This is a genomic window from Pseudoclavibacter chungangensis, assembly GCF_013410545.1.
Taxonomy (GTDB): Bacteria; Actinomycetota; Actinomycetes; order Actinomycetales; family Microbacteriaceae; genus Pseudoclavibacter; species Pseudoclavibacter chungangensis.
On sequence record NZ_JACCFV010000001.1, the window covers coordinates 3,675,222 to 3,730,756 of the forward strand.

At 71.7% G+C, this 55,535-nt stretch carries 59 protein-coding genes, 1 pseudogene and 1 riboswitch (1 of these 61 only partly in view); of the genes and pseudogenes, 32 read left to right on the forward strand and 28 right to left on the reverse strand.

All coding sequences use genetic code 11. The annotated features are described in order from the left end of the window. Both HNR16_RS16315 and HNR16_RS16320 read left to right on the forward strand, forming a co-directional pair. A protein-coding gene (locus HNR16_RS16315; RefSeq protein ID WP_179558309.1) for a serine hydrolase domain-containing protein crosses the window boundary here: on the forward strand, nt 1–108 show its 3' portion. Its footprint begins 1,032 nt before the window's first position; 108 of the gene's 1,140 nt are visible here — the last part of the coding sequence; the start codon falls outside the window, past its left edge; its stop codon occupies nt 106–108. Continuing rightward, the gene (locus HNR16_RS16320) at nt 105–491 is read left to right on the forward strand and encodes a hypothetical protein (RefSeq protein ID WP_158038901.1); all 387 of its coding nucleotides are present in this window, start codon (nt 105–107) and stop codon (nt 489–491) included. The genes HNR16_RS16315 and HNR16_RS16320 overlap by 4 nt, the downstream gene beginning before the upstream one ends. A gap of 77 nt (nt 492–568) precedes the next feature. On the opposite strand, the gene HNR16_RS16325 is transcribed toward HNR16_RS16320, so the two are convergent. Further along, nucleotides 569–1,408, reverse strand: a complete 840-nt coding sequence (locus tag HNR16_RS16325) for an exodeoxyribonuclease III (RefSeq protein WP_158038902.1) — start codon at nt 1,406–1,408, stop codon at nt 569–571. A gap of 120 nt (nt 1,409–1,528) precedes the next feature. Continuing rightward, on the reverse strand, nt 1,529–3,268 hold the full coding sequence (locus tag HNR16_RS16330) for an Ig-like domain-containing protein (RefSeq protein WP_158038903.1): 1,740 nt from the start codon (nt 3,266–3,268) through the stop codon (nt 1,529–1,531). 264 nt (nt 3,269–3,532) lie between these two features. Between HNR16_RS16330 and HNR16_RS16335 the strand changes: the two genes are divergently transcribed. The 14 genes and pseudogenes from HNR16_RS16335 to HNR16_RS16400 all read left to right on the forward strand — a co-directional run bounded on the left by HNR16_RS16335 (nt 3,533) and on the right by HNR16_RS16400 (nt 15,851). Next, nucleotides 3,533–4,258: a hypothetical protein gene (locus HNR16_RS16335; RefSeq protein WP_158038904.1), complete on the forward strand. Its 726-nt coding sequence runs from the start codon at nt 3,533–3,535 to the stop codon at nt 4,256–4,258. Then, complete coding sequence (locus tag HNR16_RS16340) at nt 4,251–4,550, forward strand: transcriptional regulator (protein ID WP_158038905.1); 300 nt, start codon at nt 4,251–4,253, stop codon at nt 4,548–4,550. The genes HNR16_RS16335 and HNR16_RS16340 overlap by 8 nt, the downstream gene beginning before the upstream one ends. Then, the gene (locus HNR16_RS16345; RefSeq protein ID WP_179558310.1) at nt 4,547–5,431 is read left to right on the forward strand and encodes an ABC transporter ATP-binding protein; all 885 of its coding nucleotides are present in this window, start codon (nt 4,547–4,549) and stop codon (nt 5,429–5,431) included. The genes HNR16_RS16340 and HNR16_RS16345 overlap by 4 nt, the downstream gene beginning before the upstream one ends. Before the next feature lie 59 nt (nt 5,432–5,490). Then, nucleotides 5,491–6,255, forward strand: coding sequence for an ABC transporter permease (locus HNR16_RS16350; RefSeq protein WP_158038906.1), 765 nt, complete (start codon nt 5,491–5,493; stop codon nt 6,253–6,255). A gap of 297 nt (nt 6,256–6,552) precedes the next feature. Beyond that, complete coding sequence (gene pyrE, locus HNR16_RS16355; RefSeq protein ID WP_158038907.1) at nt 6,553–7,113, forward strand: orotate phosphoribosyltransferase; 561 nt, start codon at nt 6,553–6,555, stop codon at nt 7,111–7,113. A 59-nt stretch (nt 7,114–7,172) separates the two neighbouring features. Beyond that, entirely contained in the window at nt 7,173–7,718 is a 546-nt protein-coding gene (locus HNR16_RS16360) for a septum formation family protein (protein WP_218868472.1), read from the forward strand. Between the two features lie 52 nt (nt 7,719–7,770). Continuing rightward, nucleotides 7,771–8,193: an SRPBCC family protein gene (locus HNR16_RS16365; protein ID WP_179558312.1), complete on the forward strand. Its 423-nt coding sequence runs from the start codon at nt 7,771–7,773 to the stop codon at nt 8,191–8,193. Nucleotides 8,194–8,337: 144 nt separating this feature from the next. Then, a riboswitch (FMN riboswitch) is annotated at nt 8,338–8,463 on the forward strand. Nucleotides 8,464–8,571: 108 nt separating this feature from the next. Continuing rightward, nucleotides 8,572–9,399 carry an ABC transporter permease gene (locus tag HNR16_RS18680; protein ID WP_158038910.1) on the forward strand — a complete coding sequence of 276 codons (828 nt, stop codon included), beginning with the start codon at nt 8,572–8,574 and terminating at the stop codon, nt 9,397–9,399. Then, a complete protein-coding gene (locus HNR16_RS16375) occupies nt 9,396–10,418 on the forward strand; it encodes an ABC transporter substrate-binding protein (protein WP_158038911.1) in 1,023 nt (340 codons plus the stop codon). The genes HNR16_RS18680 and HNR16_RS16375 overlap by 4 nt, the downstream gene beginning before the upstream one ends. 27 nt (nt 10,419–10,445) lie before the next feature. Beyond that, complete coding sequence (locus HNR16_RS16380; RefSeq protein ID WP_158038912.1) at nt 10,446–11,711, forward strand: DNA-methyltransferase; 1,266 nt, start codon at nt 10,446–10,448, stop codon at nt 11,709–11,711. Nucleotides 11,712–11,812: 101 nt separating this feature from the next. Beyond that, nucleotides 11,813–12,409, forward strand: coding sequence for a TrmH family RNA methyltransferase (locus HNR16_RS16385; RefSeq protein ID WP_225737719.1), 597 nt, complete (start codon nt 11,813–11,815; stop codon nt 12,407–12,409). Between the two features lie 88 nt (nt 12,410–12,497). Next, nucleotides 12,498–14,015, forward strand: a pseudogene (locus HNR16_RS16390) (bifunctional 3'-5' exonuclease/DNA polymerase); the annotation flags it as partial. A gap of 24 nt (nt 14,016–14,039) precedes the next feature. Further along, nucleotides 14,040–14,474, forward strand: a complete 435-nt coding sequence (locus tag HNR16_RS16395; RefSeq protein WP_158038914.1) for a DUF3151 domain-containing protein — start codon at nt 14,040–14,042, stop codon at nt 14,472–14,474. A gap of 90 nt (nt 14,475–14,564) precedes the next feature. Continuing rightward, nucleotides 14,565–15,851: an adenylosuccinate synthase gene (locus HNR16_RS16400; RefSeq protein ID WP_158038915.1), complete on the forward strand. Its 1,287-nt coding sequence runs from the start codon at nt 14,565–14,567 to the stop codon at nt 15,849–15,851. A 141-nt stretch (nt 15,852–15,992) separates the two neighbouring features. Here HNR16_RS16400 and HNR16_RS16405 read toward each other — a convergent pair whose 3' ends face one another. After that, complete coding sequence (locus HNR16_RS16405; RefSeq protein WP_158038916.1) at nt 15,993–17,591, reverse strand: protein adenylyltransferase SelO; 1,599 nt, start codon at nt 17,589–17,591, stop codon at nt 15,993–15,995. A 535-nt stretch (nt 17,592–18,126) separates the two neighbouring features. Beyond that, complete coding sequence (locus HNR16_RS16410; protein ID WP_158038917.1) at nt 18,127–19,314, reverse strand: ROK family protein; 1,188 nt, start codon at nt 19,312–19,314, stop codon at nt 18,127–18,129. Nucleotides 19,315–19,474: 160 nt separating this feature from the next. Between HNR16_RS16410 and HNR16_RS16415 the strand changes: the two genes are divergently transcribed. The 5 genes from HNR16_RS16415 (at nt 19,475) to HNR16_RS16435 (ending at nt 25,848) form a co-directional block, all read left to right on the forward strand. Further along, complete coding sequence (locus tag HNR16_RS16415; RefSeq protein WP_158038918.1) at nt 19,475–21,016, forward strand: sugar ABC transporter ATP-binding protein; 1,542 nt, start codon at nt 19,475–19,477, stop codon at nt 21,014–21,016. Between the two features lie 347 nt (nt 21,017–21,363). Then, nucleotides 21,364–22,281 (forward strand): ABC transporter permease, encoded by a 918-nt coding sequence (locus HNR16_RS16420; protein ID WP_225737720.1) that lies wholly within the window; start codon nt 21,364–21,366, stop codon nt 22,279–22,281. Between the two features lie 65 nt (nt 22,282–22,346). Next, nucleotides 22,347–23,396 (forward strand): substrate-binding domain-containing protein, encoded by a 1,050-nt coding sequence (locus HNR16_RS16425; RefSeq protein WP_158038920.1) that lies wholly within the window; start codon nt 22,347–22,349, stop codon nt 23,394–23,396. Between the two features lie 82 nt (nt 23,397–23,478). Then, the gene (locus HNR16_RS16430; protein WP_218868473.1) at nt 23,479–24,681 is read left to right on the forward strand and encodes a Gfo/Idh/MocA family protein; all 1,203 of its coding nucleotides are present in this window, start codon (nt 23,479–23,481) and stop codon (nt 24,679–24,681) included. A gap of 162 nt (nt 24,682–24,843) precedes the next feature. After that, nucleotides 24,844–25,848 (forward strand): sugar phosphate isomerase/epimerase family protein, encoded by a 1,005-nt coding sequence (locus tag HNR16_RS16435; RefSeq protein WP_158038921.1) that lies wholly within the window; start codon nt 24,844–24,846, stop codon nt 25,846–25,848. Nucleotides 25,849–26,031: 183 nt separating this feature from the next. Here HNR16_RS16435 and HNR16_RS16440 read toward each other — a convergent pair whose 3' ends face one another. Next, the gene (locus tag HNR16_RS16440; RefSeq protein WP_158038922.1) at nt 26,032–26,406 is read right to left on the reverse strand and encodes a hypothetical protein; all 375 of its coding nucleotides are present in this window, start codon (nt 26,404–26,406) and stop codon (nt 26,032–26,034) included. A gap of 112 nt (nt 26,407–26,518) precedes the next feature. Beyond that, nucleotides 26,519–26,656, reverse strand: a complete 138-nt coding sequence (locus tag HNR16_RS16445; RefSeq protein ID WP_179558313.1) for a hypothetical protein — start codon at nt 26,654–26,656, stop codon at nt 26,519–26,521. A 33-nt stretch (nt 26,657–26,689) separates the two neighbouring features. Here HNR16_RS16445 and HNR16_RS16450 point away from each other — a divergent pair, with 33 nt between their 5' ends. From HNR16_RS16450 to HNR16_RS16480, 7 genes are all read left to right on the forward strand, one after another. Next, nucleotides 26,690–27,112: an organic hydroperoxide resistance protein gene (locus tag HNR16_RS16450; RefSeq protein WP_158038923.1), complete on the forward strand. Its 423-nt coding sequence runs from the start codon at nt 26,690–26,692 to the stop codon at nt 27,110–27,112. A gap of 99 nt (nt 27,113–27,211) precedes the next feature. Further along, nucleotides 27,212–27,904 (forward strand): deoxyribose-phosphate aldolase, encoded by a 693-nt coding sequence (deoC, locus tag HNR16_RS16455; RefSeq protein ID WP_158038924.1) that lies wholly within the window; start codon nt 27,212–27,214, stop codon nt 27,902–27,904. Next, nucleotides 27,901–28,242: a chorismate mutase gene (locus tag HNR16_RS16460; protein ID WP_158038925.1), complete on the forward strand. Its 342-nt coding sequence runs from the start codon at nt 27,901–27,903 to the stop codon at nt 28,240–28,242. The genes deoC and HNR16_RS16460 overlap by 4 nt, the downstream gene beginning before the upstream one ends. A gap of 230 nt (nt 28,243–28,472) precedes the next feature. Then, nucleotides 28,473–30,056: a phenylacetate--CoA ligase family protein gene (locus tag HNR16_RS16465; protein ID WP_158038926.1), complete on the forward strand. Its 1,584-nt coding sequence runs from the start codon at nt 28,473–28,475 to the stop codon at nt 30,054–30,056. A gap of 1 nt (nt 30,057) precedes the next feature. Further along, entirely contained in the window at nt 30,058–32,055 is a 1,998-nt protein-coding gene (locus HNR16_RS17915; RefSeq protein WP_218868474.1) for a GNAT family N-acetyltransferase, read from the forward strand. Continuing rightward, the gene (locus HNR16_RS16475) at nt 32,052–33,206 is read left to right on the forward strand and encodes a hypothetical protein (RefSeq protein ID WP_158038927.1); all 1,155 of its coding nucleotides are present in this window, start codon (nt 32,052–32,054) and stop codon (nt 33,204–33,206) included. Before HNR16_RS17915 ends, HNR16_RS16475 begins: the two co-directional genes overlap by 4 nt. 49 nt (nt 33,207–33,255) lie before the next feature. Further along, nucleotides 33,256–33,468 (forward strand): tautomerase family protein, encoded by a 213-nt coding sequence (locus tag HNR16_RS16480; protein WP_158038928.1) that lies wholly within the window; start codon nt 33,256–33,258, stop codon nt 33,466–33,468. Nucleotides 33,469–33,491: 23 nt separating this feature from the next. Here HNR16_RS16480 and HNR16_RS16485 read toward each other — a convergent pair whose 3' ends face one another. From HNR16_RS16485 to purL, 8 genes are all read right to left on the reverse strand, one after another. After that, entirely contained in the window at nt 33,492–34,928 is a 1,437-nt protein-coding gene (locus HNR16_RS16485; RefSeq protein ID WP_158038929.1) for a hypothetical protein, read from the reverse strand. Nucleotides 34,929–35,050: 122 nt separating this feature from the next. Further along, nucleotides 35,051–35,569 (reverse strand): signal peptidase I, encoded by a 519-nt coding sequence (locus tag HNR16_RS16490; RefSeq protein WP_158038930.1) that lies wholly within the window; start codon nt 35,567–35,569, stop codon nt 35,051–35,053. A gap of 109 nt (nt 35,570–35,678) precedes the next feature. Next, nucleotides 35,679–36,467, reverse strand: a complete 789-nt coding sequence (locus HNR16_RS16495) for a hypothetical protein (protein ID WP_158038931.1) — start codon at nt 36,465–36,467, stop codon at nt 35,679–35,681. Continuing rightward, a complete protein-coding gene (locus tag HNR16_RS16500) occupies nt 36,464–37,819 on the reverse strand; it encodes an RICIN domain-containing protein (RefSeq protein WP_158038932.1) in 1,356 nt (451 codons plus the stop codon). Before HNR16_RS16500 ends, HNR16_RS16495 begins: the two co-directional genes overlap by 4 nt. A gap of 1 nt (nt 37,820) precedes the next feature. Beyond that, nucleotides 37,821–38,423 carry a hypothetical protein gene (locus HNR16_RS16505; RefSeq protein ID WP_158038933.1) on the reverse strand — a complete coding sequence of 201 codons (603 nt, stop codon included), beginning with the start codon at nt 38,421–38,423 and terminating at the stop codon, nt 37,821–37,823. 93 nt (nt 38,424–38,516) lie between these two features. Continuing rightward, complete coding sequence (locus tag HNR16_RS16510; RefSeq protein ID WP_158038934.1) at nt 38,517–38,852, reverse strand: hypothetical protein; 336 nt, start codon at nt 38,850–38,852, stop codon at nt 38,517–38,519. Nucleotides 38,853–38,951: 99 nt separating this feature from the next. Beyond that, nucleotides 38,952–39,110, reverse strand: coding sequence for an alternate-type signal peptide domain-containing protein (locus tag HNR16_RS16515; protein WP_158038935.1), 159 nt, complete (start codon nt 39,108–39,110; stop codon nt 38,952–38,954). A gap of 250 nt (nt 39,111–39,360) precedes the next feature. After that, entirely contained in the window at nt 39,361–41,667 is a 2,307-nt protein-coding gene (gene purL / locus HNR16_RS16520; RefSeq protein WP_158038936.1) for a phosphoribosylformylglycinamidine synthase subunit PurL, read from the reverse strand. A 181-nt stretch (nt 41,668–41,848) separates the two neighbouring features. On the opposite strand from purL, the gene HNR16_RS16525 reads away from it, so the two are divergent. Next, complete coding sequence (locus HNR16_RS16525; RefSeq protein WP_158038937.1) at nt 41,849–42,337, forward strand: heme-degrading domain-containing protein; 489 nt, start codon at nt 41,849–41,851, stop codon at nt 42,335–42,337. Here the strand turns inward: HNR16_RS16525 and HNR16_RS16530 are convergent. The 6 genes from HNR16_RS16530 to soxR all read right to left on the reverse strand — a co-directional run bounded on the left by HNR16_RS16530 (nt 42,334) and on the right by soxR (nt 46,426). Continuing rightward, nucleotides 42,334–42,573 (reverse strand): hypothetical protein, encoded by a 240-nt coding sequence (locus HNR16_RS16530; protein WP_158038938.1) that lies wholly within the window; start codon nt 42,571–42,573, stop codon nt 42,334–42,336. The genes HNR16_RS16525 and HNR16_RS16530 overlap by 4 nt on opposite strands. 189 nt (nt 42,574–42,762) lie before the next feature. Beyond that, nucleotides 42,763–43,989, reverse strand: coding sequence for an FG-GAP and VCBS repeat-containing protein (locus HNR16_RS16535; RefSeq protein WP_158038939.1), 1,227 nt, complete (start codon nt 43,987–43,989; stop codon nt 42,763–42,765). Nucleotides 43,990–44,015: 26 nt separating this feature from the next. Then, nucleotides 44,016–44,528 (reverse strand): FG-GAP repeat protein, encoded by a 513-nt coding sequence (locus HNR16_RS18925; RefSeq protein ID WP_179558314.1) that lies wholly within the window; start codon nt 44,526–44,528, stop codon nt 44,016–44,018. A gap of 150 nt (nt 44,529–44,678) precedes the next feature. Beyond that, nucleotides 44,679–45,341, reverse strand: coding sequence for a biliverdin-producing heme oxygenase (locus HNR16_RS16545; protein WP_158038941.1), 663 nt, complete (start codon nt 45,339–45,341; stop codon nt 44,679–44,681). A 70-nt stretch (nt 45,342–45,411) separates the two neighbouring features. After that, nucleotides 45,412–45,894, reverse strand: coding sequence for a DUF3817 domain-containing protein (locus tag HNR16_RS16550; protein ID WP_179558315.1), 483 nt, complete (start codon nt 45,892–45,894; stop codon nt 45,412–45,414). Nucleotides 45,895–45,955: 61 nt separating this feature from the next. After that, nucleotides 45,956–46,426, reverse strand: a complete 471-nt coding sequence (gene soxR, locus HNR16_RS16555; RefSeq protein WP_158038943.1) for a redox-sensitive transcriptional activator SoxR — start codon at nt 46,424–46,426, stop codon at nt 45,956–45,958. 155 nt (nt 46,427–46,581) lie between these two features. On the opposite strand from soxR, the gene HNR16_RS16560 reads away from it, so the two are divergent. Next, nucleotides 46,582–47,091 carry a GNAT family N-acetyltransferase gene (locus HNR16_RS16560; RefSeq protein WP_158038944.1) on the forward strand — a complete coding sequence of 170 codons (510 nt, stop codon included), beginning with the start codon at nt 46,582–46,584 and terminating at the stop codon, nt 47,089–47,091. 43 nt (nt 47,092–47,134) lie between these two features. Here HNR16_RS16560 and HNR16_RS16565 read toward each other — a convergent pair whose 3' ends face one another. Further along, a complete protein-coding gene (locus HNR16_RS16565) occupies nt 47,135–47,431 on the reverse strand; it encodes a DUF2470 domain-containing protein (protein ID WP_158038945.1) in 297 nt (98 codons plus the stop codon). Between the two features lie 51 nt (nt 47,432–47,482). Next, a complete protein-coding gene (locus HNR16_RS16570; protein ID WP_158038946.1) occupies nt 47,483–48,127 on the reverse strand; it encodes an NAD(P)-dependent oxidoreductase in 645 nt (214 codons plus the stop codon). A gap of 194 nt (nt 48,128–48,321) precedes the next feature. Here HNR16_RS16570 and HNR16_RS16575 point away from each other — a divergent pair, with 194 nt between their 5' ends. Then, a complete protein-coding gene (locus HNR16_RS16575) occupies nt 48,322–48,747 on the forward strand; it encodes a winged helix-turn-helix transcriptional regulator (protein ID WP_225737711.1) in 426 nt (141 codons plus the stop codon). Nucleotides 48,748–48,750: 3 nt separating this feature from the next. Here HNR16_RS16575 and rraA read toward each other — a convergent pair whose 3' ends face one another. From rraA to purS, 5 genes are all read right to left on the reverse strand, one after another. Next, complete coding sequence (gene rraA / locus HNR16_RS16580) at nt 48,751–49,218, reverse strand: ribonuclease E activity regulator RraA (RefSeq protein WP_158038948.1); 468 nt, start codon at nt 49,216–49,218, stop codon at nt 48,751–48,753. A 28-nt stretch (nt 49,219–49,246) separates the two neighbouring features. Continuing rightward, nucleotides 49,247–49,690, reverse strand: coding sequence for an NUDIX hydrolase (locus tag HNR16_RS16585; RefSeq protein WP_179558316.1), 444 nt, complete (start codon nt 49,688–49,690; stop codon nt 49,247–49,249). 165 nt (nt 49,691–49,855) lie between these two features. Next, nucleotides 49,856–50,653 (reverse strand): PIG-L family deacetylase, encoded by a 798-nt coding sequence (locus HNR16_RS16590; protein WP_158038949.1) that lies wholly within the window; start codon nt 50,651–50,653, stop codon nt 49,856–49,858. 2 nt (nt 50,654–50,655) lie between these two features. Further along, nucleotides 50,656–51,354, reverse strand: a complete 699-nt coding sequence (gene purQ, locus HNR16_RS16595) for a phosphoribosylformylglycinamidine synthase subunit PurQ (protein WP_158038950.1) — start codon at nt 51,352–51,354, stop codon at nt 50,656–50,658. A gap of 1 nt (nt 51,355) precedes the next feature. Continuing rightward, nucleotides 51,356–51,691 (reverse strand): phosphoribosylformylglycinamidine synthase subunit PurS, encoded by a 336-nt coding sequence (gene purS / locus HNR16_RS16600; protein ID WP_158038951.1) that lies wholly within the window; start codon nt 51,689–51,691, stop codon nt 51,356–51,358. 154 nt (nt 51,692–51,845) lie between these two features. Here purS and HNR16_RS16605 point away from each other — a divergent pair, with 154 nt between their 5' ends. Then, on the forward strand, nt 51,846–53,210 hold the full coding sequence (locus tag HNR16_RS16605; RefSeq protein ID WP_158038952.1) for an AI-2E family transporter: 1,365 nt from the start codon (nt 51,846–51,848) through the stop codon (nt 53,208–53,210). A gap of 33 nt (nt 53,211–53,243) precedes the next feature. On the opposite strand, the gene HNR16_RS16610 is transcribed toward HNR16_RS16605, so the two are convergent. Beyond that, nucleotides 53,244–55,409, reverse strand: coding sequence for a RecQ family ATP-dependent DNA helicase (locus tag HNR16_RS16610; protein WP_158038953.1), 2,166 nt, complete (start codon nt 55,407–55,409; stop codon nt 53,244–53,246). Nucleotides 55,410–55,535: the final 126 nt, after the last annotated feature.

The window sequence follows — 55,535 nt, forward strand, 5'->3', positions numbered from 1 at the left end:
GTCGGCTACGTCGAGGGCGAGGAGCGCGGCATCGCGATCCTCACCGACACCGCGGCGTCGGTCGACGAGGTCGCATTCGGGATCCTCGAGGGGAGCGTGCCCGCATGATCGCCGTGCTCATCGGTATCGGTGTCGTCTACCTGGCCATGCTCGGGTGGGCGTGCTGGGTCCTCGTCCGCCGCGATCTCGACGGCATCCGCCTCGTCGGCCGCGTCGCCGAGGTCGTCGCGCTCGTGCTCGTGGGCGGGCTGCTCGGCCTGTGGGGACTCGTGCCCGCCTGGCTCGCCTGGCTCGTCGTCGTGCTCGCCGCGCTCGCGGTCGCGATCGGCGTGCTCCGGCGCCTCGGTGTGCTCCCACCGAGTGGCAGGCCCGCCGTGCGTGAACGGCCCGACGGCCGGGCGCGGCCCGTGTGGCCCTCGATCGTGAGCACGGTCGTGGGCGTGTTCATCGCGCTCGCGGTGGGCGCGCTGACGGTCGTCGCGGGAGCCTGACGCGGCGCGCGACAGCGCGCGACGGCGCGGCGGGGGAGCGGTTCGCGACGGATCTGAAGTCGGATGAGCGGCTCGGGTCAGAAGATCATCGGCCGGTCGTCGTCGATCGAGGTCTCCATGTCGAGCTCGACGACGACCGGGACGTGATCGCTCGGCGCATCGCCAGCGCGTTCGTCGCGCTCGATGGTCGCGTCGACGACGAGATCGGCGAACGACGAGGAGCCGAGCACGAAGTCGATGCGCATGCCCTCGTTCTTCGGGAATCGACCGGCCTTGTAGTCCCAGTACGTGTACCCCTCGACGCCGCGATCGCGCACGACGTCCGTGAGTCCGTCGTCGAGGAACGCCTGGAACGCGGCACGCTCCGGCGCCGAGACGTGCGTGTGGCCCTCGAACACGGACATGTCCCACACGTCGATGTCGAGCGGCGCGATGTTGAAGTCACCCATGAGCGCGAGCGGCTGATCGGGATTCGCGCGACGCCACGCATCCGTGTCGGCACGGAGCGCATCGAGCCAGCGCAGCTTGTAGTCGTAGTGCGGATGCCCGAGCTCGCGACCGTTCGGGACGTAGAGCGACCAGAGCCGGACGCCCTCGACCGAGACCGCGAGAGCGCGGGCCTCGAGCGGAAGCTCACCCGACTCGGGCGGCGTGTTCGCGTAGCCGGGCATACCGTCGAAGCCGACCTGCACCTCCTCGATCGGCAGGCGGCTCGCGAACGCGACGCCGTTCCACTGGTTGGTGCCGACGACCTCGAGCTCGTACCCCGCCTCCTCGAACGCCTCGCGAGGGAACTGCGCGGGGGTGCACTTCGTCTCCTGCATCGCGAGCACGTCGATGTCCCGACGCTCGAGGAAGTCGACGATGCGGCCGAACCGGGCTCGGACGGAGTTCACGTTCCAGGTGGCGATACGCATGTGCTCACGCTATCGCCCGGCCGGGAGCGCACGGGCGTGGCGTGCGCGGGGGAACGACGAGGGCGGCACCCCGGAGGGTGCCGCCCTGTCATGCACTCGGCGTGAGCCGAGCGGGTACCGCTACTTGCGGGCCGCCCGTGCGCGCACCAGGACGATCGCCGCGCCAGCGATGAGCGCTGCTGCCGCCGCGAGGAACGGCACGGCGTCGAACGTCCCGCCGGTCTGCGCGAGGCTCGGGGGAACCGGTGTCGAGCTGGTCGGCGTGGTGGGCACCGTGGTCGGCGGCACCGTCGTGGACGGGGTCGTCGGCGGCGTGGTCGCCTCGGCCGACGCCTCGGCGGCCCACACGTCCTCGTCCTCGACCGGGATGCCCGTGACGGCGCCCGCGGCCGTGACGTGTGCCGTGTCGGCGTGCGTCTCCGACGCGGCGAGCGTCAGCGTGCCGGTGCAGAGGAACGAAGCGCCGGGTGCGAGCAGCACGTCCGTGATCTTCACGACACCGGAGGCGTCCGCATCGAACGTGCGCCCGTCGACCGTGCACTGCACGTTCGTGAGGGCGGGGCCGTCGGTCGTGAGGTCGCTCACGACGATGCTGCCGAGCGTCTCGATCCCGATGTTCGTGACCGTCGCCGCGACGGTCGTCTCGGCGCCGGGCTCGACGGTGAGGGCACCCGTGTCGTAGTCACCCTCGGGCTGGTTCACGGGCTCGTACTCGGGGCCCGCCGTGATCTGGGGCACGCCGTCGACGAACTGCACGCCCTCCCACTCACCGGAGTACTTCTCGATGTCGATCGCGGGGCCGGGAACGCCCGAGCCGTAGCCGCCGGCGCCGAATGCCTGCACGACCTTCGTGTACGTCTCGGTCTCGGTGCCGTCGAGGATGACCTCGATCGCGTTGTCGTACGCCGGCTTGATGCCGACGGTCGTGGTGCCGTCGACGACCGGTCGACCGGCCTCGTCCGTGACGAGGTTCGAGTAGTAGACGACGCGGATCTGCGGGTCGACGAGCGACGCGGGCTTCGTCACCGTGAAGGTGAAGGTGCCGTCGTCGTTGCACGTCGTGGTGAGCGAGGCGCTGTCCGGGACGGGCTGGCCCCAACGGCCGGTCGCGATGTCGCGGCCCTCGAGGTGCGGCTCGAGCCCGGGGATGACCTTGCCGTCACGGCAGACCTGCAGGCTCGTGTCGAGCGTGTCCTTGACGACCGCCTGCGTCCAGCCCGTGTTCGAGAGCTGGGCGACCCACGTGATGTGCGGGCCGTTCGCGTTGATGAGTGACCCGTCGGCGTTCTGGCCGGTCGACTCGTACTCGGAGTCGTACCACCAGCCGTTCTTGCCGAGCCAGTCGGGGCCGGGGGTGGGGACGTCGCCCGTGACCGTCACCTGGGTGCCGAACAGGTCCACCGTCTGGGTGGGCGTGTTCACGTCCACCTTCTCGGTGTTGAACGTCGAACGGAAGTTCGCCGAACCCGTGACGTCACGGTGGGCCTCGACGTAGGGGAGGAGCGTGATCGTCAGCACGCCGGCGGCGCGATCGATCGAGACGTCGGCGACGGGCGTGCTGTCGCTCTCCGAGACGGTCATCGTGAAGTCCGCGATCGAGGCCCAGTCCAGCCCCTCGGGGAGCTCGAGGGTCATCGTGTCGCCGGCCTTCGAGCCGTTCGGCACGGTCCAGTCGAAGGTGACCTCGACGTACTCCCAGTGCGCGTACTGCTGCTTGTCGGTCTTCACGTTCGAGATGCCGGAATCACCGCTGTTCGGGATCTCGGCGGCACTCGCCGCGGTCGACACGCCGAACAGGCCGGTGAGCGCGATGAGCACGCCCACGACCAGTGCGAGCGTGGCTCGGATCTGTCGGATCACAGTTCCCCCTGAACCATCCGCCTCTGTGCAGTCGATCCGGCTCGGGTGCCGGATCTCGTACATCCCGCACGAGGCCGGGCACGCATGTGCCCAGCTCATTATGAGCGACACTCGGGAGCGAGGTCGATGGGGAGTGGGATGGGGAGTTCCGTTCGACGATCGGTCAGTCCCCTCGGTCGTGATGGGCCCGCGTTTCTGCGTGTGCGCCGCGCCCGATTCCGGAGAGGCATTGTCGCAAACTGGTTTGTGACGCAAACTGGATTCATGGCGACACACGACTTCACACGCGAAACGGGGAGCGGCGGTACCCACGGCCCCGCGGGCGACGGTGACGTGCCGCTCGACCCGAGTGACATGGCCAGGCTCATGCGCACGCAGGCCGACCGGACCAGGCGCCCCGACATCCGGGTGCTGCGGTGGCTGTTCGTCCTCACCGGCGTGGGGTGGTTCGTCGGGTTCGGGCTCCTGTGGTCGAGTGAGCGCGGCGGCAACCCGCTCTTCCGATTGCCGAGCGACGCGGCCGACATCGCCTACGCCGTGGTCGTCGCGCTGAGCTCGCTCGCGGCGTGCCTGCTCGGTGCACTCGTCGGGCGCGGCATGTCGGGCCCCCGAGCCCGGACCGGAGCGATCTACGGGTTCGCGTGGCCCATCGCGATGGCGGGGGCCGTTCTCTTCGGTATCGGCCTCGTTCGCGCAGGTATGCCCGCCCCCGTCGCGGAACTCTACTTCCCCGGCGCGTGCTGTCTCGTCGCCGGCGTCCTGAGTATCTGCGGGAGCGCGATCTGGCCCTCGCGGGAACGCCTCGCGCTCGGTGGACTGCTCATCGCCACGACGATCGTCGCGACGCTCCTCGGCACGCCACACCACGCGCTCGTCTACGCGGTCGTCGCAGGCGGGGCCTTCGTCGTCGCGGGCATCCGAACGGGCGCACGGGCGGGCGGCGCCGACGACGCCCGATCCGCTCCCGACCCGGGAGCCGCGCGTGGATGAGCTCGATCCGCTCATCCACGTGCCCTCCCGACTGCGCATCATGACGACACTCGACGAACTGCTCGACGACGGCGACCGCCTCACGTTCCCCCGGCTGCGCGAGCTGCTCGGCATGACCGCCGGAAACCTCACGACACATCTCGGCCGACTCGAGCAGGCCGGGTACGTCGTGATCGAGAAGGGATTCAGCGGACGCAAGCCCGTCACGCGCATCGGTCTGACCCTCGCGGGCCGACTCGCGTTCCACACCTATCGCGAGGCCCTGCTGAAACTCATCGGGGGTGCGTCGTGACCACCGTCCTGTCCGTCGGTGACGTCGTCAAGCGGTTCGGCGAGGTGACCGCACTCGATCACGTCTCGCTCGGCATCGGCGCGGGCGAGAGCGTCGGCGTCCTCGGGCCGAACGGCGCGGGCAAATCGACACTGCTCGGCCTGGCGCTCGGGCTCCGGGCCCCGACATCGGGCCGTGTGCGGCTGCTGGGCGGGGACCCGCGGGATCCGGAGCGTCGACAACAGGTCGGCTCGACACCGCAACGCTCCTCGCTGCCCGAACCGCTCCGCGTCGGCGAGGTGCTCCACTACGTCGCCGCCCACTACCGGAACCCGGTGCCGGCGGCGCAGCTCGCCGAGGAGTTCGGCCTCGGCGACCTGCTCCGTCGCCAGTGCGGCTCGCTCTCGGGCGGGCAGCAGCGACGCGTCGGCATCGCGCTCGCGTTCATCGGGGCGCCACGCATCGTCGTCCTCGACGAGCCGACGGTCGGACTCGACCTCGAGGGACGCGCCGCGCTGTGGGAGGTGCTGCGCCGCAAGCACCGCGAGGGCTGCACGATCATCGTGACGAGCCACCATCTCGACGAGATCGAGGCGCTCGCGAAGCGCGTCGTCGTGATCGACCGCGGCCGCGTTCTCGCGGACGATCCGCTCGCCGACGTCCTGCGACGGGTGGACGTGCAGCACGTCTCGGTGCGCGACGCCGACCCGGCCGCGCTGCGAGCGATCGATCCATCGGCCGACGTCGCGGTCGATCCCGAGACGCGCACGGTGAACGTCGTGACGCGCGACGCCGACCGGTTCGTCCGCGGACTCGTCGGAACCGGCACGCCGTTCCGTGATCTGACGGTTCGTGGCGCGACGCTCGAGGAGGCGTTCGTCGCGATCACGAGGGGCCCGTGAGCCGAATCCGCGCCCCCGCGCCCCCACCCCGATCGACCCGCACCGAATCAGGAGGACTCATGACGACGATCGTCGGCGGCACCCGCCTCGCCCTCGTGCACGCGAAGTACGCACTGCTCGAACAGTCCCGCGTCCCCATCGCCATCATCAGCTCGCTCGCGTTCCCGGTACTCATCTTCTGCTTCTTCGTGCTGCCGGTCGAGGCCGTGCGGGAGAATCCCGCCGCCGCCACGGCGACCATGTTCGCGATGATCGTGTTCGCGTTCATGTCGAACGGACTCTTCTCGTTCGGGCTCGATCTCGCTCAACAGCGCGAACTGCCCTGGGTCCCCTACCTGCGCACGCTGCCGGGGCCGCCCGCGAGCCGTCTCGCCGGCCTCGTGCTCTCGACCCTCGTGACCGCATCGCTCGCGATGGTGCTCGTCCTGACGATCGGGCTGCTGTTCACCGCGGCGCGCCCGGAGCCGCTCGCCGTCGTCGTCGCCGGACTCGCGGTGATCGTCTCGTCGGTGCCGTCCGCGCTCCTCGGACTCATCATCGGCACGGCTTGCAGCGCGAAGGCGGCCATTGCGGTGACACAGCTCGTGATGTTCACGACGGCGTTCGCGTCGGGCCTCTTCATGCCGCCCGAGGTCTTCCCCGCGTGGCTCGAGCTCGGGAGCCGCATCCTGCCCGTGCGTGCTGCGCGGGACCTCACGATCTCGATCGCGCTCGGCGAGGCGATCCCCGTCTGGGCGATCCCCGTTCTGCTCGCGTGGACCATCGCACTCGGGGTGATCGGCATCCGCCTCTACCGCCGCGACGAGGGGCGTCGTTTCCGCTGACACCGGCCCCGCGAGGGGGAGCGGGTGCCGACCGGGCGGATCGTGCAGTCGACCCGCCCGACCGGTTTCGCTCTCTTTCACGCAGCCCCCCGGCTGGGAGAGCACCGACGCCCGGCATCGAGAACGGCTCGTTCTCACGGCGAACGCGGGCCCCGGTGGCGACGACGCCGCCACCGGCAGTGTCGAGCGACACCGTCCGTCTCGAACCATAGCCGTTCGTCGGGGCAATGTCGACGATGACTCGCTGGCCCCCACGGGCACCCGTCCGACCGGTGCGTCACGCGTAGGATCGGTGCCGTGACTGACGACCGATCCGCGCTCATCCAGCTCATCCGCGACGAGGCCGTGTTCCACGGCGACTTCACCCTCACGAGCGGGGCGAAGGCGAGCTACTACATCGATCTGCGCAAGCTCAGCCTCGACCACCGCGCGGCACCGCTCATCGGTCGCATCCTGCTCGACCTCGTCGACGAGTTCGGCGACATCGACGCGGTCGGCGGGCTCACGATGGGTGCCGATCCGCTCGCGAACGCCGTCCTCCACCAGGGCGTCGCGCAGGGGCGTGAGATCGACGCGTTCGTCGTGCGCAAGGAGCCCAAGGACCACGGTCGGGGCCGCCAGGTCGAAGGCCCCGATCTGTCCGGGAAGCGCGTCGTCGTCCTCGAGGACACCTCGACGACCGGCGGATCGCCGCTCACCGCCATCGAGGCGCTCGAGAAGGTCGGCGCCGAGGTCGTCGGTGTCGCCGTCATCGTCGACCGCGCGACCGACGCGAAGAAGCGCATCGAGGACGCCGGGTACCTGTACCGGTACGCGATCGGCCTCGAGGACCTCGGGCTCGCGCCGTCGGCGGCCTGATGGGCGCGGGATCACCCGGCGACGAGCGGCCCGCCCCCTCCCGTCGTCGGTCGCTCGACGTGGAACGCCCGCGGCGCCCACGTCGCGCGGTGCTCCTCGTGTCGCTGCTCGCCGGGGCGCTCCTCATCGGCGGGGTCGTGTTCGGCGTGATCGTGCGCCCGTTCTCGACGGGGGCCGACCCCGACGCGACCCCGGCCGCGCCCGGAGCGCCCGTCGATCCCGCGGGCACGGCCGGGACGATACTCGCGGCACAGCTCCAGCCGGGGCAGTGCTTCGCGAGCTTCGAGTCGGCGTGGCAGCCGAGCTTCGAGCTCGCCGATTGCGCGGCGCCGCACGCCGCGCAACTCACGGCCGTCATCGCCGCCGATCAGGCGCTCGGCGCCGACGCGTATCCCGGACAGGACACGCTCCGCGCCGAAGCGATGCGCGCCTGCCAGGCGCCGAGCGCCATCGCGACTGACGTCGCCGCGTCGATCGACGACCTCGTCCTCGATGCGTCCTACCCGCTCACCGAGACCGAGTGGAACGCGGGCGATCGCTCCTACCGCTGCTTCGCGTCGCGATCGATGGGAGAACCGCTCACCTCGAGCCTCGCCGTCGGCTGACGAGGGGCCGACCGCGGCGTGGCGCACATGCGCGCGCCGCTACGATTCCCGCATGACCCACGTGAGCGAGTCCATCGACATCGGCGTTCCGGCTGAGACCATCTACGCCCTGTTCGACGACACGCAGGCCCTTCCGAGCCTCGTGTCCTTCGTCAAGTCCGTCGAGCCGGCCGGCGACAACCTGACCCACTGGGTCGTCGAGGTCGCCGGCGTCAAGCGCGAGTTCGACGCGAAGCGCGTCGTCGCCGAGGCGCCCGTGCGCTCTCGCTGGGAGTCCGCGACCCCCGGCGTCGACTTCTCCATCGAGGCGCGCACGGATGCGACCGGTCCGACGTCGACGCGCTTCTCGCTCGACGCCGAGTTCGACGCGGGCCGCGCCGAGCGTCTCGGCCTCGCGAAGGCCGTCGCGGGCAAGCTCGTGTCCTCCGAACTCAAGAAGGTCAAGCAGCAGCTCGAGGCGTCGCACGGCGCCTGACCCACGACTCCACCCGCCACGGCCGGCGCCCACGGGCGTCGGCCGTCGGCGTTCACGGGCGACGCGACGTTGCGGTCCGTGACGTCGCGGCGGACCCCGCACGGTGCCGTGTGGGACGAATGGGGTTAGGGTGTGCAAAGAGTTCAAGTGCTCCAGGGTCGGTGTAAGTCCGAACCGGCGGTAGAGTCCGCGAGCCTCGGCCCTCGGGCCCTGGTTGATCCGGTGTGATTCCGGAACCGACGGTGAAAGTCCGGATGGGAGGAGTGCTCGGTCGTCGGCGATCCGCCGACCGCTCGTGGTCGACCCTGCACGGTCGACGACGGTTCCTCCCGCGCTGCGCTGTGCGCGGTACCGGAGCCGCACGAGAGACCGGAGCCCATGCAGTCATCGCCGTTCAGCGCACGGAACGCGCGGGTGCTCGCACCCGTCGTGCTCGGATTCGTGGTGCTCGTGCTGTGGCAGCTCGCCTCCTGGGCCGGCCTCGTCGCCGAACAGTTCCTGCCCTCGCCGCTGCACCTCGCGGCACGGTTCTGGCGCGAGCTCACCGTCGGGCCGCTCCTGCCGTACGCCGGCACCACGCTGCTCGAGGCCGTCGTCGGATCGCTCATCGCGGTGCTCGTCGCAGTGCCGCTCGGGTACCTCGTCGCCCGCGTCCCCCTCGTCGACACGGCCGCGTCGCCCTACATCGCCGCCTCGCAGGCGATCCCCGCGATCGCCGTCGCGCCCCTGCTCGTGCTGTGGATCGGCTACGGCCTCGCACCGATCGCGATCCTGTGCGCGATCACCGCGTTCTTCCCGATGCTCATCACGACCGTCCTCGGCGTGCGCCAGCTCCCCGACGACGTCCTCGAGGCCGCCCGACTCGACGGCGCGAACACGTGGCAGACCCTCTGGTGGGTCGAGACGCCGCTCGCACTGCCGAGCGTGCTCGCCGGCATCCGTGCGGGCGTCACGCTCTCGATCACGGGGGCCGTCGTCGGTGAGTTCACGATGGGCGGCCAGGGGCTCGGCATGCTCCTCACCCTCCACCGCGACGCGAACGACACCGAGGGGCTCTTCGCGACGCTCCTCATGCTCATCGCGCTCGCCGTCGCACTCTTCACGGCGCTGCGACTCGTCGAGCTCTGGCTCGCGGTGCGCCACCCGAGGACCCCACTGCTCGTTCCAGAACCCGACCCCGACCCCGCTCACGGAGCCGCCTCATGAACACCACCAGTCTCCTCCGCGTCACCGCCGGCATCGGCGCCGCCGCCGCGCTCGTCGCGGGCCTCGCCGCCTGTCAGGGCGACGACGCGGGCGGCGATCTCGAATCGCTCACCGTCGGCCTGACGTACACCCCCAACGTGCAGTTCGCACCGTTCTACGTCGCCGAGAAGCTCGGCTACTTCGAGGAAGCGGGGCTCGACGTCGACCTGCGCCACCACGGCGAGGCCGAGGAACTCTTCGGCGCGCTCGCCTCCGACACCGAGCAGGTCGTCTTCGCGGGCGGCGACGAGATCATGCAGGGCCGCTCGACGGGCATCGACGTGACGTCGATCGGCACGCTCTACAACACCTACCCCGCGGTGCTCATCGTCCCCGAGGACTCCCCGATCCACAGCGCCGCCGACGTCCGCGGCCACACGATCGGCACGCCCGGACCGTACGGGCAGACGTACTTCGCGCTCCTCTCGCTGCTGCAGACGAACGGTCTCACGGTGTCCGACGTCGACATCCAGCACATCGGGTACACCCAGCAGGCCGCGCTCACATCCGGCAAGGTCGACGGCGTGATGGGCTTCGTGAACAACGACGCCGTGCAGTTCGCGGAGGCCGGCTTCCCGGTCCGCACGATCGAGGTCATGCCCGCCGACCACCAGCAGCTCGTCGGCCCCGCGATCGGCGCCACGCAGGCGACCGTGGACACGCGCGGCGAAGCCCTCACGGGGCTCATGACCGCCCTCGCCCGCGCGCTCGAGTACATGCGCTCCGACACGCAGGGCACGATCGACATCGCCGCCGAGTACATCCCGACGCTCGGCACCGACGAGGCGAAGGCGAGCGCGCTCGCGACGCTCGAGGCGACGCTGCCGCTGCTCGAACCGTACCCGGGCGCACCCCAGTTCGAGAACGACGCCGAGGTGTGGAGCGCCATGGCCACGTTCATGGCCGAGCAGCGCCTGCTCGGTGACGTCGCCGTCACGGCGGAGGAGTCGTACACGAACGCGTTCGTGCCGAGCTCGTAGGCGCGGCGGCGGCGATACGCTCGGAGCATGCCCCCCGCCGAACCGCCCGTCGTCGACGCCCGACGGACGGTGCCGCTGTGGCGCGCCGAGGGCCCCGATCTCGTCCTCCACGGCGACAACCTCGAGGCCATGCGCCGCCTGCCCGACGGCGCGTTCCAGCTCATCTACCTCGACCCGCCCTTCAACACGGGCAAGGTGCAGCGGCGCCGCAGCACGTGCGTCGAACGCGTCGACGAGCAGGTTTCGGAGGAGGGCGGGACGGGGGAGGGGACGCCGCCCGACGCCACCGTGGAGGCGGGGGACGCGGCCGCGCGGATCCTCGTCGGGCACGGCCGCGACGAGCTTGCTCGCGACGAGCGAGATCGTCACGGGCGGGATCGTGATGGGCGGGGCACGGCCGAGCCGGGCACCGTCGGGCGGGATGTCCCCGATGCCGATGCCGCTGCGTCGGCCTCGGCTCCCGCCGTCTCGACGCCCGCGACGAGGACCGGCTTCGCGGGTCGCAGCTACGCACACACGCTCGGGCTCGTGAGCGAGTTCAACGACTCGTTCGCCGACTACTGGGGGTTCCTCGAACCGCGGCTCGTCGAGGCGTGGCGGCTGCTCGCCCCGACCGGCACGCTCTACCTGCACCTCGACTACCGCGAATCGCACTACGCGAAGGTCGTGCTCGACGCGCTCGTCGGCCGAGACCGCTTCCTCAACGAGATCGTCTGGGCCTACGACTACGGCGCGAAGACGCGACGGCGGTGGCCGTCGAAGCACGAGACGATCCTCGTGTACGTGAAGGACCCGCAGCGCTACCACTTCGACTCGGCCGCGGTCGACCGGGAGCCGTACATGGCGCCCGGGCTCGTGACGCCCGAGCAGTTCGAGCGCGGGAAGCTCCCGACCGACGTGTGGTGGCACACGATCGTGTCGCCGACGGGTGGCGAGAAGACGGGGTACGCGACGCAGAAACCCGAGGGGATCCTGCGACGCATCGTGCAGGCGTCCTCGCGTGAGGGCGATTGGATCGCCGACTTCTTCGGCGGCTCGGGCACGACCGCGGCCGTCGCGCGCGCGCTCGGCCGTCGCGTCGTGACGGTCGACGATTCCGCCGAGGCGCTCGCGACGATGCGCCGTCGACTCGGGCCAGAGGGCGTCGAGTACCGCAAGCTCCAGCGGGAGGGCACGCGGTTGCTCTCGGCCGCCCCGCGACGGGCCTCGCCCCGTCGGGTGGGCGCGACACGGGCCGCCGAGCGGCCGACCGCCGCGGTGGGCCGTCCGTCGACATCGGTGAGCGACGCGTGAGCGGCGTGGACGGACCGCGCGACGCCGGACGCACGGAACCGGCCGAGGGCGATCCCGGAACGGACACGCCCGACCGGGCGGCACCGGCACCCCTCGGCGGCGTGGGGCCGTGGCCGGGTGGCCCCGAGGCGTGGCCCGACGAGCCGCGCTACGATCCCGAGCTGCTCGTGAACGGCGACACGCGGAACGTCGTCGACCGCTACCGGTACTGGTCCATGGACGCGATCGTCGCCGACCTCGACACGACGCGGCACCCCTTCCACGTCGCGATCGAGAACTGGCAGCACGACATGAACATCGGTTCGATCGTGCGCTCCGCCAACGCGTTCGCCGCCGAGACCGTCCACATCGTCGGACGCCGCCGCTGGAACAAGCGCGGCGCGATGGTCACCGATCGCTACCAGCACGTCGAACACCACGAGGACGTCGCGGCGCTCGTGCGCTTCGCGCGCGACGCGGGGCTGCCGATCATCGCGATCGACAACGTCCCCGGCAGTGTCCCCATCGAGACGACCCGGTTGCCCGAACGCTGCCTGCTGCTGTTCGGCCAGGAGGGGCCCGGCCTCTCGGCGGAGGCGATCGACGCCGCCGAGCAGGTGCTCGAGATCTCGCAGTTCGGGTCGACGCGCTCCATCAACGCCTCGGCCGCGGCGGCCGTCGCCATGCACGTGTGGGTGATGCAGCACGTCTTCCGCTGAGTCGCGCCCCGTCGTCGTCAGCCGCTCGGGTGCGCGGTTCCGGGTCGGCGCCGGCGACGACGAGCGCACGTTCGGCGACCGCGCCGCGTTCGCCGCATTCGTCGCGGCACGTGAACGCGAGCCCGAGCCCGTCGTGTGGGCGTGGGTCACGCGGGACATCGCGCCCGGCCTCCTCGACCGGGGCGTGCGGGTCGCGCGCTGCCACGACCTCGACCTCGTCGGTCGCATCCTCGTCGGCCGCGGCATGCTCGCGCCGGGCGACGAGCCCGAGCCGGTGACGCCCGCGCACGCGAACCCCGCGCCCGGCGGGGCCGCGCTGTTCGACGCCGACGAGGTCGAGCACGGTGAGGCGGACGACCACGACCGTCTCGTCGCCCGGCTCGACCGGCAGCTCGCGGCACTCGACCGTGCCCGCGACGGCGGTGCGCTGCGGGTGCTCGTCCGCGCCGAGTCGGCGGGCGCGCTCTGCGCGGCCGAGATGCGGCACGCGGGCCTCCCGTTCAGCGTCGACCGGCACGAGGAGGTCCTCCTCGACGTCCTCGGCCCGCGCGGCCCCGGCGGTCGGCCCGTGCACCTCGAGGAGGCGGGGGCGCTCGTGCGGGCCGCGCTCGGCGACCCGCGCGCATCCCTTGATTCACCGCGCGAGCTCGTGCGCGCCCTGCGACGCGCGGGGCTCGACGTCGAGACGTCGAGCAAGTGGGAGCTGTGGGGTGTCGATCATCCCGTCGTCGAGCCCCTCATGCGCTACCGGCACCTCTACCGGCTCCTCACCGCGAACGGCTGGGCCTGGCGCGCCGACTGGGTGCACGACGGGCGCTTCCGACCCGAGTACGTCCCGGGCGGCGTCGTCACCGGCCGATGGGCGACGAGCGGCGGCGGCGCGCTCCAACTCCCGCGCGAGATCCGTTCGGCCGCCGTCGCCGACCCGGGCTGGAAGCTCGTCGTCGCCGACGCCGCCCAGCTCGAACCGCGCATCCTCGCCGCCATGTCCGGCGACGTGGGGATGGCGCGCGCGGGTGCGGAGCGCGACATGTATCTCGCGTTCGTCGAGCGCGGCGTCGTACCCGACCGCGACAGCGCGAAGGTCGCACTGCTCGGCGCGATGTACGGCTCGACGACGGGACGGAGCGCGACGCTGCTGCCCTCGCTCGAACGCGCGTTCCCGCGGGCGATGGCGACGGTCGCGCACGCCGCCCGCCAGGGCGAACGCGGCGAGCAGGTCGCCACGTGGCTCGGCCGCACCTCGCCTGACGCCGCCCCCGGCGTGCGCCCGCGCGACCACGGCCGCTTCACCCGCAACTTCATCGTGCAGGGCACCGCCGCCGAATGGGCGCTCGTGTGGCTCGCCGGGCTCCGCTTCGCGCTCGCGCGCCTCACGGGCGCCGCATCACCCGCCGGGGCGCCGCTCGAATCGACGCCGCACCTGTGCTACTTCCTCCACGACGAGGTCGTCGTTCACACGCCCGAACGCCTCGCCGAGCGGGTCTCGGACACGATCAGGCAGGAGGCCGAACGCGCCGGGCGACTCCTGTTCGGCAACACGCCCGTCTCGTTCCCCGTCAGCATCGCGATCGTCGACGACTACGGGGCCGCCAAGGGCTCCTGAACGGCCGGCGCGATACCATGGAGTGTGATCGGAACGAACCTGCTCGGTATCCCCGAGACGCGACTCGCCGCTGAACCCGAGGTCCAGGCCGATCTCGAGGGGGCTGCGGACGACCAGCGGGGACTCGCCGAGATCGCCGCCAGGTACCCTTCGTCGAGCCTGGTCTGGGCCGCGCTCGCGGATGCGGCGCACCGCGAGCGCAACACGATCGGCGCGTACGCCTACGCGCGCGTCGGCTACCACCGCGGGCTCGACGCGCTCCGCAAAGCGGGTTGGCGCGGACAGGGCCCCGTGCCGTGGGCGCACGAGCCGAACCGGGGCGTGCTGCGGTCCTTCTTCGCGCTGCGCCGCGCCGCCGCCGAGATCGGCGAGGACGCCGAGGTCGAACGCCTCACGGCGCTCCTCGACGACGCCGATCCGCGCGCCGCCGCCGAGATCGAGGCGGGGATCCGGGACTAGCCCGGGAAGACCAGCAGGGGACGACGACGGAGCCGGCCCCGGAACACGCGCGTGTGCGTGACGGACCCAACACCAGAGAAGAGGGCGGACATGCCAGGAGTGGCGATCATCGGCGGCCAGTGGGGCGATGAGGGGAAGGGCAAGGCGACCGACCTTCTCGGCGACCGCATCGACTACGTCGTGAAGTTCAACGGCGGCAACAACGCGGGACACACGGTCGTGATCGGCGACGAGAAGTACGCGCTCCACCTCCTGCCGTCGGGCATCCTGAGCCCGGGCGTCGTGCCGGTCATCGGCAACGGCGTCGTCGTCGACCTCGACGTCCTGTTCCAGGAGATCGACGCGCTCGAGAGCCGCGGCATCGACACCTCGCGGCTGCGCGTCTCGGCCAACGCGCACGTCATCACGGGGTACCACACGACGATCGACAAGGTCACCGAGCGGTTCCTCGGCAAGCGCCAGATCGGCACGACGGGCCGCGGGATCGGCCCGACGTACGCCGACAAGATCAACCGCATCGGCATCCGCATCCAGGACCTCTTCGACGAGAACATCCTGCGCCAGAAGATCGAGGCGGCGCTGTTCCAGAAGAACCACCTGCTCGTGAAGGTGTACAACCGGCGGGCGATCACGGTCGACGAGATCTTCGAGCAGCTCATGACGCACGTCGAGCGCCTTCGCCCCATGGTCGCCGACACGCCCCTCGAGCTGCACCGCGCGCTCGCGGACGACAAGAACGTCGTGTTCGAGGCGGGCCAGGCGACGATGCTCGACGTCGACCACGGCACCTACCCGTTCGTGACCTCGTCGTCGGCGACGATCGGTGGCGCCCTCACGGGCTCCGGCCTCGGGCCGCAGGCGATCCACCGCGTGATCGGCATCGTGAAGGCCTACATCACGCGCGTCGGTGCGGGGCCGTTCCCGACCGAGCTGTTCGACGAGTGGGGCGACCTGCTCGCGGAGCGCGGTGGCGAGTACGGCACGACGACGGGGCGTCGCCGGCGCACGGGCTGGTACGACGCGCCGATCGCGCGCTACGCGGCGCGCATCAACGGCGTGACCGACTTCGTCATGACGAAGCTCGACGTGCTGAGCGGAATCGAGCGGATCCCGGTGTGTGTCGCGTACGACGTCGACGGTGTGCGCTTCGACGAGATGCCTATCAACCAGTCGGACTTCCACCACGCGAAGCCGATCTACGAGGAGTTCCCGGGCTGGGAGGAAGACCTTTCGGCCGCGCGCGAGTTCTCGGAGCTGCCGCGCAACGCGCAGGACTACGTGCTCGCGCTGGAGGAGATGTCGGGCGCCCGGATCTCGGCGATCGGCATCGGCCCGAAGCGCGACCAGATCATCCAGCGCCACGACCTGCTGGGCTGACCCGCCCGGACCCGACTCGACCCGACCCGACCCGACCCGACCCGACCGCGCCCCGGTCGGGACACACGGCAATGAATCCAGCCGGGTTGTTGCTACCGGGCCGCGGCCCGGTAGCAACAACCCGGCTGGATCCGGCCGTGGTCAGGTGCCGCAGAACGTCCGGTGCGCGGGCGAGCCGGCGGGGGCGGGTTCGGCCAGGTCCTCGAGTCCGCCGCGCTCCGTGAACGGCGACGTCACCGCGGCGACGAGGCGCGTGACGGCCGTGAGGTCGCCCGACGACGCCTGATCGAGGGCCGACTCGACGACGTGGTTGCGCGGGATGTAGACCGGGTTCGTGCGGCGGATCGTCGCGGCGTCGGGCGCGTTCGCGCGCCACTCGTGCAGCCACGCGTCGAGCGCCCGCTGCGTCGCCGACGGCTCGGGATCCGCGGTGCCACCTGCGGCTGAGGCTCCGGCCGGGCCGTCCCCGAACGCATCGGACGTCCCGTCGTCGTCCTGCGCCCGCGTGAACCGTCCGCGCAGTGCGGACTCGTCGCCCTCGGCAGCCGCCGCGAGGGCGCGGAAGGCGCCTGTGAAATCGACGCGCGCCCCGGCCAGCAGGGCGAGGAATCGCTCGGTGAGATCGTCGACGACGGCGTCCGGCACGCCGCGTGAGAGGCCGAGCTTGGCACGGAACGCGTGTCGTCGTTCATCACGGTATGCGGGTTCGAACCCCGCGACGACCTCCGCCGCGACGGCGCGCCCGGCGGTCTCGTCGTCGCCGAGGAGCGGGGCGAGGGCATCGCCGAGGCGGGCCAGGTTCCAGGCGGCGATCGGCGGCTGCTCGCCGTAGGCGTACCGGCCGTAGCGGTCGATCGAACTGAACCAGACGTTCGGGTCGTAGCCGTCGAGGAACGCGCACGGGCCGTAGTCGATCGTCTCGCCCGAGATCGTCGTGTTGTCGGTGCTCATGACGCCGTGGACGAACCCGAGGGACATCCAGGCGGCGGTGAGGCGCGCGTGCGCGGCGACGATCTCGGTCAGGAGCGAGCGGTAGGGGTCGGCGCTCCCGGCCACGTGCGGGTAGAGCGTAGCGACGGCGTGATCCGCCGTCCGGCGCAGCAACGCGTTGTCGCCCAGTGCGTGCACGTATTCGAACGTGCCGACGCGCAGGTGGCTGCGCGCGACGCGGGCGAGCACGGCGCCGGGCAGTTCGGAGTCGGGCACCGGGGTGTCGCGATGGATCGTGGCGCCCGTGCCGATGACCGCGAGCGCCCTCGTGGTCGGCACCCCGAGCGCGTGCATCGCCTCGCCGAACACGTACTCGCGCAGCATCGGCCCGACGGCCGCGAAGCCGTCGTTGCCGCGCGACATCTCGGTCGGGCCGGTGCCCTTCAGGTGCAGATCGCGCACGGTGCCGTCGCGGTGGGCGAGCTCGCCGAGGAGCAGGGCCCGGCCGTCCCCGAGCCGTGGCCGGAAGGCGCCCCACTGGTGCCCGGCGTAGACCTGCGCGACGGGTGTCGCGCCGGGCGGCACGTCCTGCCCGGTCAGGAACCGGATACCGGCATCCGTGGCGAGCTCGTCGGGATCGAGCGCGAGGTCGTCCGCGAGCGAGCGATTGAGCGCGACGAGCGTCGGCGCGGGCGTCGACCGCCCGCGCGCGGCGATCGCGAGCTCCGGGAGCGCGTCGGCGAAGCGCGAGCCGAGCGTCGCGGGACCGGTCGGTGCGGGCCGGTGCTCGTGCGTGGTCGGCAGGGTCATGCGGGGAGCGTAGTTCCGGGCGGACGCGCACGGCGAGCGGGAGGGCCGATGTGACGACACGCGACGCAATGTGTGCCGCCACCGGGCGCGCCTGACGGGTACCGCCGGCGAACGCCGCCGGCGGGCGAAGAAGCCGGGCACTGCCGCCGCGCACAGTCGCGGGGCGAAGCAGCGGGGTACCGCCGCCGCGCACGGCCACGGGGCGAAGCAACCGGGCGCTGCCGCCGGCCACGGGGCGAGGCGGCCGGGCGCTGGCGCCGCGCACGCCCACGGGGCGAGGCGGCCGGGCGCTGCCGTCGCGCGCATCAGCTGCGCGTGGCGACACCCCGTTCGAACGTCAGGATGAGGCGCGGTGCCGCGAACCCAGCCGGGTTGTTGCTACCGGGCCCGCGGCCCGGTAGCAACAACCCGGCTGGATCGGGTGGGTGGCGGAACGGAACAGCGCGGACCAGGGCGGGGCCGAGCGGACACAGGTTGGGTTGGGCAAGGCAGGGCGAAGCAGGGCCCGGCGGGAGGGGTGGGTGGCGCCGGCCGCTCAGCCCAGGCGTTCGTCGAGGGCCTGGGGGGACAGCACGTGATCGACCGCGAGCGCGCTCGCGCCCAGGATGCCCGCGTCGGTACCCGCGACCGAGGCCACGAGTCGCAGATCATGCGTCGCGAGCGGCAGCGAGCGCTTGTAGACCACCTCGCGGATGCCCGCGAGCAACTGTTCGCCCGCCTCCGCGAGGCCGCCGCCGACGACGATCATCGACGGATTCACCATGCTCACGCACGCCGCGAGCACGGTCCCGACGTCGCGCCCCGCCCGCCGCATCGCACGCGCCGCCGCGCGATCGCCGCCGCGGACGAGCGCGACGATCTCGGCGCTCCCCGTCACCTCGATGCCCTCCTCGGCGAGCGCGGCGGCGATCGCCTCGCTGCCCGCGACCGCCTCGAGACAGCCAGTGTTGCCGCATCGACAGGGCACGGCGGGGGCACCGTCGACCGCGATGTGGCCGATGTCGCCCGCGGACCCCTTGGCGCCGCGCCGCAGCGAGCCGTCGGAGATGATGCCGGCACCGATGCCGGTCGCGACCTTCACGAACAGCAGGTCGTCGATGTCGGGCCAGCTCGATCGGTGCTCGCCGAGCGCCATGAGGTTCACGTCGTTGTCGACGAGGACCGGCACCGCGAAGTGCTCGTGGACGATGCCGGGGACGTCTGCGCCGTCCCAGCCGGGCATGATCGGTGGGTTGATGGGCCGTCCGGCGGAGAACTCGACGGGGCCCGGGATGCCGACGCCGATGCTCACGAGCGACGAGCGCTCGCGGCCGGCCTCGGCCAACAGTTCATCGCCGAGCGCGCAGACGAGGCCGAGAACGTGTGTGGGCCCGAGGTCCATGCGGATCGCGGTCTCGGCGACCGCGAGCACGTTCGACGCGAGGTCGGTGAGTGCGACGCGGGCGTGCGTCGCGCCGAGATCGACGGCGAGCACGACGCGGACCTCGGGCGAGAACGCGAAGGTCGCGGGGGGACGGCCGCCCGTCGACTGGGCCTCGCCCGTCGCCGAGACGAGGCCTGCGGCGAGGAGCAGCTCGACGCGCGCGGCGATCGTCGAGCGTGCCTGGCCCGTCGTCGAGGCGAGCTCTGCGCGCGTTCGCGGCGCGCCGTCACGCAACAGTTGGAACAACTCGCCGACGCCCGTCGCGCGGGCTGCCGGCCGAGTGGGGCGTTCGATCGCCATGCGTGGCCCTCCGTTCCGGGTTCCGTACCGTGTGCTGTGCGGAAACGCTACCCCGTCGTGGCGCTCCGCCGCCCACTTCTGTCAGTGAGGTCGAATAATTGTGCATCAAGTCGCCAACTTTTGCTTGCTTAGCAACAGAAGTCTCGGTAGCGTGCCCCACATGGTCAACGCCGACCCCGCCACACCCCACGTCCCTGCGTCGCAGCCGATCCTCGAGATGCGCGCCATCGTCAAGCAGTTCCCCGGAGCGCGCGCCCTCGACGGCGTCGACCTCGAGGTGCTGCCCGGCGAGGTGCACTGCCTGCTCGGCCAGAACGGTGCGGGCAAGTCCACGCTCATCCGCGTGCTCTCGGGCGCGCACCAGCCCACCGAGGGCGAGCTGTTCCTCGACGGCGAGCGCGTCGAGCTCCCGACGCCGATCGCCGCGATCGCCGCGGGCATCGCGACCATGTACCAGGAACTCGACGTCGTCGACGGGCTGAGCGTCGCCGAGAACGTCTTCCTCGGGCACGAGCTGCAGACCGCCGGCGTCACGCGCCGGGCCGATGCGGGGCACCGGACTGCACAGCTGCTCGAACGCCTGGGACACCCCGAGATCTCGCCCGACCGCGAGGTCGGGCAGCTGCCGGCCGCGGGCAAGCAGATCGTGTCGATGGCCCGGGCCCTCTCGCACGATGCCCGTGTCATCATCATGGACGAGCCCTCCGCCGTGCTCGACGCCGAAGAGGTCGCGAACCTGTTCCGCGTCGTCGAGCAGCTCACGCGCGACGGCGTCGCGATCGTCTACATCTCGCACCGACTCGAGGAGATCCGCGCGATCGGTGACCGCATCACGGTGCTCAAGGACGGTCGGACCGTCGCCCAGAATCTCCCCGTCGCCGACACGCCGACGCGAGAGCTCATCACGCTCATGACGGGCCGCTCCGTCGAGCACGCGTTCCCCGCCAGGCCCGGTATCGCGGCCGAGGCGGCCGCGGTGCTGCGCGTCGAGGGCCTCACGCTCCAGGGCACGTTCCGGGACGTCGATCTGACGGTCGCGGCTGGCGAGATCGTCGGGCTCGCAGGGCTGGTCGGGTCGGGCCGCTCGGAGATCCTCGAGACGATCGCCGGGGCCCGTCGCCGGACGGGCGGCAGCGTGTCGGTCGACGGTCGACGGCTGCGTCCCGGGTCGGTCAGCGCCGCGGTCGACGCGGGTGTCGGCCTCGCGCCCGAGGAGCGGAAGAGCCAGGGCCTCATCCTCGACGAGCCCGTCTACCGGAACATCACGCTCTCCACGTTCGCTCGCTTCGCGCGGTGGGGACTCCTCCGCGAGGGTGCCGAGCGTGCCGCCGCCGACGAGCAGGCCTCGTCCCTCGAACTGCGTCCGACGGGCGTCGAGCGCGAGATCCGCACGCTCTCGGGCGGCAACCAGCAGAAGGCGATGCTCGCCCGGTGGCTCGTCCACGGCTGCCGGGTACTCCTGCTCGACGAGCCGACCCGCGGCGTCGACGTCGGCGCCCGAGCCGAGATCTACGCACTCATCCGACGGCTCGCGGACGAGGGCACCGCGGTCGTGGTCGTGTCGAGCGAGATCCCCGAGGTCCTGGGGCTCGCCGACCGGGTGCTCGTCGTCGCCGACGGCGAGATCGTCCACCGCGGCCCCGCCGACGAACTCGACGAGCACGCCGTACTCGACATGGTGATGGAAGGCAGCGCAGCATGAGCAGGAGCACCCCCGGCCCGTACGGCCCGAAATCGGGACCCGGCACGGGTGACGACCGCGACGCGGGACGGGCCACGCCCGACGAGACCGGGCCCGCCGTGGCCGCGTCCGCGCCGGCCGAGCACGCCACCGTGGACGACGCGCCCACGCTCGGGAAGCGCGCAGCCGGTGCCACCGACGCCGCACCGGCGCCCGCGCTCGGGAAGCATGCTGCCGCGGACGCCGTCGTCCCCGAGACGCCGCCCGCCGCCGACGAGAGCGCGCGCGTCGAACGTGCGGGCGCTGCGGCGGTCCGCGAGCGGCGAGGCTTCCTCCGGGGCTCCTCGGCCCGCAACCTCGGCCTCGTCATCGCCCTCGTCGTCCTCGTCATCGCGGGCACCGTGACGGCGGGCGAGCGCTTCGCGAGCATCGACAACCTCATGGTGGTCCTGAGCCTCGCCTCGGTCATCGGCGTCCTCTCGATCGGCATGACGTTCGTCATCACGGCGGGCGGCATCGACCTGTCGGTCGGCTCGGTCCTCGGGCTCGCGTCCGTGTGGGCCACGACCCTGTCGACGCAGGCGTACGCCGAGGCGTTCGGCTGGGGCGTCATCGTCCTCACCGCCCTCCTCGTCGGGCTCGGGGCGGGGCTGCTCAACGGCATCCTCATCGCCTACGGCCGCGTCGTCGCGTTCATCGCGACGCTCGCGATGATGGTCGCGGCGCGCGGCTTCGCCGAGCTCATCGCGCAGCGGCGCACGCATGTCGTCGACGTCGACTCGTTCCTCGACACCTTCCGCGGCAACCTCCTCGGCGTCCCCGTCATCGTCTGGATCTTCGCGGCCGTCGCCGTCGGCGGCTGGTTCCTCCTCAACCGCACGACGTTCGGACGCCGCACGGTCGCCGTCGGCGGCAACCCCGAGGCCGCGCGCCTCGCGGGCATCAAGGTCAAGCGGCACACGATGTACATCTACGCACTGTGCGGCCTCACCGCCGGCATCGGCGCGGTCATGATGCTCGCCCGCACGACGGCGGGATCGTCCACGAACGGCATGCTCTACGAGCTCGACGCGATCGCCGCGGTCGTCGTCGGCGGCACGCTCCTCGTCGGCGGCCGGGGCACGATCGTCGGCACCGTGCTCGGCGTCCTCATCTTCGCGACCCTCACGAACGTGTTCATCCAGAACAACCTCGACAGCTCGGTGCAGGCCATCGCCAAGGGCGCGATCATCATCGTCGCCGTGCTCCTGCAGCAGCGCTTCTCCCGGAAGAACGCGACGAGCTGACCCATCCCGACGACCCCATCCCCCACCACACAACCGACCGACGGACGGCATCGAAGGAGATCCCCATGTCCACCACAACCTCCCGCAGGCGCCGCCTGCTCGGCATCGCCGCGACGGGCGCCACCGCACTCCTGCTGCTCACCGGCTGCCTGTCCAACACACCCGCCGCGGAACAGAACACGGGCGGCAACGAGACCACGACCGACAACGACGCACCGGGCGAGAAGATCGTCATCGGCTTCTCGGCACCCGCCGCCGACCACGGCTGGATGGGCGCCATCACGACCGCCGCCGAGGCCGAGGCGGCGAACTACGAGGACGTCGAGCTGCGCGTCGCGGAGGGCACGAACGACGTGAACCTCCAGATCAGCCAGGTCGAGGGATTCATCAACGACGGCGTCGACGCGATCGTGCTGCTGCCGTTCGACGGTGCGGCCCTGACCGAGGTCGCGATCAAGGCCATGAACGCGGGCATCCCCGTCATCAACGTCGACCGCGAGTTCACGAGCCCGTTCGCGGCCCGCACGACCGTGCTCGGCGACAACTACGGCATGGGCGTGAGCGCGGGGACGTACATCTGCGAACAGCTCAAGGACACGCCGGACGCCGTCGTCGCGGAGATCGCCGGTATCGACTCGCTGCCGCTCACGCAGGACCGCAGCACGGGCTTCGCGGATGCGCTCGACGACTGCGGCCTGAAGGTCTCCAACCGCGTCGCCGCCGACTTCACGGTGCAGGGCGGCGAGCAGGCGGCGTCGAGCCTCCTGCAGGCGGCGCCGAAGATCGACGCGATCTGGAACCACGACGACGACCAGGGCGTGGGCGTGCTCGCCGCCATCGAGAACGCGAACCGCAGCGAGTTCTTCCTCGTCGGCGGCGCCGGATCGGCGAACATGATGCGCGAGATCCAGGAGGGCACCGGTGTCGTGCGGGCGACCGTCGTCTATCCGGCCACCCAGGCCGCGGACGGCGTGAAGCTCGCGCGCCTCATCGCGAACGACCGCTCGCTCGGCGACCTCGAGTCGCACAGTGTGCCGCGCCTCATCCAGCTGTACGCACCGGTCGTGACGAAGGACAACGTGGCGGAGTACCTCGACACCGCGTTCGAGTCCTGACCCCACCCCGTACACGGCACCGCTCCGGGGCCGGCCCGCGCGGCCTGCCCCGGGTGGCGGTACCGATGAGAAGGAGCACACGATGCAGCAGGACAACAGGCCGACGCTCGGGGTCGGAATGGTCGGGTACGCGTTCATGGGCGCGGCGCACTCGCAGGCGTGGCGCACCGCCCCGCGCTTCTTCGACCTGCCGCTCGATCCGCGCATGCGGGTCGTCGCGGGGCGCGACGCCGATGCGGTCGAGCGGGCGGCGAGGCGGCTCGGCTGGGAGGAGTCGACGACCGATTGGCACACGCTCCTCGAACGGGACGACGTGCAGCTCGTCGACGTGTGCACGCCGGGTGACACGCACGCCGAGATCGCGATCGCCGCGCTCGGGGCCGGTAAGCACGTCCTGTGCGAGAAGCCGCTCGCCAATTCGGTCGCGGAGGCCGAGCGCATGGTCGACGCGGCGGAGGCCGCGTGGCGCACCAACGGCACGCTCGCGATGGTCGGGTTCACCTACCGGCGCGTCCCGGCCGTGCAACTCGCCCGTGAGCTCGTCGCCGACGGGCGCATCGGGCGCATCCGTCACGTGCGCGCGCAGTACCTGCAGGACTGGCTCGCCGACGAGACGGCCCCGCTCACGTGGCGATTGCAGAAGGAGAAGGCCGGCTCCGGTGCGCTCGGCGACATCGGCGCCCACATCGTCGACCTCGCCGCGTTCATCACGGGTGAGCGCCTGACGGGGGTGTCGGCCCTCACGACGACGTTCGTGACCGAACGTCCGCTCGCCGTCGGACGCGCCGGCATCGCGGGGGAGGGGGACACCGGGACTGGGGAGGTCACGGTCGACGACGCCGCCGTGTTCTTCGGCCGCCTGTCGGGCGGCGGCACGGCGTCGTTCGAGGCCACCCGCTACGCGACCGGGCGCAAGAACGCGATCCGCATCGAGATCAGCGGAGACCGCGGCGCGCTCGCCTTCGACTTCGAGGACATGAACGTGCTCGAGTACTTCGACGCCCGGGAACCGGGGCGCACGGCCGGGTTCCGTCGTATCCTCGTCACCGAGCCCGATCACCCCTACACGGGTGCCTGGTGGCCCGCCGGTCACGGGCTCGGCTACGAGCACGCGTTCACGCACCAGGTCGTCGATCTCGTCGGCGACATCGCTGCCGGACGTCCCCCGCACCCGAGCTTCGCCGACGGCCTCGCCGTGCAGCGTGTGCTCGATGCGGTCGAGCGCAGTTCCGCGGACGGCAGCCGGTGGATCGACATCCCGGCGCCCGACGACTCGACGGACTGACCGGACGGCGGGCGGCGTCCACGCCCGAGCATCGCACCACGAGTCGGGCCCGACCGGACGGACGACGTCGGGCCCGGCGCGCACCATCGACCACGAAGCGGACACCCACCCGAGTGGGCCGATCGAACATCGCCCGATCACACAGCGAAGGAGCTGAACGACATGGCACGCCCCATCACCCTGTTCACCGGCCAGTGGGCCGACCTCCCGTTCGAGGAGGTCGTCGCCCTCGCATCCGAGTGGGGCTACGACGGTCTCGAGATCGCCTGCTGGGGTGACCACCTCGACCCGTGGCGCTGGGACGACGACGCGTACGTCGAGGGCCGCGAACGGCTCCTCGCGGAGCACGGTCTCGCGGTGCACGCGATCTCGAACCACCTCAAGGGCCAGATCGTGTGCGACGATCCCATCGACCAGCGGCACCGCGACATCGTCTCCGACCGGGTGTGGGGCGACGGCGAGCCCGAGGGCGTGCGGCAGCGCGCCGCCGAGGAGCTGAAGCACACCGCACGACTCGCGGCGCGGCTCGGCGCGGGCGTCGTGACGGGCTTCACGGGCTCGTCGATCTGGAAGTACGTCGCGATGTTCCCGCCCGTCACGCAGGCGGCGATCGACGCCGGGTACCAGGACTTCGCCGACCGCTGGAACCCGATCATCGACGTCTTCGACGAGGTCGGTGTCCGGTTCGCGCTCGAGGTGCATCCGAGCGAGATCGCCTACGACTACTGGACGACGCAGCGCACGCTCGAGGCGATCGGACACCGCGAGGGATTCGGCTTGAACTGGGACCCGAGCCACATGGTGTGGCAGGAAATCGACCCCGTCGGCTTCCTGTGGGACTTCCGCGACCGCATCTACCACGTGCACTGCAAGGACACGAAGAAGCGGCTCGCGAACGGCCGCAACGGTCGGCTCTCGTCGCACCTCGCGTGGGCCGACCCGCGGCGCGGGTGGGACTTCATCTCGACCGGGCACGGCGACGTCCCCTGGGAGGACGCGTTCCGCATGCTCGGGGCGATCGGGTACGCAGGGCCGCTCTCGGTCGAGTGGGAGGACGCGGGCATGGACCGTCTCGTGGGGGCCCCCGAAGCGCTCGCGTTCGTGCGTCGACTCGCGTTCGAGCCACCGGCGGCCGCGTTCGATGCGGCGTTCTCCACACGGCAGTAGCGAACGGCGTCGGACCGAACGCGATCGGTCGCCGGACGGCACCCTGCCGACTCGAGTGGACGCGCGCGCACGGCAACGCGCCGGGGCGTCACCTGATCGGTGACGCCCCGGCGCGTTCGTGCAAGAGCGAGCGGGTGCCGGCCACTCCCTGGGAGCCGGCACCCGCGCTCCCCGTACTGGCGGTCACACGGTGTCGGCGGCCGCGCGCGATGTCCCCCGACGACGCGCATTGCGACCGGCATCACCCCAGATGAAGGTGACCTCGTCCTCCGAATGGGAGACGATCAGCGGGGCCTGACCCGCCGTCGCGACCGCGGCCGTGTGTTCGCGCTCGCGAGGGCGGATGAATGTGAGGAGGAGTGCGACGACGCACAGGACGACGCCGACGGTCACCTCCACGAGTGGCGCGAGGTCAGGGACCTCGAGCGTCGAGGAATCGAGCATGCTGCCCTGCACGACGATGCCGTGCCCCCACATCTGCATGATGCCGAGGGTCACGAGCCCGAGACCGATCACGCCCGCGATGATGGGCAGCACGACGGTTCGGAAGCGGCGCATGATGCGTCCTCTCGGGAGGAAATCGGGGTGATGCAGACCATCATGCGCCCATCACCCGGCCCTGTCATCCCGTGTCGGGCGAGTGATGCTCATCCGAAGGGATGAACCCGCGCTACACCGCTCGGGATGGGATGTACTGCCCCTGGCGTCCCGGCTCCGAGCATGCGAGGATCCCGTGCTCCGCCCGGCCGCCCGCCGCGAGCCCGAGATCGTGGTCGCGGTCGACGATGCACGCGGTCGGCATTCCCATGGAGGTGACGGGCGGCTGTGACAGGCTGCCGCCATGGATACCGTGTACACCGCAATCGCACACGCTACGGGCGGGGGACGCGACGGCCACGTCCGCTCCGAGTCCGACCGCCTCGACCTCGACCTGCGTCCGCCCAAGGAGATGGGCGGCTCGGGGGAGGGGACGAACCCCGAGGAACTCTTCGCCGCAGGCTACGCGGGCTGCTTCCTCGGCGCCTTCCACGCAGCGGGCAAGCAGCTTGGCAAGGACACGAGCGACGCCGCCGTCTCGACGTCCGTCGGGATCGGCAAGCGCGAACCCACGGGGTTCCAGCTCACCGTCACCCACGACGTCTACGCCCCGCACCTCACGGCGGACGAGACGCGCGAGGTCGCCCGCGTCGCGCACGAGGACATCTGCCCGTACTCGCACGCCACGCGCGGCAACGTCGACGTCACCATCAACGTCGTCGAGTAGCCACGACCGGCTCACCGCCTCGCCCCGCCGTCGACGCTCGACGGCGGGGCGAGGCGTGTCGGTCATAATCGAAGGCAGTCCGCACACGGAAGGAATCGCATGACCGACACCGCAGGAACGGCACCGTCACGCTCCGAGCTCGCCCGCATGGTCGACCACACGCTGCTGAAGACCGAGGCGACACCTGCCGACGTGTCGGCACTGCTCGTCGATGCGCAGGCGCTCGGTGTGTACTCCGTGTGCGTGTCGCCGAACATGCTCCCGATCGAGGGCGAGCGCGGCGAGGTCAAGATCTGCACGGTCATCGGGTTCCCGTCGGGCAAGCACCACTCCGGCATCAAGGCGATCGAGGCGAAGCGTGCCGTGGTGGACGGCGCCGAGGAACTCGACATGGTCATCGACATCGGGGCGCTCAAGGCGGGCCGCGCCGACCTCGTCGAGCAGGACATCGCCGCGGTTCGCGAGGCGGCACCGAATCCGATCATCCTCAAGGTCATCATCGAATCGGCCGCACTCACGGACGACGAGATCGTCGCCGCGTGCGAGGCGGCCGTGAACGCCGACGCGGACTACGTGAAGACGTCGACCGGGTTCCACCCCGCGGGGGGCGCGAGCGTCGAGGCCGTGAAGCTCATGCGGAAGACCGTCGGCGACGCGCTCGGCGTGAAGGCGTCCGGCGGCATCCGGGACGCGGAGACGGCGCTGGCCATGGTGCGGGCCGGCGCGAGCAGGCTCGGGCTGTCGGGAACGGCGGCCGTGCTCGACGGCCTCGAGACGGGGGGTGCGGCGTGACCGAGCCCGTCGACCAGGTGGAGGCGCAGCGGCAGCTCGCCGCGATCCGCGGCAGCATCGACAACATCGACGCCGCGCTCGTGCACATCCTCGCCGAGCGCTTCAAGCAGACGCAGCGGGTGGGCGTGCTGAAGGCGGCGAGCGGCCTGCCCGCGTCGGACCCGGCGCGCGAGCGCGAGCAGATCGCCAGGCTGCGTGCCCTCGCGAAGGACGCGCACCTCGACCCGGAGTTCGCGGAGAAGTTCCTCGGCTTCATCATCGACGAGGTCATCAAGCACCACGAGCACCTCGCAGGTGGTGTGCCGCTCGACGAGGAGGCCCCGACACCCGGCGCGTGACATCGGAGCCACGAAGAAAAGCCGGGTTGTTGCTACCGGGCCCCGGGCCCGGTAGCAACAACCCGGCTTTATTCGGGCCGTGCGGGGCTGACGCGGTGCGGCGGGACCGGCGGGTGGGGCAGGTGACGTCGGGCCATTCTCGGGGATGACGCGATCACCACTCCGGTCCGGTGCACGCTCGTGCCCGCGCGGCATACGCTGACGACAACAGCATCGTCGTGAGGAGCACCGTGGCACGCACCCATGCCGGTCCCGGCCCGCAAGGATTCCGCAAACCGGCCTCCAGGACGCGCCAGTGGGCGCTCCGGCGCTCCGCGCGCATCGTCACGAGCATCTACGAGCTCTACCGTCTGCACCCCGCGATCTGGCGGTGGACCGCGCGCCACTTCCAGCCGGGCCTCGCGAGCTTCGCGAAGCTCAACGCCTGGATGATCTGCCAGCTCGCGAACCTCGACGTTCCCGCCTACCAGCGTCACCTCGGCGCTCACGACTTCCTCTTCCGGTGGTGGCGCCTCGAGAGCTACCCCGAGACCGACAAGCGCGGCTACGTCGCCGCCTACGGCGAGGCCGATCGCTGCTGGTTCGGTGAGATCGACACGATCGGCACCGTCGTCGACGAGTCCTCGGGCTCGTCGGGCACACCGTTCAACTGGATGCGCGGCCGGAAGGAGCTGCGCACAATCCACAGCAACGTCGCCGGGTACGTGACGCTCCTGTTCGGCTCCAAGAAACTGTTCGCGATCAACGCGTTCTCGATGGGTGCCTGGGCGACCGGCACGAACACGGGGCATGCGATGTCGAAGATCGCGATGGTCAAGAACACGGGCCCGGACATCGACAAGATCGTCGACACCCTGCGCCACTTCGGGCCGCGCTTCGTGTACCTCGTGAGCGCGTACCCGCCGTTCCTCAAGCACCTCCGCGACCGACTCGACCGCGAGGAGTGGTTCAGCTGGGACCGCTACAAGCTCAACGGCTTCGTCGGCGGCGAGTCGATGACCGAGGGGCTGCGCGACTACTGCGAGGAGCGGTTCGGCCGCGTCTACTCGGGTTACGGCGCGAGCGATCTGACGATCGGCATGGGTGGCGAGTCCGACGTGTCGGTGTGGCTGCGCCGCTCCATGTACGCTGACGACCGGGTGCGGGAACGGCTGCTCGGCCCCGACGAGACGCGCATCCCCATGGTGTTCCAGTACAACCCGCTCGAGACCTACCTCGAGGTGAACGACGACCGCGAACTCGTCGTCACCCTCAACTCGACCGCGATCATGAGCCCCAAGCTGCGCTACAACATCGGCGACGAGGCGATGATCCGCTCGTTCCCGGAGGTGTTCGACCAGCTCGCGTTCGACCCCGAACTCCAGCGCGCGTTCCACCGAGCGTTCGCTGTCCAGCGCATGAAGTTGCCGTTCCTGTTCCTGTTCGGACGCCGCGACTCGACGATCTCGTACATGGGCGCCAACCTCTACCCGATCGACGTCGAGAACGGGCTCTACCGCGACAACCCGCACGCGTCGAGCATCGAGTCGTTCAAGCTCGCGCTCGTCGAGATCGGCGAGCACGAGCAGCGACCGATCGTGCACCTGCAACTGCGTGAGGACGCCGCCCTCGACGACGAGGCCCGCGCCGAGCTCGCGCGTGCGGCGCAGGCGGGCGTCGTCGGGCACCTCGCATCCGTATCGCGCGACTTCGAGCAGTCGCTCGCCGAGGACCCCTCGACGGCCGATCTGCGCATCGAGGTGCACGAGTTCGGGAGCGGGCCGTTCACGGGCGGGGTCTCGAAGATCAAGAACGTCTACCTCGTGGAGGACTGAGGTGTTCTCGACCGACTTCTCGCGCTGCCCGCCGCCCGGGCAGGGCGAGGCGGTCGTGATCGTCGAGGGACGCTCGGTCGCGCGCAGGCGTGACGGGGTCGTGTGGCGACGGCGCGTGCGCGACGGGACGATCCACGCCGAGGTGCTCGTGTTCGACGACGTGGACGCGGCACGTCGCGTGGCCGACGAGCACCCGTCCCGCGTGCGTCTGCTCGAGGCGGAGGCGCGCGGGTACACGAACGGCGTGTGGCGGACCGAGGAGCCGCACGCGATGGCGAACAACGAGCACTTCGCACCCACGAGCTCGGAGGAGCGCGCCGGACGGACGCCGCCGGAGATCGCCGGACGGATGCGTCGCCCCACGAGCCCGGGTGACCGGCCGGGGCCGAGACGGTGGACGATCTTCGACAGCGAGTCGATGTTCCTCGGGGCGACGCGCTACCGGCACCCGATCGCGTGGGCGGTCGTCGGCCGGCACTGGCCGCGCATGGTCGCGAAGATGCGTCGCATGTCGGGCTCGGTCTGGATCGGCACGTACTGGCAGTGGCCGTTCACGCTCGGCACGATGGCGACCTACCGCACGCGCGACGACATGCTCAAGTTCGCGCGCCTGCCCGAGCACCGGCACCTCATGCAGTGGATCGTGCGCGGCACCGCGAACGCCACGGGCGGCTACATCCGCCTCTACGCCTCGCGCGCGGAACTCGATCGACGGGTGCGCGATGCCGCACCGTCCCACGCGCGCTCGACGGGAGCGCCGGGCGGGGCGGGCGACCCCGGGCCGGGCGACGCCGCTCACGCGGGACGAGCGGCGACGACACCACCCGTGAAGGCCACGTCGCTCATCGAACGTCCCGAACCGCTCGTGCTCGAGGTCGTCGAGACCGAGGCCCAGTTCCAGGAGTTTCTCGCCGTCTCGCGTCGCGGCGACCCCGCGAACCTCGCCGTGCCGCTGCTCGAATCGACGGCACGCGCGTGGCGCGCGGACACGGCGGGCGCGCCCGAGCCCGTGGAGCTCATTCTCGCGCGCCGCGGCGACGTCGCCGTCGGGCGTACGACGATCCACACCGATCACGCGCTCGACGAGAAACTCGCCACCCGGGCGACGCTCTTCGGTGCCACCTGGGCGGCGACACCCGACGATCTCGCCGCACTGCTGGACGCGATCACGGCGCGCGCTCACGACGCCGGGGCGACCGAGGCCATCGGTCCCGCCGCGCTCCTGCCGAACCAGACGGGCGGCGTCATCACATCGGGCTTCGGGGAACGTGGATTCCTCGATTCGGCGTGGAACCCGTCGTGGGTCCCCGCGGTGTACGAGGCCGCGGGTTTCGCGGCGTGGAACGAGTCGGACACGTGGATCGCGCATCCGGACGAGATCGATCCGTCGGACACGGCAGTCACACCGCCCACGGCGGCGGAGCTCGACGCGGCCGGCATCCGCATCCGCCGGGCCTCCGTCCTGCGCTTCGGGAAACAGGTCGAGGAGCTGCGCACGCTCGTCAACGCCGCGTTCGCGCGCCTGCCGTACTACACCGACATCTCGCCCGCGCAGATGCGACAGGCGACCGACGGGCTCGTCGCACTCATGGATCCCGGGCTGTGGCTCACGGCGGAGGACACCCGGACCGGCGAGCCGATCGGCTTCGCGCTCCTCGTCCCCGACGCGACGGAGGTGCTGCAACGCTCCGGCGGGCGCATCGGCATCCGCGAGATCATCACGCTGCTGGGCGCGCGCGGACGTCGCGGGCGCGAGGCGATCCTCATCATCCAGGGCGTCGTGCCCGAGCAGCAGGGTCGCGGCGTCGCGACGCTCCTGTGGCGTCGCCTCGGTGCGCACCTCGTGGCACACGGCTACGGCGCCGTCCGCTCCACCTTCATCGGCCGCGACAATCCCGCCTCCGCTCGCCACCTCGAGCGCCTCGGCGGTGAACCGCTGCACGGAACCGTGTTCTATCGGAAACGCCTCGACGGCACGACCCAGGGGAGCCCCACATGAACGACCGCCGGGATACCGGGACGAGCGATGCGGCACTCCTGCGGTCGATCGTCCGTGCTGCGGCGAACGCCCCGTCCGCCCACAACACGCAACCGTGGGAGCCACGCATCACGGCGCACGGCATCGAGTTGGGCGTCGCACGCGGTCGCACGCTCCCGTTCGGCGACCCGACCGGGCGCGACACGCTGCTCGCGCTCGGTGCGTGGACGGAGTGCGCCGTCGTCGCGGCCGACGCGGCGGGGCGTGGGCTCGACGTGACCGTGCGGCCGGCGATCGCGGACCCGTCCGCGATCGTCGCGGGCCGCAGCGACGACGTGCTCGCCGAACTGCGGCTTCGTGCGGCACCGGATGGCGCGACGGGGGCCGGAGACGCGGCCGGCCCCGACGACGTGGCACCGGCTGGCGGGCGCTCTTCGGCACCGCTCGGAAATCGGCTCACCTTCCGGGGGCGCATGCACGCCGACCCCGGACTGCTGGAGGGCGCGAGCTTCGAGTTGCCGTCGTGGCTCCGCCTCGTTCCGATCTCGGCGAAGGATCTCGCGCACTTCTCGTCGCTCGGGACGGCGGACGTGCTCACGAGGCCGGGCGTCGCCGAAGAGCTCGCGGGGTGGCTGCGGCTCGCACCGATGCATCCGCGCTACGACGTCGACGGTTTGAGCGACCGCACGATGCTGCTCCCGATTCCCCTCGCACGACTTGCCGCCGGGGTGACGCGCCGCCGTCGCCTGCGCAACCTGTCGGCGCGGGCCGCCCGCCGAACGAGCGACCTCGTCCGACGCCTGCTGCTGGAGGTGCACCTCGATGCGGCGGGTGACGACGCCGACGCCGCGCACTTCGTGCTCGTCGCCGACGCGAACCGACTCGACCTGGGCCGCGGCGTGGAGCTGACCCGCGTGTTGAACGCACCGCTCGGGCTCCCGGCCGATCGTGTGTTCGAGGCGGGCCGGGCGCTCCTGCGGGTCTGGCTCTTCGTCACGCGACGCGGTGCCGCGTTCGCACCGCACTCCGAAGTGCTGGACTCGGCACTCGCGCAGGGCGAGTTGCAGTACCGCCTGGGACTGGATCGACGGGACGTGCCACTGTTCGTCACATCGGTCGGCGTGCCTGCGGTCGCCGAGCCACCACGCTCGGCGCGCCGCCGGGTGGTTTGATGGACGCAGCGACAGCGGTCGCGCCTCGGACGAAACGGACGGAGTCCCCATGCCCTTCATCGATGTGACGCTCGCCAAGGGCCGGAGCCCCGAGACGCTCCGAGCCATCCAGACGGCACTCCACGACGCCATGGTGGAGGTGGGCGGTGCGGACTCGAACGCGGTGACCGTCGTGCTGCGGGAGGTCGAGCACGACATGTGGGCGACCGGCGACCGGACAATCGCCGAGCGCAACGCGGCGAAGGCGGCCGCGAGCGAGTAGCGGCGCGCACGCCCGGATGTCCGTCAGCCGATGACCGTCCGGATCGCGTCGAGGGCGATCGCGTTCGAGCGCTTCGAGCTCGCGATGAGGTCGTGATTCGACGTCGGCCGGTCGGCGAGGTCACGGATCGTCGTGGCGAGGTCGGCAGAGGTGCCCACGTCGGTGTCGGCCTCGGGGGTCCGGAACATCGTCGAGCGGAAGGCCGGCTCCTCGGTGGGGATCTCGCCGCCCGTCGACGAGAGGAGTCCGAGTTTCTGGAACATGGAGACGAAGTCGTCGTACGTCCAGTGGCGGTACAGGGTGCCGGGAACAGGCGTCCAGCCCGGGGCCGTGTAGGCGCCGGCGAGCGAGTGCACCTGTTCGAAGCGGGCTCCAGCGAGTTCGGCGCCGGTCGTGGCCGCCAGTCCCCAGCTGTGGCCGATCGCGATCTGGCGGGTGTCCGCGAGGAGCGGGTCGGCGAACACCCCCTGCTGGAACGCGGCGAGGGCGCGGCCGGTCGCGAGCGCGAGTTGCGGGTCGGCGGCCTCGACGAGGCCGCGCAGGGCGTCCTCGGGGTCGGCCGCACCGGCGGCTCCGGGGAAGCGTCCGCCGAGCCAGACGAAGACCGCGACGTGCGCGTCTCGCTCGGCGAGCCACCGGCCGACCTCCTGGATCGAGCCGTCGTACATCCCGTCGGGTGTCGCGTACGTTCCCGGCGTGTAGATGATCGTCGTCCGGACCTCGGAGCCGCGTGGGGCGAACACCTGCACGATCTCGTCGCGGTCCGGTCGGTACGACGCGAGGCGTACCTCGCCCGTGACGACGCCTCGCAGGTAGCGTGCCTCGGCGCGCAGGTGGGGGAGTTCGATCGCGTCGGCGTCGACGCGTATCGTCTCGACGACGGTCGACTCGACGTCGTCGAGTTCGTCCGATGCGGTGATCGCGTTCGCCGCGATGCGTGTCTCGAACGGGATCCCCGCGAGATTCCCGATGACGAGGGGCGCGTGCGTGACGAGCAGGTGGGCCAGGCGCGTGCGGGCCACGTCGTGCCACCACCGTTTGACGAGTGTCGCGGCGGGTGGGCGATCGAGGATCAGCGACTGCACGTCCGGTGTCGACGCGGACTCGTCCGGTGTCGAACACTCGAGTACCTCGTGCACGAGTCGGTCGAGGAGGTGGAGTCCGGCCGCGAGGCCGACGGCCTGTTCGTCGGTCACGTACTCGTCGCACTCCGCGACGGGGTCGGGCGTGTCCTCGGCGGGGCCGCTGACGGGCGGGGCCGCGTCGTGGGGCTCGGCGTGGGTCGACGGGGCGAGCGCATCGTCGGCGTTCGCTGCCGTGGGCGCGGCGGCCGCGAGGCACGTCGCATGGAGGGCGACGAGCGCGAGCAGGGCGGCTCGTCGTGCGAACCGGCTGAATGCGGCATGTGAAAACGCGTGGGGAGTTCTCCCCGTCGGGCGAATCGCCTCGTCTCGAATCACCCGGAACCTCCTCGCTACCGCTACGGTAGTGAGATCACCGGGGGGTGATGTGGCGTTTTGTGCTGCTTCGGCGCCACGGCTTTTCGAGGCTTGTCGGTTTCATTGTCAGTGCCTACAATGACCTACCCTTCGGGTGCGCCGTCCTCGGCATCCGATCGCTTCGCGCGTCGGTCCCGGAGTGCCGAGACGAGCATCCAGGCGGCGTAGCCGAAGAGCGCGGCCGCGATGATCGGCACGACGACGGCGCGGGTCCGGCCGGTGACGAGCACGGCCACGTGGCCCAGCCACGGGATCGCGTACCAGACCGTGCCGCGCACCTGGACGGCCTTCACGGGATCCGGGTCGGGATCGGCGTTCGCGTCCCCCTTCGTGATCAGCAGGACCTCGCCGTCCGCGGTCGTCAGACGCTGCACGACGCGGTGCGTGACGAGCGTCGGCTCGCCGCTGTGGAGCTGATAGGTGACGATGTCACCGGGCTCGATCTCCGGGACGGGCGTCGGCCGGACGATCACGAGCGTGCCGGGTGGCAGGCCCGGTTCCATCGAGGACGTGAGGACGGTCAGCGCCGTCGAGCCGGTCAGCGCGGGCACGACGATCGCGAGGGCGCCGACGCCGCAGACGAGGACGAGGAGCCCGGCCATGAGACCGTTCCCGACGAGGCGGAGCCAGGAGCGGGGCGCACGGGGCGCACGCCGACCCCGGCGATCCCGGCGGTCGCGCCGAAGTGGACCGCCGGGGTCGGGCGCCGGGTCAGTGCTCACGGCTCCGCACAGTGCGACGGCGCACCGCCGACGCCACCGCGCCGATTCCGAGCGCCAGGAGCGCGGCGCTCGCGAGCAGGACGACGGTCTCGGTCCGGCCGCCCGTGGCGATGAGCGAGCTCGTCGATGTGCCATCCGCTCCGGGCGCGGGCGTTGCCGTCGTGGGTGTCGGTGGTGGGCTCGGGACGAAGGTGCACTCGTCGTCCGCCGGCGCGGGGACGGTGGCGTCCGAGAGGACGGCCCGCAGGTCGAACGCGAGGTGCTGCTGCGTTCCCGCTCGGCCGTCCTGCGGTGCGTCGCCGAGCGACGCGAGGACCGACAGGCCGATCGTCACCTCCACCGTCTCACCGGGCGCGAGCACCCGATCGGCGTTCAGCACGATGCAACCGTTCGCGGTGTCGGTGCCGTCGATGAGCGGCGTCGGTGTGCGCGCTGTCGTACCGGGGACGCCGACATCGATGACGACGGCCCGCGCGAGGGCGTCGTCGCTCGAGACGACGTCCGTCAGATCGACGCGCAGTCGGCCCGCTTCCGTCGCCTGGTTGCGTACCCAGACGGTCTCGACGAGACGGTCGCCGGGCACGACACGATCGAGGTCACCGAACACGCCGAGGCTGAGGTCGGGCGTGAACGTGACACCGTCGTGCGAGACGAGGAGGACGTCGTCGCCCGTGGCCGCTTGCGCGCCACGGCCGCCACCGAGGACGAGGGCGACGCCGACGAGGGCCGCCATGAGTGCGAACACACAGGCGCGGAGTCGTCGGTCGAATGCGATCACGGTGCGGTCACCCCCGTGATCGTCGTCGTCACGGTCGAGCCGGACGCGGTTCGATTGATGGTGAACTGGTACATGACCTGATCGCCGCTCACGAGACGCAGGGTTCCCGCACCGGTCGTCGGCCGCTGGCATTCGACGGTGCTCCCCGAGACCGAGGCGGTGCCGCTCGTCCGGCAGGACACCCAGCTCCCACCCGAGAGCATCTCCACCTGCTGGCTGTAGCCGCCGGCCAGGTACCAGCCGACATCGACCGTGAAGGCCGACGCGGAGCTCGCGGTCACGGTGGGCAGCGTCGCGGGGAGCGTGATCCCGGTTTTGGCCTGGTCGCAGTCCGCGAGCGTCAGGCGGCCGTTGTTGCTCGTGGGGAACACGAGGCACTGTCCGGTCGCCTTGCTCACGAGCTGGTACTGCCCCGAACCGCGAGCCTGCACGATCCATGCCTGCTTCGCGTCGGTTGTGTTCGAGGCGGCGAGGATCGCGCCGCCCGTGGTGTCGGTCGACAGCCGCATCTCGCCGGAGTGCGCCGGGCGGAGCGCGACGACCTGCTTCGAGGCGTCGAGGGGCACGAACTGCCAGGCTCGGTTGGAGTTCGGGCGCGTCGAGGAGTTGTCGAAGCAGGAGTAGCTGATGACGTAGGACCCCGCGCCAGTGCCGTTGTACATGACATCGGCGCACAGGTTGCTCGCGCCCGCGGGGCGCATCGTGTACCAGTGCGCGTCGCTCGTCGAGGCGGGGACGGCGGATGCCGGGTAGATCGCGACGGAGCGGTGCGTCGTCGCGGCGGTCGTCGAGGCGTTCGCCCAGCCGGTGCCGCCGAGGGACGCGGTGAGGGTCGCCGTCACGTCACGAGCGCCCGTCGTCGCCGCGAGCGTGGACGCGTCGGCGACGACCGTCCGGACGCAGAAGCGCTGGCTCGCGCCCGCGGCGAGCGGTGTGCCACCGGTCACCGTGACCGATGCCCACGTGCCCGTCGTCGCGCTCGACGGCGGGGTCGACGACGCGGTGCAGGCCGCCGCGTTCGCCACGGGCCAGATCCGCACAGGTAGGAGGGGCCCGAGCGAGCCGGCGCCGGCGATGGAGGCGGTGACGGTGCCGGCCGTCTGCCCGGTGTTCGTGATGACGAAGCTGCCCGTCGACTGGAGGCGGGTGAGCGTGTTGACGTAGGTGGTCGTGAGGGCGGGGAAGTCCGTCTGCGTGATCGCGACGGACGTCGTCGTGACGGCGCCGGTGCCGCGGGCCTGTGCCGTCCAGTAGGCGTGGGCGGCCGTCCCCGTCGTGAGGCTCACGAGGATGATGCCGATCGCGAAGGCCACGAGATGGCGGCGGCGGATGCGTTCGATGAGGTGCGTCATGTCAGCTCGCCCGCTGTGTCGAGGTGACGGTGAGCGTGAACGCCGCGGCCTGACCACTTCGCTCGACGGGGGTGTCGGCACGCAGACCTACCTCGAGGCACAGTGTCGCGCTCTGCCCGGCCGCGAGCGTGCCGAGTCCGGTGGCGGCGTAGCCGGGAAGGGGGCCGGACGTGCCCGCGAGGCCTGTGAGGCACGTGGCGGCGCCGGACAGGCGCGTGAGGCGTGCGGTCGTGTCAGCCGTGATGGCCGTCGACGAGGTCGTCGCGATGCTCGCGCCGAGGTCGACGGGCACGGTGCTGACGTTCGTCACCGTGAAGCTCCGGGCCTGTGGCGCGGCCGGCGTGACCTGCCAGGTGCCGAGGGTCGCGACGGCGGCGCCGTTGATGTTGAGGTCCATCGTGCCGGCCGTGATGGTGGCGCCCTCGAGCGGCGCTCGCGCGTTGAGCAGCGCGGTCGTGCCCGCGGCACCGGCGATGCCGAGTGCGGTCGCGAGCGCGACGCCGCCGGTCGCGAGCGCGAGGCGGCGGATGAGGCGGGCCGGGCGGCGTTCCGCGGCGCGACGAGCGCGGCGGCCGTCGGCCGAGGGGGTGGGGGTGATGGTCATGCTCCGTCGTTCACCGGTTCGATGAGCAGCCGCTCCGGGCAGCCGTCGTGGCCGCCCGGAGCGTCGTGCTCGCCTGGGTCGTCGGGCCGTCGATCAGGGGTTGGTGGTGCCGTCGAGCTGCGTGACGGTCACGGCGAAGTCGGACAGGTCGACCGAGCCGAGCTTCGCGGGGTTGTCGAGCGCGGGGCTCGACGCGTCGCCGAAGGGCCACTCGAGCGTCACGGCGATCGTGACGCCGTACGAGTTGGTGCCGGCATCGCGGTGCTGGATGATCGCGGTCGCGCCGGTGGTGCCGTTGATCGTGTACGTCGCGCTCTGCTGGAGCCGCGACGCGAGCGCCGTGTCCTCGGCGTCGCCGGCCGTGGCCGCGGTGATCGCGCCGGGCGTGACGGCGGCCTCGATGACGAGGTTGTCGCCCTGCGCCACCATCTGGTAAGTGCCCGTGTACGTGAGCTTGTCGCCGGGGACGAGACGGACGGCCGAGATGTCCGAGACCGGGACGGACGCGCCCGACGTGTGCGTGAGGGTTCAGGCGGCGCTCGACTGCGTGAGCTGCAGGTTGCCCGCCGTGATGTTCGCGCCGTCGAGGTCGGCGGTGTCGTTCCAGTAGGCGAGCGTGCCGCCGCCCGCGAGCAGGAGGACGAGGGCGGCGGAGGCCGCGATGGCGCCCTTGGTGAGTTTGTTCATGTGTGTTCTTTCGTGCGTGGGGGATCGCAGGAGTGCGGCGGCACCCGGGCACCACGGAACACGAACGAGGAACGGTTCAGAATCCGGGGGCGAATCTGTGAAGAGCGGGGGGATCGGCTCAACAAAGCATGGGTACCTCTGCACCTTGCAGGTTACACGAGGTCATGGAATCATGCGCGCCCCGTTGCTCGGCCCGACGCACGACGGGTGCGGTCCCGTCGGACCGCACCCGTCGTCGAGTGATCGGGGACTAGCCCCGCCCTCCCACGATCTCGCCGAAGCGCTCGGGGAGCGTCGCGCGCCGCGTCGTGCGGAGCTCGGCGACCGGCACCGTGAAGTGGTCCTGCACCTCGAGGGCGTCGCCGTCGCTCACGCCGATGCGGAGGACGGGGAAGCCGCGTGCCTCGCACATCTTCATGAAGCGCACGTCGTCGTCGTGCTGCACGGCCACGAGCATGCGGGCGGTCGACTCCGAGAAGAGCGCGGTCGTCACGTCGACGCCGTCGCGTGCGCAGAGTTCGGTGAGCCACACGCGCGCACCCACACCGAAGCGGGCCGCCGACTCGGCGAGCGCCGCGGCGAGGCCGCCCTCGGACAGGTCGTGCGCCGCCGTGAGCAGCCCCTGCTTCGACGCGCCGATGACGAGGTCGGCGAGTTCGCGCTCCGCGGCGAGGTCGACGGCGGGCGGAAGGCCACCGAGGTGGTCGTGCACGACGCCGGCCCACTGCGAGCCGGAGAGCTCCTCGCGGGTCGTGCCGAGCAGGTAGAGGTTGTCGCCCTCGTCCTGCCAGCCGCCTGGCACGCGGCGGTCGACCTGGTCGATGAGGCCGAGGACGCCCACGACGGGCGTCGGGTGGATGGGCACGTCGCCCGTCTGGTTGTAGAACGAGACGTTGCCGCCCGTCACGGGGATCTCGAGCTCGAGGCACGCGTCCGCGAGGCCCTCCACGGCCTGCGAGAACTGCCACATGACCTCGGGGTTCTCCGGCGAGCCGAAGTTGAGGCAGTCGCTCACGGCCGCGGGGCGCGCGCCCGTCGCCGCGACGTTCCGGTACGCCTCGGCGAGCGCGAGCTGCGCTCCGGCACGCGGGTCGAGATACGCGTAGCGGCCGTTCGCGTCGAGCGAGATCGCGAACCCGAGGCCCGTGCGCTCGTCGATGCGCACCATGCCCGCGTCCTCGGGGAACGAGAAGGCGGTGTTGCCGAGCACGTATCGGTCGTACTGGTTCGTGATCCACTCGGTGTCGGCGAGGTTCGGCGAGCCGAGCACGCGCAGGAACTGCTCGCGAAGCGCACCGTTCTCGCTCGTGCGCGGCAGCGCCTCGGCCCGGTCGGCCTGCACGACGTCGAGCCAGGCGGGGTACGCGACGGGGCGCTCGTAGACGGGGCCGTCGATCGCGACGGTGCGCGGGTCGACGTCGACGATGCGCTCGCCGTGCCAGTCGATGACGAGGCGGCCCGTGTCGGTCACCTCACCGAGCACGCTCGTCTCGACCTCCCACTTCGCCGTGATCGCGAGGAACTCGTCGAGCTTCTCGGGGCGCACGACGGCCATCATGCGCTCCTGGCTCTCCGACATGAGGATCTCCTCGGCCGTGAGCGTGGGGTCGCGCAGCAGCACGGAGTCGAGCTCGATGAACATGCCGCCGTCGCCGGCCGCCGCGAGCTCGCTCGTCGCGCACGAGATGCCGGCCGCACCCAGGTCCTGGATGCCCTCGACGACCCCGCCCCGGAACAGCTCAAGGCAGCACTCGATGAGCACCTTCTCGGCGAACGGGTCGCCGACCTGCACGGCCGGGCGCTTCGTCGGGCCCTGCGCGTCGAACGAGTCCGAGGCGAGGATCGACGCGCCGCCGATGCCGTCGCCGCCCGTGCGGGCGCCGAAGAGCACGACCTTGTTACCCGCGCCGCGCGCGTTCGCGAGGTGCAGTTCGTCGTGGCGGAGCACGCCCACGGCGAGCGCGTTGACGAGGGGGTTCGCCTGGTACACCGGGTCGAACCACGTCTCGCCGCCGATGTTCGGCAGGCCGAGGCAGTTGCCGTAGTGCGAGATGCCCGACACGACGCCGTGCACGACGCGAGCCGTGTCGGCCTCGTCGATGTCGCCGAAGCGGAGCGCGTCCATGACCGCGACGGGGCGCGCACCCATCGAGATGATGTCGCGGACGATGCCGCCGACGCCGGTCGCGGCGCCCTGGAACGGCTCGATGTACGAGGGGTGGTTGTGCGACTCGACCTTGAAGGTGACGGCCCAGCCGTCGCCCGCGTCGATGACGCCCGCGTTTTCGCCCATGCCGACGAGCAGGTCGCGCTTCATCGCGTCGTTGACCTTCTGCCCGAACTGACGCAGGTAGATCTTCGACGACTTGTACGAGCAGTGCTCCGACCACATGACGGAGTACATGGCGAGTTCGCCCGACGTGGGGCGACGGCCGAGAATCTCGCGGATGCGCGCGTACTCGTCGGACTTGAGGCCGAGGGCGGCATAGGGCTGCTCGCGCTCGGGCGTGGCTTCGGCGTTGGCGACGGTGTCGGGGACGTGCACGGGCGTGGTCACTTCGCGGGGGCTCCTCACAGACGCGTCGCCCGGCGACGGCCGGGCCGTTCACGATTCTACGGCCCGTCGGCGGGGCGGTGCGGCCCGCGCTCGCGTCGCGCCGCGGCAGCCGTGGCGTCGTGGGTCGCGGACGGCGACTCGATACGCTCGTACCGACCGCGAACGACCCCGGGAGGACCGCATGACCGACGAGAACGCCGACGCGATCGAGCTCGAACGGATCACCCGGGAGGAGCGCGAACTCGTGTTCACGCGCTTCACGCGCGACGACGCGTGGGCGCTCGGCGTGCGACTCCGGGAGGCAGCACTCGAACAGGAGCTGCCGATCACGATCGGCATCACCGTCGGGCAGCAGCGCGTGTTCCACACGGCGCTCGACGGTGCGTCGGCCGAGAACGACGACTGGCTCGCGCGCAAGACGCGTGCCGTGCTGTACTTCGGGCGTTCCTCGCTCGGCGTCGGGGCGCGGTTCCGCGGGGCGGGCCGCGATTACGCGACGGAGGCACGCGTCGATCCGAACGAGATCGCGGCCGACGGCGGCGTGTTCGCGATCACGGTCGCGGGCGTCGGGGTGATCGGCGCGGTGGGCGTCTCGGGGCTGCCGCAGTACGAGGACCACGCGTTCGTCGTCGAGCAGTTGCGCGCGTTCCTGGCGGACGCCGAACGCTAGCCGCCCCGGGCCGCGGGCTCACCGTGACGCGGCGGACGGAGGAGCGAACCGGTGGGGCGTCCCGCGCGTCGCGCGCGGACCACATCGGCGGCGAGGCCGATGGGGAGCACGAGGAGCGCCGTGGCGACCACGGCGGTCGTGGGGGCCGCGGTGCCGTCGAGCCCGAGCGCGGCGCACACGTACGGCGCCGCGAACGCGACGACGACGACGAGCGCACTCGTGAGGAAACGGAACATGAACCGAGCGTAGGAATCGGACCTCCGAACCCCACGAGAACCCCGCCCGCCTCCAAGCCCGCCCACGCCTGCACCCGTACCCGCGGGCGATCAGCCGCATTCAGCCGGGTTGTTGCTACCGGGCCCCAGGCCCGGTAGCAACAACCCGGCTGAATGCGTGCGGTGCGTGCGGATTGGGTGGCGCGGGTGTCAGTTCGTTTGGCGGCGGGGACGGTGGCGCAGCGCGAGTGCCAGGAGTCCGGCGAGCACGAGTGCGGCAGCAGCGAACGCGGCCGGGAGCAGATCGTCGGCGCCCGTCGAGGCGAGGGCGCCGTCGTCCGCGCTCGCCGTCGGGGCGGCCGTGCTCGACGGGCCGGGGCCCGTGCCGGTCGTCGCGGTCGGCTCGGTGCTCGACGTGGGCTCGCCCGTCGGGGTCGTCGTCGTGCTCGGTTCGGGTGTCGCCGGCGCCGCCGCGCGCAGCGTCACGATGCGCACGGCGGGCAGTGTGCCGTCCCACGTGAACAGCGCGGGCGCCCCGACGGCGAACGTCACGTCCCGGCCCGACGGGTCGGCCGTGAAATCGGCGAACGAGCGGCCGAGGTGCACACCCGCACCGTGGCCGGCGATGATCGTGCCGCCCTCGTAGGCGTCACCGAGCAGCTCACTCGACTCGAGCACACCGCTCGACGAGAGGGGCAGCGTGCCGTCGACGAGCGCGCGCGAGTCGATCGCGAGCGCATAGCCCGACCCCGGTACGGCGGCATCCCGGGCACCGTCCATCGCGCCCACGAGGAGCATCGACCAGCCGTCCATGCGAACCGCGCCGACCGCGTGGCCCAGGTGGTCGTCCGCCGCGAGCCCGTTGATCCACCAACCGCGCGGAACCGTGGCGCCGGCGTCGTCGGTCGAGGCGACGGCCGGGGCGTCGACGGCGTCCGGGTCGGTGACGACGGTCGCGCGGCTCGTCGAGCCGAGGACGACGAGCGCACTGCCCGTCTTCGGCGCGTCGGAGTCGCCACCGAGCATGAGGTCGTCGAGGCCGTCACCGTCGATGTCACCGATGCCGACGGCCGAACCACCCATGAGGTCGTAGCCGCGGACGGGACCGTTGATGCGGAAGCCGGGCACGTCGCCCGCGCCGACCTCGACGGTGCCGCTCACCTCGGTGAACACCCAGCCGGCACCCGTCGCGAACGCGGACGAACCGGGGACGGTCCACGACGCGGCACCCACATACAGGTCGTCGCGCCCGTCACCGTTCACATCGCCTGCGGCGGCCGTCGACACGAGGTCGATGCCCGTCCCGCGCACGCGCGGTCCGCTCGTCGAGGTGAGTGCGGTCTCGGCGGCGAGCGTCTCGGCGTCGAGCACGGTGACCTCACCGTTCGTGTCGGTGACACCCACCTCGTCGCGCCCGTCACCGTCGATGTCGCCCACGCCGATGGCGCGAGTGACCGAGCCCGTCACGACGCGGCCGCGCTCGCCAGGGTATCGAGCGTCACGTCCGAGAAGTCGCGGGAGCCGAACACGAGGAAGACCGCGGCGCTCTGGCTCACGACGACAAGGTCGTCGATGCCGTCGGCGTTCACGTCGCCCGCGCAGCGCACGTCCACGCCGCCCATCCTCGTGCGAGCCGTGTCGATGATGCGCACCGGCGCGGACTCGTCGACCGTGGCCGAAGCGGCACCGTCGGCCGCGCCGAGCAGCACGTAGCCGCCGGTCGCACCGGGCGTGAAGTCGAACGTCGAGTAGGTTCCGACGGCGAGGTCGGCGACCCCGTCACCGTCGACGTCGCAGCGCTCCTGCGAGACGGTGCTGCCGAACGCCGATCCGTCCGGCCCCGTCACGATCCGGTCCGAGACCGGTTCGAGGGCCGAGGCGGGGGGAGGGGCGAAGGCCCCCGACAGGGTGAGTGCGAGTGTGGTTGCGGCGACGGTGGCCGAGACGGCGACACGTCGCCGGGATGTTGCGTGCACGGGGGCCTTTCGACGGCGGAGCGCGTCCATCGCGCTCCCGCCGAAGGTGAGGTTAGCCTGTCCTTACACGCATGCGCGACGTCGACCGTTGCTCAGGATCCGCGTGGTCGTCATCGCCGTGCCGGGGGCGTCGGTCCACCCGGCGACACCTCAGCTTCGTTCGGCGTGCGCCCGTCGGACCCCCTCGAAGAGGCGTTCGTTCGCGTCGAACGCGACCGAGGTCTCGTCGACCGCGCGCTGCGCCGAGGGGGCATCGAGGTTGAGCCCGTCGAGCGCCGCGCGGTAGGTGTTCTTGAACGTCGGGAACTTCCCGATGCCCTCGAGCCGGAAGAACGCGGCCTCGTCGTCGGGGAGGCCGTAGTGGCGATCGAGCATGACGCGGATCGCCTGGCCCCCCGACAGGTCGCCCAGATAGCGCGTGTAGTGGTGCGCGACGAGCCGACCGAGCTCGTCCGCCGACGCCTCGATCGCGGCCACGTAGGACGCCGTCTCCGGCAGGACGTCGAGGGGCTCGAGACCCGTGCGCTCGCGGAGAGCGGCGAGATCGGCGGCGATCGCGTCGCCTCGCTCGAGCGCGGCCGGGAGCAGATCGGGCACGTCGAGCTGCGCGCGAAGGGTCGCCGCGGCGCCGTCGATCGCGGCGTACACGTGCTCGAGCTGGTCGAGCAGCATCACCCATGCGGCGATGTCGAGCTCGCCGCCGAGGAGCTGGGACATGAACGGCGAGTTCTCCGCGCGCTCGTGGGCGGCCCGCGTCTCCTCGCGGAAGCGCGTGGAGAGCGGGGCGGTCTCGGCCTCGGGTGGTGTCGTCATGCTGGCTCCGTGGGGTCGTACCGTGCGGCGCGCCTGCGGCGGAGCCGGTCGGGGAGGTGGGGCGAAAGGGTCAGTGGGTGAGGGACATCGTGACCGCGACCGTGCTGAACGCGACGACGATCGCCACGAGCGTGATCGGGTGCCGGACGGCCCAGTAGAGCAGGGGGTCGAGGAATCCGAGCGGCGCGGGGCGACGTCCCGGGAGCGTGACGTCGCCGGTCGCGCCGACGGGCTGCGGGGCTGCGACCGTCCGCCACCCGCCCGCCAGCATCCGCCGCCGCTCGGCGAACCAGTCGAACAGGAGCGTCGCGAACGGCGGCACCGCGGCGATGCCACCGAGCAGGAACATGTGCCACGGCCAGCGCTGGTTGAGGCCGACGAGCATCGTGCACGCGAGGTAGGCGATGAACATGCCGCCGTGCAGTGACCCCGCGAGGGTCACCACCGCATCGGTCGTCCGAGCCCCGTACTTGAGCCACATGCCGAACAGGAGGAGTGCCCACGTGGCGGCCTCGCCGATGGAGACGGTGCGGAGCAGGGTGCGTGGGGTCACGAGATCACATGCTACGGCTTTTTGACGACACCGTGTCGGGAACCTGCGGAGCGTCCGCGGCTCAGGCCTGTTCCGATTCCGCGTCCTCCGGGTGCAGGCGTCGCGCGCCCGGCCCGTCCGCCGCGAGTTCGTCGCCGGGATTGACGATCCGGCACGCACTCAGGGACAGGCAGCCGCAGCCGATGCACCCCGTGAGCTCGGCCTCGAGCCGCTCGAGTTCGAGGCGCCGCGCCTCGAGCCGTGCGTGCCAGGTCGCCGAGATACGTCCCCAGTCGCGCTTGCCCGGCATGCGGTCGTGCGGGAGGCACTCGAACACCTCCGCGACCTCCGAGAGCGGGATGCCGAAGCGACGGGCGGCGAGGATGATGCCGATGCGCCGCAGGACGTGTCGCGGATAGCGACGCTGGTTGCCGCTCGTGCGCACCGAGGCGATGAGCCCCTCGGCCTCGTAGTAGCGGACGGCACTCGTGGCGATCCCCGCGCGCCGGGCCACGTCACCCACCGAGAGAAGATCGGTCGCCGAGACGGTCACGGACACCTCCCCGGCTCGATCTGTGCGGACGTGCGGGAAAGCGTACTCCCGCTCGTCGACTCGTCGACTCGTCGACTCGTCGACGAGGCCCCGTCATGTTCGTCGGGGCGAATACTCCGGGCGGCGTGTGACGGTGTACGGCTATCGTGACGAAGATGCTCATCCCACCCGCCAATGCCCTCGACGAGCGGCTGCCCGGCTCGGTCACGGGGCCGCTCGCGCTCGACGACGTCGACGAGCTGATCGTGCTGCAGCGTGCCTGCTGGGTGCAGGAGGCGATCGCGAACGACACGCTCGACACCCCACCGCTCCACGAGACGCGCGAGGACGTCCTCGCCGATGCGGCGCAGTGGGACACGGTCGTCGTTCGTGTCGGCCATCGCCTCGTGGCGGCCGTGCGCGGGCGTCTCGACGGTGACGCCTGGGACGTCGGGCGGCTCATGGTGGCTCCCGACCTCGCGGGCCGCGGCGTCGGTTCCGCACTGCTCGAGCTCGCCGAGTCGCTCGCTCCGAGTGAGGCGACGCACTTCGCGCTCTTCACGGGAGCGCGGAGCGAGCGCAACATCCGCACCTACGAGCGCGCCGGCTACCGCGTCGAACCGCAGGACGACGAGGCCCGCGCGCACGGCATCGTGCGGCTCACGAAACCCATCGTGCGCGACTGAGCGCAGTGGGCGTGGCGGCCGGCTGCGAGGCGCCCGCGGTGGCTCAGTGACCGTGACACTCGACCCCGAGCTCGCGTGCGGCGCGCTCGGTGAGCGCGACGACCTCGCGGCGGATCTCCGGACGCTCACTGATCGGTGCGCTCCACGGCACGGTGAGCTCCCGTTCGCCCGCTGGGGTCGTGGCGAGCCACGTGCCGCCGGTACCGTCGAGCGCCGTCATGCGCGCCGCGGTCGCGTCGAAGGCGCCGGACGCGCGCACGATGAGCAGGTTGTCGTCGGCGTGGTCGTCGTTCATGTGCGCGAGCACGGCATCGACGACGGAGGCGGGGAAGGCGGTCACGGTCCGACCGTACCGTGCGCCGACCCTGCCGCGGTCGCGGACGAGCGGGGCTCAGTAGGCGACGGTGAAGCGCTCGCGGTGGTGCGCGGGCGTCGTGATCTCGTCGACGACGGCGAGGCCGAAGTCGGAGCCGGAGATGTTCGAGTCGCCGTTGTCGTCGACGAGCAGGACGTCGCCGCCGACGCGGTAGTGCCCCGTGGCCTCACCGGGTGCGAACGCACCGAAGCCACCGGCCGGGCTCACGTAGAACCAGTCGAGCGACCCGTCGCCCGCGCGAAGGTCGTCGAGGACGGTGCCCATCTCGGTCGCCTCGGGCAGGATCGCGGCCGGGAAGCCGTCGGTCTCGGACAGCTTGGGGCCGCCGGGGGCGACGAGGAGGGAGCCTGCGCCGCCGATGACGCCGAGCCGGACGCCGGCCTTCGCGGCGAGCGTCGCGAGCGTCGCGTCGACCTCGCGCACGTGCCCCTCGAGCGCGCCGCGCGGCGAGAGTGCCGAGACGACGACGTCCGCGCCGTCGACCGCACGCTCGAGCACGCTCGGGTCGAGCACGTCGCCCTCCACGTAGGTGACGCCGGGGACGCGGTCCGCCGGTGCCTTCCGGCTGACGCTCGTCACCTCGAGGCCGCGCTCCGCGGCGTGACGCACGATGTTGGTTCCGGCGTAGCCGGTGCCGCCGATGACGGTGAGCTTGGTCATGTTCGTCCTTTCGCTTCGCGACCCGGACGGTCGCGATGGTCACCATAAGTGACCATTGGCTCGAGTGGAAGAGGGCACCTCGCGGTGACCGGGGCACTCGCAGGTTCGTCGTCCCGCCCCGCGGCTTGAGCGGGGCGGACGTCGGCGGTATCTTTCGGTGACCGATGAGCGGGGGACCGCGGAGAGGCGGCGTCGTGAACCAGGACCGATGGCACGCCGGTGGGCGGTGGGATCCCTACGACCAGGACTGCCCGTCCCGGCAACTGCTCGACCGCATCGGCGACCGCTGGACGGTCCTCGTCGTCCTCGCGCTCGCCGACGGTCCCAGACGCTTCTCGGAGCTGCGTCGCTCGGTCGGCGGGGTGTCACAGAAGATGCTGACGCAGACCCTGCGCGCGCTCGAACGCGACGGCCTCGTCCGGCGCACCGTGTTCGCACAGGTCCCGCCTCGCGTCGACTACACGCTCACCGACACGGGGACGAGCCTGCTCGAACCGCTGCGGGGGCTCCTCGACTGGTCGTCCGCGCACATGGACGACGTGCTCGCGTCACGAGCACGGCACGACGAGGGTGAGGCCGACGGGGCCGCGCACGAACGGGTCGCCGCCTCGGGCGGTTGACGCTCAGCGCTCGACGAGGATGCCGTCCTCGTCGCTCCACAGCGTCGCGCCGGGCCGGAACACGACCCCGCCGAACTCGACGATCTCGTCGGCGACCCCGAGCCCGAGCTTCGTGCTCTTGCGCGGGTTCGAACCGAGTGCCTTGATGCCGAGGGGGATGTCGAGGAGCGCCGCGCGGTCGCGGACGACGCCGTTGATGACGGCACCCGCCCAACCGTTGTCGGCCGCGATCTTCGCGATCATGTCGCCCATCACGGCGCGTCGCAGCGAGCCCGCGGCGTCCACGACGAGCACCGCACCGTCGCCGGGCGAGGACACGACCTCCTTGAGCAGAACGTTGTCCTCGAAGCAGCGCACGGTGCGGATCGGGCCGGAGAACGCGGCGACGCCGCCGAGGTTCCGGAGCTGCAGCCACACGGACTGGAGCGCTTCGCCGTGTTCGTCGTAGAGGTCGGCGGTGGAAATCGTCATGTGGGCCTCCCGGGTCGGTGCATCGAGCCTACGACGCGTCGAGCGCGCGCAGGGCGGGGAGTACGTGGTCGCGCAGGAGCGGTGCGAGATCGTCGGGGAGGGGCAGGCTCGGATCGAGCAGCCGGACCTCCTCGATCTCGGCGAGCGCGCTGACGCGTTCGGCGGCCCCCGGCTCCGTCGACGCGAACACGTCGCCCTGCACGTCCCGGCCCGCCTCGTTCGCGGCCGGCGCGGAGAACCGGCCGAGCGGCACGAGCGCCGCGGGTTCGAGCGCGACGCCCGTCTCCTCGGCGCACTCGCGCACGGCGGCGTCGGCCGCGGACTCGCCCGCCTCGGGCTTACCGCCCGGCAACTGGAACCGGGACGTGCCCCGCTTGCGGACCGTCACGATTCGCCCGCGCGCATCGCGGAGCACGACGGCGCTCACGCGGATCGGGGCGGTGGTGTCGACGGAGGGGGTGTTCGCGGTCATGACCGCCAGGCTAGCCCGCGGCGACTGCCGGACGTCTTCCGGGCGGGCGCGGTATTCCGCACCCGCCCGGCCGGAAGACATCCTGCGACGACCCCCTGACATCGCGCCGAGCACCGAGTCGGAGAAGTGTCGGAGATGCGTCGGAGACGGATCGGAACGCGAAGGCTACGCGGCGTCGACGTGGCGCACGAGACCGACGCCGACCGGCACGGGATGGCGGAAGCCGCTGTCGTGTTGGATCCAGCCGTCCTCGCCCACGACGACCTGCGTCCGGTAGTGGCGCATCGCCTCACGGATGCGGTCCGTGTACGCCGGCAGCGCGAACCAGAGCACGCCCTCGGCCGTCTCGGCGGGCGTCTCGGGGTGCGTCAGCTCGAAGACGGGCACGCCCGCGTCGCGGCCGGCCGCGACCGCGATCTCGTGTGCGCGCACGTGGTCGGGGTGGCCGTAGCCGCCGTGCGCGTCGTAGGTGACGATCGCGTCGGGCCGCACGCGCGCGACGAGCGCGTCGAGATCGGCGAGCGCCTCGGCGAAGGGGATCGAGGTGAACGAACGCGGGTCGGCGGCGGCGACGGGGTCGGGCCCCGCGACACCCTCCGAGATCCACGACATGCCCGAGTCGCGGTACTCGCGGTCCTCGTGCGCGTCCGAGCGGGCCTCACCCGAGCCGAGCCAGTGGGCCTCGTCGATGCCCAGGACGGCGAGCGCCTCGCCACGCTCCTGCACGCGGCGCGGCCCGAGCCCGTCGGTGCCGAACAGCTCGGCGAGGGCGGGGTCGACGACCTGGCCCAGCTCGCCGCGGTTGCTCGTGACGAGCACGACGCGGGCACCGCGCTCCGCGAGCGCGGCCATGAGCGCACCGCCCCACAGGGTCTCGTCGTCCGGGTGCGCGTGCACGAACAGCACGGTCCGGGCCGTCTCGAGGAACGACGCTGCGTTCCGGTCGTCGAGTGTCGCGGTCACGATCAGGCGGCCCCGACGAGGCGCTGCAGCACGCTCGCGAACACGCCGAGTCCGTCGGTTCCCGACTTCATGCGCTCGGCCGTGTCGGGCCCGAAGCCGAGCTCGACCGCGTGCTCGGGGTGCGGCATGAGGCCCACGACGTTCCCTCGCTCGTTCGTGAGGCCCGCGATGTCGTCGCGCGACCCGTTGGGGTTGACCCCGACATAGCGGAACGCGACGAGCCCCTCGCCCTCGATGCGAGCGAGCGTCTCGTCGTCGGCGATGAACCCACCCTCACCGTTCTTGAGCGGGATGACGATCTCCTCGCCGCGCTTGTAGGCTCCCGTCCACGCCGTGTCGGCGTTCTCGACGCGCAGCACCTGGTCGCGGCACACGAACGCGCCGTGGTCGTTGCGGATGAGGCCGCCCGGCAGCAGGTGCGCCTCGGTCAGCATCTGGAAGCCGTTGCAGATACCGAGGACGGGCGTGCCCGCGTTCGCGGCCGCGACGACCTCGGCCATGATCGGCGAGTGGCTCGCGATCGCACCGGCGCGCAGGTAGTCGCCGTAGGAGAAGCCGCCCGGCAGGACGATCGCGTCGACGCCCTCGAGGTCGTGCGAGCCGTGCCAGAGCGCGACGGGCTCGCCGCCCGCGAGCAGCACGGCGCGCTGCGCGTCCCGGTCGTCGAGCGATCCGGGGAAGGTGATGACGCCGATCCGCACGCTAGTCCCCCTCGGGGAGCGTGAGTGGGATCTCGTTCGTGTCGAGCGGGATGGACGACTCGTCGTCGTCCTCGAGGTCGGTGAGCTCGACGCCTTGCACGCTGATCGAGATGACGTCCTCGATCACGCCGTTCGCGAGGAGTTCGTCGGCGATACCCGTGACCTCCTCCATGAGTTCGGCGGAGACCTCGCGGTCGGTCGTGATCTCGAAGCGTTTGCCCACGCGGACGTCGCCGAAGTGGCTCTTGCCGAGCCGCGCGAGCGCACCGGCGACGGCCTTGCCCTGCGGGTCGAGGAGTTCTTCCTTCGGCATGACTTGCACGACGATCGTGGGCATGCAGATGCTCCAATCTTTCGGACGGCGGCTGGGTTCAGTGTAGCCGCGCGCGACGCGCCGATCGCGCGCGGACGGACCGATCGGTCGGGCCCACTATCGTTGGGGCACCGGGCGCAACGGTACCGTGCGCCCGGATGCCGGAGAGGGGGATGCGATGTCCAGGATCGGCGATTTCTTCCGGGGGCGGACGAGCGGGTCGGGTGAGGGCTCGGCCGCCGACGCGGTGCCACCGCGCTCGGGCTCACCGCGGACCACCGTCGACGCGCCACCCGAGGAGCAGCCCGCGAACGGGGGCAACGCCGTCTCGGCGAGCACCGCGAACCAGGCGGTCGCGCAGGCCGCGGTCGAGGCGAACGCCATGCCCGACGAGGGTCGTGGCCACCGTCCGGCCGCCGTGGGCCTCATGTGGACCGACGGCATCGGCCGCGTCTCGCTCCGTGCCCTGCAGCTCATCATCCTCATCGCGCTCGGCGCGGGCGTCGTGTGGGCGGGGCTCCAGCTCTCCATCGTCGTCATCCCCGTGCTGCTCGCGCTCATCGTCGCCTCGGCCGCGTACCCCGTCATCAAATTCCTCACCGATCGGCGCTGGCCGTCGGTGCTCGCGACCGTCGCGGTCCTCCTCGTCGTCGCACTGCTGCTATCGGGGGCGATCTTCCTCGTCGTCGTGCTCGTCGCCGGTCAGTGGACCGTGCTGCGCGACAGTGCGGTCGAGGGCTTCAACCAGGCCGTCGCGTGGGCGAACTCGACGTTCGGCATCGTCGTCGACGGCGACCACATCGCCGAATGGTTGCAGCAGCTGTGGACGTTCGTGTCGTCGAGCGGGCTCGGCTCGGCCGCGTCGGGCATCACGGCCGGCATCTCGTCGGTCGCGACCTTCCTCACCTCGCTCGTGCTGTTCTTCGTCGTGCTCTTCTTCTTCATGAAGGACGGCCCGCTCATCTGGGGCTTCGTGACGAAGCCGTTCCGTGGCGCGATGGCGACGCGGGTGCAGCTCATGGGCGCGCGTGCCGTCGAGGTGCTCGGCGGCTACATCCGCGGCACCGTGACCGTCGCACTCGTGGACGCCCTCTTCATCGGCATCGGCCTCGCGATCGTGGGCGTCCCGCTCGCCTTCCCGCTCGCGGTCATCGTGTTCATCACGGCATTCATCCCGCTCGTCGGTGCGACGCTCGCGGGCATCGTCGCAGCCCTCGTCGCGCTCGTGACGAACGGGCTCGTCGCGGCGATCATCGTCGTCGGAATCGTCGTGCTCGTGAACCAGCTCGAGGGCAACTTCCTGCAGCCGGTCGTGCTCGGCAAGTCGCTCAACCTCCACTCGCTCGCCGTGCTCCTCGCCCTCACGATCGGGACGGTGCTCGGTGGGATCGTCGGCACGCTGCTCGCGGTGCCCGTCGCCGCGGTCGGCTGGACGCTCGTGAAGTCCTGGTACGAACCGCTCGAACAGTTGAAGCGGGACGTGAGCGAGGACGGGTCCCGCACGAAACCGGTGGATCGGAAGGCCGCGTCCGCGACGAGCTGAGCGGGCCGGGCACGCGCGCTCGAGCGGGCCAGTTCAGCCACGCAGGGCGAGCGCGAACGGCAGCACGCCGGGCGCGCCCGCGCGACGGAGCAGGCGGGCGGCGACGGTCATCGTCCAGCCGGAGTCGACGAGATCGTCGACGAGGAGGACGGGCCCTTCGAGCTCGGCGAGCGACGACTCGAGCTGCGGTCCGATCGCGAAGGCGGGCCACACGGCGGCGAGCCGGAACGCACTGTTGCCACCCGGCCCACCCGACGGCGCCGACACGAGGTCGAGGGCCCCGAGCACGGGGAGCCGGCCGATCGAGCCGAGCGCCGTCGCGACCGAGCCGATGAGTTCGGGCCGTGTGCGGCTCGGCACGGCGACGACGGCCGAGGGCCGCTGTGCCCAGTCCCACGTGCGCAGGACGTCGACGCACGCGTGCACGAGCCGCTCGCTCGCCGGCCCGTCGGGTGCGCCCGGGGCAAGCACCTCGCGGAGCACGCCGCCCCAGCCGAGATCGGTGAGCCGCGCGAGCGCGCGCCCCTCGAGTGGGCGCTCATCGTCGGGAATGCGGCCGCGGGCGGCGACGCCGCGCTCGGCCATGCCCTGCGGCCACTGCTTGCGCGGTTCGATCGGGACGCCGACGCGGCTGATCGCGGCGGTCGCACTCGCTCGCGCCGTCTCGTCGACGTCGCTCGGATACCAGGGCCCCGCGCAATTGTCGCAGCGACCGCAGGGTGCCGCGGTCGGGTCGTCGAGCGCACGCTGCAGGAACGCCATGCGGCACTCGTCGGTCGACTCGTAGTCGAGCATCGCCTGCTGCTCGGCCGAGCGGGCGGCGGCGATGCGCGCGTAGCGTTCGGCGTCGAACGTCCACGGCTCGCCGGTCGAGACCCAGCCGCCCTGGACGCGCCGGACGGCACCGTCGACGTCGAGTACCTTGAGGAGGAGCTCGAGCTGGCTGCGGCGCAGCTCGACCTCGACCTCGAGCCGGGGCGTCGAACGGGGGTTGCCACCGGCCGCGGCGAGCGCGGCGAGGACGCGCTCGGCCTGCTCGCGCCTGGGCATCGAGGCGGTCGCGAAGTACTCCCAGATGTGGCGGTCCTCCGCGCCCGGCAGCAGCAGCACGTCGGCGTTCGCGGTCGCGCGACCGGCTCGTCCGACCTGCTGGTAGTACGCCACGGGCGAGGAGGGGGCGCCGAGGTGTACGACGAAGCCGAGGTCGGGTTTGTCGAAGCCCATACCGAGGGCGGAGGTCGCGACGAGCGCCTTGACCTCGTCGGCCTTGAGTGCCCGCTCGAGGCGATCTCGTTCGTCGTTGTCGGTGCGGCCGGTGTAGGCGTGCACCTCGTGGCCCGCGTCGCGCAGCATGCGCGCCGTGTCCTCCGCGGCGGCGACCGTGAGCGCGTAGACGATGCCGCTGCCGGGGAGATCGCCGAGGTGTTCGGTGAGCCAGCCGAGCCGGGCCGCGTCGTCGCCGAGGCGCAGCACACCGAGGCGGAGCGAGGCGCGCGCGAGGGGACCTCGGACCGTGAGGACCTCGTCGCCACCGAGCTGCTCGGCGACGTCGGTGACGACGCGGCTGTTCGCCGTCGCCGTCGTCGCGAGCACGGGGACGCTCGCGGGTAGGCCGCGGACGAGCGCCCCGAGGCGGCGGTAGTCGGGGCGGAAGTCGTGCCCCCAGTCGGAGATGCAGTGGGCCTCGTCGACGACGACGAGCCCCGTTCGGGCGAGGAGCCGGGGCAGGGTGCGTTCGCGGAAGTCCGGGTTGTTGAGGCGTTCGGGCGAGACGAGCAGCACGTCGACCGAGTCGTCGTCGAGGGCGTCGAGCACGCGCTCCCACTCGTGCTGATTGGCCGAGCTGATGCTCACGGCGTGCACGCCGGCCCGCTCGGCGGCGGCCACCTGGTCGCGCATGAGCGCGAGGAGGGGCGAGATGAGCAACGTGGGCCCCGCGCCGCGGGTGCGCAGCAGGCTCGTGGCGACGAAGTAGACGGCCGACTTGCCCCAGCCCGTGCGCTGTACGACGAGGGCACGCCGGCCCGCATCGACGAGGGCCTCGATGGCCTCGAGCTGCCCGTCGTGGAACTCGGCGTCGGGCCGGGCCACGAGGGAACGCAGGACGCGCAGCGCCTCGGTCGCCGTGTCGGTACCGGCCGCGCCATCGCGCCCGCCCGTCGCTGCCACCGGACTCGCTGCACCCTCGTCGCCGACCATGCTGCAAGTGTGTCGCACCCCACGGACACCGGGCTGTGCGGTCGGCGCGGCCGCGCGTCGCGGCCGTCGACGGTTCTCCGCCCCGTGGCTGATGCGATTGTCCGAGGCGTGGGATTGGCTTGACCG

Excerpts from the sequence above, each read along its gene's own strand:
- HNR16_RS16350 (WP_158038906.1), top strand. The coding sequence starts at position 5,491 with ATGACGACGATCGTCGGCGGCACCCGCCTCGCCCTCGTGCACGCGAAG.
- HNR16_RS16610 (WP_158038953.1), bottom strand. The coding sequence starts at position 55,409 with ATGGTCGGCGACGAGGGTGCAGCGAGTCCGGTGGCAGCGACGGGCGGG.
- HNR16_RS16510 (WP_158038934.1), bottom strand. The coding sequence starts at position 38,852 with ATGGTGGCGCAGGGCGACAACCTCGTCATCGAGGCCGCCGTCACGCCC.
- rraA (WP_158038948.1), bottom strand. The coding sequence starts at position 49,218 with ATGACGATTTCCACCGCCGACCTCTACGACGAACACGGCGAAGCGCTC.
- HNR16_RS16440 (WP_158038922.1), bottom strand. The coding sequence starts at position 26,406 with ATGCGCCGCTTCCGAACCGTCGTGCTGCCCATCATCGCGGGCGTGATC.
- HNR16_RS16380 (WP_158038912.1), top strand. The coding sequence starts at position 10,446 with ATGCCCCCCGCCGAACCGCCCGTCGTCGACGCCCGACGGACGGTGCCG.
- HNR16_RS16525 (WP_158038937.1), top strand. The coding sequence starts at position 41,849 with ATGACCGACGAGAACGCCGACGCGATCGAGCTCGAACGGATCACCCGG.
- HNR16_RS16375 (WP_158038911.1), top strand. The coding sequence starts at position 9,396 with ATGAACACCACCAGTCTCCTCCGCGTCACCGCCGGCATCGGCGCCGCC.
- HNR16_RS16475 (WP_158038927.1), top strand. The coding sequence starts at position 32,052 with ATGAACGACCGCCGGGATACCGGGACGAGCGATGCGGCACTCCTGCGG.
- HNR16_RS16415 (WP_158038918.1), top strand. The coding sequence starts at position 19,475 with ATGGTCAACGCCGACCCCGCCACACCCCACGTCCCTGCGTCGCAGCCG.
- HNR16_RS16405 (WP_158038916.1), bottom strand. The coding sequence starts at position 17,591 with ATGACCCTGCCGACCACGCACGAGCACCGGCCCGCACCGACCGGTCCC.
- HNR16_RS16425 (WP_158038920.1), top strand. The coding sequence starts at position 22,347 with ATGTCCACCACAACCTCCCGCAGGCGCCGCCTGCTCGGCATCGCCGCG.
- HNR16_RS16605 (WP_158038952.1), top strand. The coding sequence starts at position 51,846 with ATGTCCAGGATCGGCGATTTCTTCCGGGGGCGGACGAGCGGGTCGGGT.
- HNR16_RS16515 (WP_158038935.1), bottom strand. The coding sequence starts at position 39,110 with ATGAACAAACTCACCAAGGGCGCCATCGCGGCCTCCGCCGCCCTCGTC.
- purS (WP_158038951.1), bottom strand. The coding sequence starts at position 51,691 with ATGCCCACGATCGTCGTGCAAGTCATGCCGAAGGAAGAACTCCTCGAC.
- HNR16_RS16365 (WP_179558312.1), top strand. The coding sequence starts at position 7,771 with ATGACCCACGTGAGCGAGTCCATCGACATCGGCGTTCCGGCTGAGACC.
- HNR16_RS16445 (WP_179558313.1), bottom strand. The coding sequence starts at position 26,656 with ATGGGAATGCCGACCGCGTGCATCGTCGACCGCGACCACGATCTCGGG.
- HNR16_RS16430 (WP_218868473.1), top strand. The coding sequence starts at position 23,479 with ATGCAGCAGGACAACAGGCCGACGCTCGGGGTCGGAATGGTCGGGTAC.
- HNR16_RS16400 (WP_158038915.1), top strand. The coding sequence starts at position 14,565 with ATGCCAGGAGTGGCGATCATCGGCGGCCAGTGGGGCGATGAGGGGAAG.
- HNR16_RS16435 (WP_158038921.1), top strand. The coding sequence starts at position 24,844 with ATGGCACGCCCCATCACCCTGTTCACCGGCCAGTGGGCCGACCTCCCG.
- HNR16_RS16320 (WP_158038901.1), top strand. The coding sequence starts at position 105 with ATGATCGCCGTGCTCATCGGTATCGGTGTCGTCTACCTGGCCATGCTC.
- HNR16_RS16560 (WP_158038944.1), top strand. The coding sequence starts at position 46,582 with ATGCTCATCCCACCCGCCAATGCCCTCGACGAGCGGCTGCCCGGCTCG.
- HNR16_RS16325 (WP_158038902.1), bottom strand. The coding sequence starts at position 1,408 with ATGCGTATCGCCACCTGGAACGTGAACTCCGTCCGAGCCCGGTTCGGC.
- HNR16_RS16335 (WP_158038904.1), top strand. The coding sequence starts at position 3,533 with ATGGCGACACACGACTTCACACGCGAAACGGGGAGCGGCGGTACCCAC.
- HNR16_RS16530 (WP_158038938.1), bottom strand. The coding sequence starts at position 42,573 with ATGTTCCGTTTCCTCACGAGTGCGCTCGTCGTCGTCGTCGCGTTCGCG.
- HNR16_RS16570 (WP_158038946.1), bottom strand. The coding sequence starts at position 48,127 with ATGACCAAGCTCACCGTCATCGGCGGCACCGGCTACGCCGGAACCAAC.
- HNR16_RS16505 (WP_158038933.1), bottom strand. The coding sequence starts at position 38,423 with ATGACCATCACCCCCACCCCCTCGGCCGACGGCCGCCGCGCTCGTCGC.
- HNR16_RS16410 (WP_158038917.1), bottom strand. The coding sequence starts at position 19,314 with ATGGCGATCGAACGCCCCACTCGGCCGGCAGCCCGCGCGACGGGCGTC.
- HNR16_RS16545 (WP_158038941.1), bottom strand. The coding sequence starts at position 45,341 with ATGACGACACCACCCGAGGCCGAGACCGCCCCGCTCTCCACGCGCTTC.
- HNR16_RS16480 (WP_158038928.1), top strand. The coding sequence starts at position 33,256 with ATGCCCTTCATCGATGTGACGCTCGCCAAGGGCCGGAGCCCCGAGACG.
- HNR16_RS18680 (WP_158038910.1), top strand. The coding sequence starts at position 8,572 with ATGCAGTCATCGCCGTTCAGCGCACGGAACGCGCGGGTGCTCGCACCC.
- HNR16_RS16450 (WP_158038923.1), top strand. The coding sequence starts at position 26,690 with ATGGATACCGTGTACACCGCAATCGCACACGCTACGGGCGGGGGACGC.
- deoC (WP_158038924.1), top strand. The coding sequence starts at position 27,212 with ATGACCGACACCGCAGGAACGGCACCGTCACGCTCCGAGCTCGCCCGC.
- HNR16_RS16585 (WP_179558316.1), bottom strand. The coding sequence starts at position 49,690 with ATGACCGCGAACACCCCCTCCGTCGACACCACCGCCCCGATCCGCGTG.
- HNR16_RS16500 (WP_158038932.1), bottom strand. The coding sequence starts at position 37,819 with ATGACGCACCTCATCGAACGCATCCGCCGCCGCCATCTCGTGGCCTTC.
- HNR16_RS16490 (WP_158038930.1), bottom strand. The coding sequence starts at position 35,569 with ATGGCCGGGCTCCTCGTCCTCGTCTGCGGCGTCGGCGCCCTCGCGATC.